Origin of the sequence: Kitasatospora xanthocidica (assembly GCF_014656195.1) — a bacterium.
Lineage (GTDB): Bacteria > Actinomycetota > Actinomycetes > Streptomycetales > Streptomycetaceae > Kitasatospora > Kitasatospora xanthocidica.
Genome location: NZ_BNBY01000002.1, coordinates 490,464 through 545,148 on the forward strand (window position 1 = coordinate 490,464; position 54,685 = coordinate 545,148).

Below are 54,685 nucleotides of genomic sequence, written 5' to 3' on the forward strand. Positions count from 1 at the left end.
CGAGCGCGGCGGCTGCCGCGCCGCCGACGTGGCCGCGTACTTCATGCTCGACAAGTCGACCGTCAGCCGCCAGGTCACCGCCCTGGAGAAACTCGGCCTGCTGGCCCGCGAGGCCGACCCGGACGACCAGCGCGGCCAGATCCTGCGCGCCACCGAGGCCGGGCTGACCCTGCTCCGGGACGCCAACGAGCAGCGCCGGCTGTCCTTCACCGCGCGCTTCACCGACTGGTCCGACGAGGACGTCGCCCGCTTCGCCGACTACCTGGCCCGCTACGGCGAAGAGGGCTGACCCGGGCTGACCGGGCCGCCACCCGGGGCAACGGCGGGGCAGCCGGTCAACGGACGAACCCGCCGCCGTCTCGGGGTGCGCCCCGCCGCCCCCACGGTGTACAGAGGAGAGGTGCCCCTCCGGCAGCGTCCCGATGCGCCGCACCCGCCGTCCGCCCCGCATCCCCCCGACCGCCGCCGCACCTGGCGACCCGACCCCCGGGTGCTGACGGTGCTGACGCTCGCGCTGATCGCCCTGATCACCGTCGTCGACGTGCTCTCCCCGCCGGACGTCCACCTCGGCCCGCTGCTGATCGTCGCCCCCGCGCTGACCGCCTCCTTCGCCGGCCCGCGCGCCACCACCGGGGTCGCCCTGCTCGCTCTCGCCGCGCTGACCGTCATCGGCCTCGCCCGGGACGGCCTCACCACGGCCAACCACGAGACCCAGCTGGGCGCCCAGATCGTCGTCTCGGTGCTGATCGTCGGCCTGCGGGTGCTGCGCGAGCGGCACGAGCGCGAACTGGCCCGGGTCCGCTCGGTGTCCGAGGCCGCCCAGCGGGTGCTGCTGCGCCCGCTGCCGGAGCGGATCGGGCCACTGCACCTGGCCTCCGTCTACCTGGCAGCCGAGGCCGAGGCACAGGTCGGCGGCGACCTGTACGCGGCCGCCCGCACCGCCACCGGCACCCGGCTGCTGGTCGGGGACGTCCGCGGCAAGGGGCTGTCCTCGCTCGGCGACGCGGCCCTGCTGCTCGGCGCCTTCCGCGCCGCCGCCCACCTGCACGCCGAGCTTCCCGACCTCGCCGCCTACCTGGACGGCAGCGTCAGCTGGGACCTCGCCCAGCTCGCCGAGCAGGCCCGGCAGGACGGCTACGAGTCCGGCGAGTCCTTCATCACCGCCGTCCTGCTCGACATCCCCGACGACGGCTCACCGGTCCGCCTGATCGACTGCGGCCACCCGCCCCCGCTGCTGCTGCGCCCCGAGGGCATCACCACCCTCGCCGCCCGCCGCCCCGCCCCGCCGCTGGGCCTGGGCGAGCTCGCCCCGGCGCCGTACGAGGTGGAGACCTTCCCGTTCCGCCCCGGCGACCGGCTGCTGATCTACACCGACGGCGTGATCGAGGCCCGGGACTCCCAGCGGCGCTTCTACCCGCTGGCCGAGCGCGTCGCCGCCTGGAGCGCCGACCGCCCCGCCGCCCTGCTGAACCGCCTCCACCACGACCTGCTCGCCCACGTCGGCGGGCACCTGGACGACGACGCCGCCATGGTCCTGGTGGAGCGGCTCCCGGACGACGGACCGCACGGGAGCCGCTCGCAGGCCGGCCTCGGGGCCACGGCCGGGCTCGGGTCCGCCATCGGCCTCGGGCCCGCCGCCGGCATCGGGTCCGCCGCGGTTACGGCCGGTACGGCAGCTGCGGCACATCGAAGCAGTTCGTCGTCATCGACGGCACCTGGGTGACCCAGCCGCCCCGCCCGCCCTGCGCCGAGTCCTGCCAGCGGGCGGCGTTCAGGCAGGCGCGGGCCGGCCCGGTGGGCGGCGGCTGCGGGACGAAGGAGGCGGGCAGGATCAGGCCGTGGGCGTCGTACGGCTCGGCGCGGTTCATGAACGCCTCCACGCAGGAGCGGGTCGGCGCGGCGCCGCAGGAGTCCACGGCGTCGGCCAGCCACTGCGCGCCTGCCCAGCCCTCCAGCTCCCAGGCGGACAGCCGCCCGGCCCGGTCCGGGAAGTAGCGGGCCATCGCGGCCCGGAAGTCGCGGACCGCCGGGTACTGCTCGTCCTCGTAGTTCAGGCTCGACGAGGTCGCCCAGAGCGCGTTGCGGCAGTTCGGCGAGGACCGGTAGTCGTCGCGCACCGACTCCGACCAGTTCTGCACGGTGGTCACCTTCGCCGCGACCGCCACCCCGGACTCGTCCAGCGCCCGGCACAGCGCCGCGTTGCCCCGGCCGTCCATGGCGTCGAACAGCAGCTGCGAACCGTCGGCGCGCACGGCCGCGGCCACCGCCTGGAAGTTCGGCAGCGCGAAGTCCACCGTCTGGAGCAGCACCCGGTAGCCCTCGGCCTCCAGCCCGGCCTTCAGCTGCCCGGCGTAGCGGGCCGAGTCGGCCTGGTTGTAGGCGACCACGGCGGCACTGCCCGCGCCCAGGCGCTGCTTGAAGAAACGGAACACCTCGGTGCTCGCGTAGAGCGTCCCGTTCCAGCCGACCGACCGCCCGTCGCGCGGGGCGCCGCTACCGTAGATCCCGTACAGGTGCGGCCAGCGGTCGTACGCCGTGCCGATCGGCTGGCCGCCGACGTCCGGCACCGCCTTGCCGCTCACGTACGGCGCGCCCGCGTAGTCGAGGACGCTGCCGCTGACGAGGGCGAAGACGTGCGCCTGGTCGATCAGCCGGTGCACGCAGTCCTGGTTGCCGACGCCGCTGCCGCCGTCGTCGCAGGTCACCAGCCGGACGGTGCGCCCGTGCAGGCCGCCGCGGTCGTTGAGGGCCTGGAAGAACGCCTGGGCGCCGTACCGGGGGCCGCTGAACGCCTCGCTGCCGACCGGGCTGGTGAGCGAGGTGACGACGCCGATCCGGATCTCGGTGGCGGAGACCCCGGTGTCGGAGGCCGGGTTGGCGGCCGCGGTGGCTCCGGTGGCCCCGGTGGTTTCGGTGCCGCCGGTGGCTCCGGCGGTGCGGGTGGCGCGGGCGGCGAAGGCGCCCTCGGGCAGCCTGGTGCCGCAGCCCGCCAGCGGCACGGCGCACAGTAGAAGGGCGCAGAGCACCGCCGGGACGCGTCCGGGCCGCCGGCGCGCGAACGCGTCGACGGCCCGGCACCGCGCGCGGGCGGTCAGCTGCATCCGGGGATCGGGGTACCGCTGGCACCGCCGGCCTGGGTCAGCAGACCGCACAGGGTCGACCGCGACACCTTCCAGGTACCGCTCTCCAGGACGGCCTGACCGGACGCGCTCGGCTCCACCACCGTGCCCTGGAGCGACAGCGCATAGGTGACGTTCGCGTCGGCGGCGTCGGTGAACGCGATGTCCGAGACCTTCGCCTGCACCTGGCCCACCCGGGGATCCTGCGAGAAGCCCTGCAGCACCGGGAGCAGCACGTCACCGCCCTGCAGCAGCCTGGCCTTGTCGGGGATCGGGGTGTCGGGGGAGAAGAACTTCTCCCAGTTGGCGGTGATCTCCGTCTTGGCGGCGACCGGGTCGGCGGGGGCGGTACCGCTGGGACTCGCGGCGGCGCTCGCGCCGGTACTGGCGCTCGCACTCGCACTGGCGCTGGCGCCGGCACTCGCGCTCGCGCTCGCGCTCGCCGGGGACGAGGCCGAGGAACCGGACTTACCGCTGCTGCACCCGGCCGCCGCGCCCGCCAGCAGCAGGGCGAGCAGCACACTCGCCGTCCGCAGGGGCCGGCCGCCGCCCGTGGGAGTGCCGCTTCGCGTCACGTGCATGGTGTTCCCTCTCGACTGCGCCGCCCGGGCCGGTCTCACGGTCTCCCGGATGCTGTTCCAGGCCGATCCTGGAAACGTCTCAAGTGACACCATGAAGGCGGATCCATGGACGAATCGCAATCCGAGGGAGAAATCACTCGTAACGCCCCGAAGGGTTCCCCCGTCCGGGGCGGTACGCGCGGAGACGGTGCGTACGGAGGCGGTGCGCTCCGGGGCGGTGCGCTCCGGGGCAGTGCGCTCCGGGGTGCGCGCGAGTGGGCCGGCTGGCTGCTCGTCGCGGTCGGCGCCGTGCTGTGCGTGCTCGGCTGGTACGGGGTCTCCGGCGAGCGCTTCGTCGAACAGCAGGTCCCCTACCTGGCCTCGTCCACCATCCCCGGCGCGGCGCTGATCGTGGCCGGGACCCTCCTGGTCGCCCTGCGGCCCCCGTCCCCGCCGGAACGCCGGGAGCTGACGGACCGGCGGGTGGAACGGCTGTACGAGCTGCTCGTCGAACCGTCCGACGACGGGCCGCCCCATGACGGACCACCCGACGCCCCTCCGGCCGATGCCCCTCCGCCCGATGCCGCTCCGCCCGGCACCCGGCCGCCCGAGGGGTGGCTGGCCGTCCCCGAGGGCACCCGCTACCACCGCCCGGACTGTCCGCTGGTCACCGGCAAGGCGCGGGCCGCACCCGTGGACGCGGCCGCCGTCCAGGCCCGGGGCCTGACGCCCTGCCCGCTCTGCTCACCGCCCGCCACGGGCCCCGGCCCTGACCCCGGCCCTGACCCCGGCTCCCGTTCCGGTTCCGACCCCGGCCCCGACCCCGCCACCCGTCCGGGCGAATCCGCCCCGCCGGCCGGCTGACCGCCCGTGACCGCCGCCGCCCAGCTCGCCACCACCACCGACTCGCTCGGCCTCACCGTCGACCTCGCGCTCGCCGGGCTCACCGTCGGCAGCGCCGCCGCTCTCAGCGGCATCGGCCTGGTCGTCTGCCACCGCGCCACCGGGGTGCTCAACATCGCCCAGGGTGCCCAGGCCATGGCCGTCGCCTACCTGCTGCGCGACCTCGTCGTGGTGCGGCACTGGCCGGTCTGGCCCGCCGTCGCCTGCTGCCTGCTGCTCGTCGCCCCCGCGCTCGGCGTACTGCTCGACGTGCTGGTCTACCGCCCGCTCCAGCGGCGCGGCGCCGGACCGGCCGAGACCATGGTCGCCGGGCTCGGCGTGTTCGTCCTGCTCATCGGCGTGGCCGTGCTGCTGTGGGGCGCGGCACCCCTGGCCGGCGCGCCCTCCCCGCTCGGCGGCGCCGCGATCCGGCTGCCCGGCGGACACGGCCTGCGGCCCGACACCGTCGCCCAGCTCGCCGCCATCCTCCTCCTCGGTCTCACCGTCTTCGCCGCCACCCGGTGGACCCGCTTCGGCCTGCGACTGCGCGCCGTCGTCGACGACCGCCGCCTCGCCGCCCTCACCGGCGTGGACGCCGACCGGGTCTCCGCCGCCGGCTGGGCCTTCGGCACCTTCACCGCCGGACTCGTCGGCATCGCCCTCGCCCCGTACCTGCTGCTCGACCCGTACGGGCTGCCGCTGCTGGTGATGGAGACCATGGCGGTCGCGGTCGCCGCCCGGCTGCGCAGCATCCCGGTCGCCGTCGCCACCGGGCTCGGTCTCGGCATCGCCCAGGCCGAACTCACCCGGCTGCGCCCGTCCGGACAGCTGCTGCCGCTGGTCGAGGCGGTGCAGTCCAACCTGTTCGTGGTCGCGCTGCTCGCCACCGCCCTGCTCGCCGGGCCACGCATCGGCGGGGAAGGGGCCGGGGAAGGGGCCGGGGCCGCGCCACTCGCGGTCCGCCGTACGGGTGACGAGCGCGCCGGGGGCGGCGGGGCCGGCGGAAGCGGACGGTTGGCAGGGGCCGTCTGCCTGGTGCTGCTCCTGCTGCCGCTCGGCTTCCGGGGCAACGACCTGCGCAGCGCCCTGCTGGTGCCCGCGCTCGCGCTCGTCCTGCTGTCGATCGTCGTGGTCACCGGCTACGGCGGGCAGATCTCGCTCGGCCAGGCCGGGTACGCGGGCCTCGGCGCGCTCGGCACCGCGCTGCTGATGTCCGGCCGGGTACCCGGCGTGCCGTCGCTGCCCGCCGCGCCCGCGCTGCTGATCGCCGTCCTCGCCACCGCCCCGCTCGGCCTGCTCACCGGTTGGCCCGCGATCCGCCGACGCGGGCTCGCCCTCGCCCTGGTCACCTTCGCGGTGGGCACGGCGATGAGCCGCTTCGTCTTCCAGCAGCCGTACGCCACCACCGGGCTGGTGCTCGACCGCCCGTCCTTCCTGGCCGGCGACCGCGCGTTCTACCTCGCCGAACTCCTCCTCCTCGGTCTCGGCCTGCTCACCGTCCGGGCCCTGCACCGGGGCCGCCTCGGCCGCGCCCTGACCGCCATGCGGGACCACGAGCCGGGCGCGGTCGCGGCGGGCGTGGACGTCCCCGGCCTCAAGCTCCTCGCCTTCGTCGCGGGCGCGGCCCTGGCCGCTCTCGGCGGCGGACTGATCGGCCTCGCCGGACGCGCCTTCGACCCCGCCGCCTTCGATCCGGTGCGCGGCCTGCTCTGGTTCGCGGCCGTCGTCGTGGCCGGCGCCGACAGCGCCCTCGCCGCCGTCCTGGCCGCCGCCCTCCTCATCGGCCTCGACGCCGGCACCGTCGCCGGGGTCTCCGCCGTGGCCGTCGGCGCCCTGGCCGCCGCCATCGGCCGCCTCCCCGGCGGTCTCGCGGCCCTGCCCGTCCCCCGCCGCCGGCCTCCCCCGGCGCTCCCGGCGCTCCCGCCGTCCCGCCTCAGCCCGACGGGGCGGCGGGTCCGGGCGGCGATCGCGACGAGGCAGGCGGGGCGGGTACGGAAGACCGGGGAGGACGGGGCCTCATGAGCAACTCTCATGGGGGATGCCATGAGCAACTCTCATGGGGCGCGGCCATGAGCAAGTCTCATGGGGCATGCCATGAGCGACTCTCATCGGGCGCGCCATGAACAACTCTCATGACCGTCCCGCCGCCCGGCTGACCGCACGGGGCGTCGTGCGGCGCTACGGCGGGATCGAGGCGGTGGGCGGGGTCGACCTGGTGGCGCGGCCGGGGCGGATCACCGCGCTGGTCGGACCGAACGGGGCGGGCAAGAGCACCCTGTTCGACTGCCTCGCCGGAACGGTCCGCCCGGACGCCGGACGGGTGCTGCTGGGCGGGCGGGACGTCACCGGGCTGCCTGCGCACCGGCGGGTGCGGCTCGGGTTGGCGCGCACGTTCCAGCAGATCGCCGTCTTCCCCACCCTCTCGGTGGCCGACAACGTCCGGGTCGGCGCCGAGCAGCGGACCGGGCGGGCTGGGCGGACCGGCCCGGCCGGCCGGGCCGAGGCCCGGGACGTGGCGGAGCGGACCGTCGAGGCGCTGCGGCTGTTCGGGCTGCAGGGCCTTGCCGCCGAGCCGGCCGGGGCGCAGCCGACCGGCGTGCTGCGGCTGGTGGAGCTGGCCCGGGCGTTGGCGGGCGGGCCCCGGGTACTGCTGCTGGACGAGCCGGCCGCCGGTCTCGACGCCGCCCAGACGGCCCGGCTGGTGTCGGTGCTGCGGGGCCTCGCCGAGCGCGGGATGGCGCTGCTGCTGGTGGAGCACGACGCCGAGCTGGTCGCGGAACTCGCCGACACCGTCTACGCCATGGCCGCCGGCCGGATGGTCGCGGCCGGCCCGACCGCGACCGTCCTCGCCGACCCCCGCGTCACCCGGGCCTGGGGGGCGGTGGGCTGATGCCGGTCGAGGCCGCTCTCCGCTCCGCCCGGGTCCGGTACGGCCCGCTGGAGGCCCTGCACGGTGTCGACCTCGCCTTCCCGTCCGCCGCCGTCACCGTCCTGCTCGGCCGCAACGGCGCCGGGCGGACGAGCGCCCTGCACGCCCTGGCCGGGGTCGTCCCGCTGTCGGGCGGGCAGGCGCTCTGGCGGGGCCGGGACCTCGGCGGGCTGTCGGTGCACCAGCGGGTCCGCCGGGGGCTGGCCCTCGTCCCGGCCGAGCGCGGGGTGTTCGGGTCACTGACCGTCGCCGAGAACCTGGGCCTCGGTGGTCCGGGCCACGACGAAGTGATCGAGCTCTTCCCGGAGTTGGCCCCCCTGCTGCCCCGCCGGGCCGGAACCCTCTCCGGCGGCCAGCAGCAACTGGTCGCCGTCGGACGGGCCTTGGCGGCGTGCCCGGCCCTCCTCCTGCTCGACGAACCCGAGCGGGGCCTGGCCCCCGCCGTCGCCGCCAGGCTCCACGCCCACCTGCTGGCCGCAGCCACCGACGGCCGTACGGTCGTCCTGGCCGCGCAGTCGCTGCCGCGCACCCTCGCCGGGGCGGCGGTCGTCCACGTGCTGCACCGCGGCGAGGTGGCCTTCTCCGGCGAACCCGGGGAGCCCCTGCCGAAACGTTTCGCCACCCCCCGGTGACCGGCCCCTCCCACCCCCGGCGCGAGGCCGCGCCGAGCCGGGGGCCCGGCCGACGCCCCGGAGAGCGCGCGGGCCGAAGGGCCCACGCCCCGGAGAGCGGGCGGGCCCGCTACGGGCGGTAGACGTACGGCGTCGTGGTGCTCAGTCGGGCGAAGCCGAGGCGCTGGAGGATGGGGCGGCTGTCGTCGCTGGCGTCGACCTGGAGGTACTGGTAGCCGAGGTCGGCGGCGAGGCGGGCGCGGTGGGCGACGAGGGCGCGGTAGATGCCGCGGCCGCGCCAGTCGGGGGCGGTGCCGCCGCCCCAGAGGCCGGCGAAGCCGGTGCCGGGGTTGAGTTCCATCCGGGCCGCGGAGACCGGGCGGTCGCCGGCGAGGGCGACGACCATGGAGAGGGTGTCGCTGCCGTGCCGGAGGTGGTCGAGCATCTGTTCGCGCAGGCCGGGGAGGTCACGGCCGAAGGCCTGGGTGTGTGCCTCCATCATCAGGTCGACCTCGGCCGGGTCGGTCACCGGGTGCAGCCGGACGCCTTCGGGCAGGACGACCTCGGTGGGCAGGTCGGCGATCCGGGCGATCATCAGCGCCTCGTCCGGTTCGGGGGTGAACCCGGCCGCGCGCAGCCGGTCCCCGAGGTCGGCGGGGCGGTCGTGGGAGTAGGTCTTCCACTCGAACTCCAGGCCCAGGCCGGTGAAGTGGCGCACCTGCGCGGCGATCGCCGCGTCCGCCCCGGCCTCGTCCAGGCCGGACCACACCACGCCGTTCCAGCCGGTCGCCCCGCCCACCTGCCGCACCACCGCGCCGTCGCGCTCGACGTCGGCCGCGGGGCCGTCGGGCCGTGCGCCGCGCCGGACCCGGTCGTCGAACAGGGCGAGTACCTCGTCATGATCCATCCGCTCACTCCAGCACGGCCCGGGAACGGGCGCCACCGAGTTTCCGCCCGGCCGGCTCCGCACGGACGGCCGGCCCGGCGGAGGAGCGTGCGGACGGCCCGGCGGAGGAGCGTGCGGACGGCCCGGCCGGCTCCCGGCCCGCCAGGATCACCGAGCTCGGCGCCTCCGCCCCCATGATGGCGTCCAACAGCGCCCGGGCGGCCGCGAGTTCGTCCATCTGCCGGGTGATCCGGGCGCGTTCCGCCGCCAGGCCCGCGAGCAGTTCCGGGCAGGTCGGGCCGGGCCCGCGGCTTCCGGGCGGCGGCAGACCCGGGAGGATCTCGGCGATCACGGCACTGTTGAGGCCGGCCGCGAGGAGGGTGCGGATGCCGTGGACGGCGGCCACGTCCGGCTCGCCGTACTCGCGGTAGCCGCTGGGGCGGCGCTCGGGGGTGAGCAGGCCCTGCTCCTCGTAGTAGCGCAGGGCGCGCGGCGTGGCCCCGGTTCGCCGGGCGAGTTCTCCGATCCGCATCGCGGGCACCTCGTTCGGTCGGCCGTCCGCCTTGACTCTGCCGTCGGCGTGAAGGTCTAGCGTAACCGCCGTGCCGAACGAACGGTCTTCCTCAACCCCCTCCCCCCGCACCGCCGTTGCCGTACTCGGCCTGGGCCCGATGGGCCGGGCCCTGGTCCGGGCGCTGCGCGCGGCGGACCATCCGACCACCGTCTGGAACCGCACGCCGGGCCGGGACGCCGAACCGCTCGCCCTCGGCGCGCGACCGGCCGCCACCGCCGCCGGAGCGGTGGCGGACGCCCCGCTGGTCCTGCTCTGCGTCCGCGACCGGACGGCCGCCCGGGCCGTCCTGGACGCCGCCGGGGAGGCGCTGCGCGGCCGGACGGTCGTCAACGCCACCTCGATCACGCCCGAGGACGCCCGGGCCGACGCCGTCGAGGCCGGGGCCCGCGGCTACCGCATCCTCGACGCGGCGATCCTCACCCCCACCCCGACCATCGGCGGCCCCGGCGGCACCGTCCTGGTCAGCGGCGACGCCGCGGCCTTCGCCGAGCACGAGCACACCCTCCGGGCCCTGGGCACCGTCCGCCACGTGGGCACCGACCCGGGACGGGCGGCGGCCTTCGACGCGGCCCTGCTCGACCTGTTCTGGACCACCGTGCACGGCTGGGTCCACGCCCTGGCCCTGGCCCGCGCCGAGGGCATCTCCGGGGCCGAACTCGCCCCGTACGCCCAGGGCCTGCCCCGCATCCTGCCGCCGCTGATCGACGACTTCGCCCGGCGTGCGGACGAGCACCGGCACCCGGGCGACCACAGCACCCTGGCCTCCGCCGCGGCCGGACTGGCCCATGTCGCGCACACCGCCCGGTCCCGCGGCCTGGACACCTCCGTCCTGGACGCCGCACTCGCCCTCACCCGCCGGGCGGTCGACGCGGGGCACGGACCGGACGGGGTGTCCGCCCTGGTGGAACGGCTCTCCGTCCGGTGACCGGCCTACCGGGCCGGCCCGCCGAGCCGGCCCGTCTCACCGGTACGTCCCACCGGCCCGTTACGGCCAGTCCCCGCGCGCGGCGAGGTCCAGGACCAGGGCGGCGATGTTCCACGCGTCGTCGTCGCCCCGGTGGTGCCGGCCCTCCAGGGGCAGGCCGGCGACGGTCAGGGCCTGGGCCATGCCGGGACGTCGGCGCAGGCCGTAGGAGGCGGTGAAGACCACCTTCGCGTTGGTGTGGCGGTGGCCGAAGGGGTACTCCGCGCTGGTCTGCCGGCACTGGCGGGTGAACTGGTTGCGGTCGTAGTCGCCCCAGCTGGCCCACGGGAGCGAGCCGGCCCGGTGCGCGCCCGCCAGAGTCCGGCACGCCTCGGCGAAGGAGAGGCCGCCGTCCACCTCGGCCTGGGTCAGACCGGTCAGTTCGGTGCAGAACGGGCTCACCTCCGACCGGGCCGGGCGCACCAGCAGCCGGTGCTTGGCGAGGCGTTCACCCGCGCGCAGGTCGACGACGGTGAGCCCGATCTCGATGATCTCGCTCACCTGGCCGGGCGGCGGCTGCCCCTCCCAGCAGGTCGCTTCGACATCGACCACGTTCAGCAGGTGCGCGTTGACGTCCATGGCGAGCGAGCGTAGGAGCGGCACCCGCCGCCGGTCACCCGGTTTTCGCCGGGCGACCGGTCGGCGCGCCCCTACTGCGCCAAGTACCCGCCGTCGACCGGCAGTACGGTGCCGGTGATGAAGGAGGCCTCGTCGGAGGCCAGGAACAGGACCGCGGCGGCGACCTCGGCCGGCGCGCCGAGGCGGCCCATCGGGTGGAGCTTCTCGATGGCCGCGAGGTATTCGGGGCCACCGGGTTCGTCGCGCAGCCGGGCGACGCGTTCGGTGGTGATGGTGCCGGGCGCGACCGCGTTGACCCGGATGCCCCGGTCGGCCCACTCGACGGCGAGGTGCTTGGTGAGGCCGGAGGCGACGAACTTGGCCGGCCCGTACACCGCCTGGCCGCGCTGGCCGGCCTCGCCGGAGATCGAGGAGAGGCAGACGATGGCGCCGCCGGGCCGCTCCTGGGCGGTCATCGCCCGGATCGCGTACTTGCAGGTGAGGAACATGCCGCGGCCGTCCACGGCCATCACGCGGTCCCAGTCCTCGGCGGTGGCCTCGGTGATCTCCATCAGCGGGATCACCCCGGCGTTGGCGACCAGGACGTCCAGCCGGCCGTGCCGCTCCACGGCCGCCTCGATCATCCGACGGGCGTCCTCGTCGCGGGCCACGTCACCGACCACCGTGCTGACAGCGCCCGGGAGTTCACCGGCCAGCCGGTCCAGCCCGGCCGCGTCCACATCGGCGGCCACCACCGACGCGCCCTCCCGGACGAACCGCTCGGCGACGGCCCGCCCGATGCCGCTCGCCGCACCCGTCACCACGCAGGAGCGACCGGCCAGCCGGCCGCCCGCGCGACTCCCCGCCGCGTCCACCGTCACCATGGACGCGACTCTACCCACCGGACGGCCCGGACACCGGGGTTCCACCGGCCACCCGCGCTCGGCGTGTCGAAGGACGGCTGGCACCCCGGATACGCCGGAGGGAGATCACAACAGCCTTGCCGCGGAGAGGTGTTGAGGGCTGCTACCGAAAGAACCTCCGCCGCCCGGCCCGGGACGGACCCAGGCGGCGGAGCGCCGGCCGTCAGACCGTCAGACCGTCAGGACGATCTTGCCCCGGAGGTGCCCGAGCTCGCTGATCCGCTGCGCCTCGGCCGCCTCCGCCAGCGGGAACACCCGGTGCAGCGGCAGCCGCAGGGTGCCGGCCTCGTGCAGGGCGATCGCGGCGGCGTAGGCGTTCTGGTGGTGGAACTCGACGCCGTCGGAGCCGCCGGTGACGCGGATGCCGTACTTCTGCGCGCCCTCGAAGTCGGCGATGGTCAGGACCCGGCCCGTACTGCCCGTCAGCTCGACGGACAGCGGCAGCACATCGCCCTTCCCGGCCGCGTCCAAGGCCCGGTCCACCCCGCCCGGGGCGACGGCCCGCACCCGCTCGGCCAGGCCGTCGCCGTACGTCACGGGGATCGCGCCGAGCTCGCGCAGGTGGTCGTGGTTGGCCTCGCTCGCGGTGCCGATGACGGTGATCCCGCGGGCCCGGGCGAACTGCAGCAGCACCGTGCCGACCCCGCCCGCGGCGCCGTGGACCAGGAGGGTCTCGCCGGCCTGCGCGCCCAGCAGCGCCAGCGACCGTTCGGCGGTCTCGGCCGCGACCGGGATCGCCGCGGCCTCCGCCCAGCCCAGCGAGGCCGGCTTGTGGGCGAGCATCGCGGCGGGCACCAGGGCGTGCTCGGCGTAGCCGCCGCCCATCACGGCGCCGAACACCTCGTCGCCGGGGGCGAAGCCGCTCACGCCCTCGCCGACCGCCTCCACCACACCGGCCAGCTCGTAGCCGGGCACGGCGGGGAAGGTGACCGGGAAGATCCCGGCCATCGCACCGCTGCGCACCTTGTGGTCCAGCGGGTTGACGCCCACGGCGCGGACCGCGACCCGCACCTGGCCGGGCCCGGGGGCGGGCAGCTCGATGTCGATCGGACGCAGCACGTCCGCGCTTCCGTACTCGTGGAAGGCGATCGCCTTGGTCATGGAAGCTCCTTGGGGTTTCTGCGAGTTGGTCTGTCCGTCGGTTCCCATCCTGGACCCGGTGCCAGGGTCGGGGACCAAGCCTTTCGGACGGTTCGACCTGTCCGAACGGCCAGGTGGGTCCGGTCGTGACCGGACTAGACTCGGCGCCATGGATGGTGCGGACGGCGTGAACGGGACGAGCGGCGCGGACGAGCGGTGGCAGGAGGCCTGGGGCCGCCCCGAGGACGCGCTGGCGCGGGCCGTCGAGGTGCTGCGCGCGCCACGGCCGGACATCCTGCCCCGCCTCTCCCGGACGCTCGGCACCCTCGTGCCGCACGTGGCGATCGCCCAGCTCAGCGGCGTCTGCACCTTCTCCCCCACGCACGCCCACGGCCTGCCCGAACTGACCGAGGGCATCAGCAGCCTGGAGCTGTCCCGGCTGGCCGAGCGGACCACCGCGACCACCTCGGCGGGCCGCCCCTGGCAGGGCGAGGCCGAACTCGCGGGCCGCACCCGGCCGGTGGTCGTCGTCACCGCCACCCCGAGCGGCACACCGGACGGCGGCACATCAGCCGGCGCCACCCCGGACGGCGGCACCGGACCGTCCACCGAAGGACCCGCCACCGGCGGACCGACCACCGGCAACGGCGCCGTCCTCGTCCTCGTCCGGGCGGACGCCGCACCCGTGCCGCCGGGGGCGCTCGCCGTGCTGCAGCAGCTGTGGGAGCTGGTCATCGCCCACTCCGACCACCGCTCCACCGACGCCGGGCCCAGGAACGCGGCGGCCTCCCGCGTCTCGGCCAACGCCCGCGCCCGGGCCATCGCCGAGTTCACCGGCACGCACAGCGCGGCGCTCAGCGCGATCCTGGCGCCGCTGCGCTCGGCGGACCTGGACGACGCGACGGCCCGCCGCAGCGCCACCGAGCTGGCCGTCACCGCCCTGCTCGACCTGCGCCGGGGCGCCGACCTGGACCGCGCGCTCAGCGAGGAGCCCGCCGACGCCGCCTTCGCCCGGCTCGCCCGGGAGCTGCGTCCGCTGCTGCGGCACACCCGGGTGCGGCTGGACGCGGCGCCTCCGGCCGAGGCCGCCCGCTCGGTGCCCGCCGACGCCGCGCACACCGCCCGGGACGCCGTCCGGGCGGCCGTCCTGCTGATGCTGGAACAGGAGAAGCCGGGCCGCCTGCACGTGAGTTGGCAGTTCACCGCGGACGACGCGCTACGGGCGGTGGTCCGCGGCGACGGCCTGGGCGTGCTGGCCGTCGACGCCCTCGCCGTCCACCGCACCGCCGACCGCATCGCCGCGCTCGGCGGGCGCTGCACCGTCGAGGCGGTCCCCGGCTGGGGCACCACGGTGACGGTCGACCTGCCGCTCACCCTCCCCGAGCCCGCCCTCGTCTCCGATCCCCTGGCCGGCCTCCAGCCGCGCGAGTCGGAGGTCCTCGACCAGCTCGCCCAGGGCCGGCGCAACCGCGACATCGCCGCGGCGCTGCACATCAGCGAGTCGACGGTGAAGTTCCACGTCGCCAACATCCTGGCGAAGCTGGGCGTGGCCTCGCGCGGCGAGGCGGCGGCCCTGGCCCACCGCGCCGGGCTGCCGAACGGGACGGTGGGGCTCCACGTGGCGTCCTGAGCCCCGAACGCCCCCGCCCTGCCGCCCCGCCGGGCGGCCCGGTCGGACAGCGTGGCCGGACGGCGCGGTCGGGCAGCGTGGCCGGACGGCGCGGTCGGGCAGCGTGGCCGGACGGCGGGGGCGGACCGCGCGGTCGGACCGCGGGGAGCCCCGCGCATCCCGCCGACATCGCGGACGGAGCTCAGCCCAGGGTGACCAGCCGGGCCCCGCCGTCCGCCTCGATGACGGTGCCGGTGAGGTTGCGGTTGGTCGCCGCCAGCACCACCACGTCCGCGATGTCCTCGGCGGTGGCGACCCGCCGGGCGGGCAGCTGTTCGGCGGCCTGGGCGAAGTAGGCCTTCCGCGCCTCCTCGGGCAGCCCGTTCCACCAGGGCGTGTCGACCAGCCCCGGGGAGACGCCGTTGACCCGGATCGGCGCCAGCTCCGCCGCGAGCGGCTTGACCAGGGCTTCGACGGCGCCGTTGATCGCCGCGATGCCGGCTGTGCCGGGGATGCCGGAGCGGGCGGTGGTCGCGCCGAGCAGGGTGATCGACCCGGTGGGCGCGAGGTGCGGCAGGGCGGCCTGGACGGTGGTGAGGTGTCCCCAGAACTTGGCGTCGAAGGCGCGGCGCAGCATGGCGAGGTCCAGGTCGGCGATCGGGCCGGGGCCCTCGCTGCCGGCGAGCGTGACGACCAGCCAGTCGATCCGCCCGATCGACTCGATCACCCCGGCGATCTGCGCCCGGTCGCCGCCGTCGGCCCGGTGGCCGGCGAGCTCCGGGTCGGTGCCGGCGACGGCTGCCAGCTTCTCCTGGTCGCGGCCGACGACGTGGACGGCGGCGCCGAGGCCGTGCAGCCGGCGCGCGGTGGCCAGCCCGATTCCGGAGGTCCCGCCGACGACCAGTGCGGTGTGCTTGTTCACGAACGCTCATCTCCCCGATGGAAAACTTCCAGGTCCGATGCCGACGGCAATTTCGAACCGTGACGTCTCGTCTCGAATTACGGTAGCGTGCCGACCGTGACCGAGCAACGAGCAGATCTCCCCCGCCCCGGCCGGAAGCGCAGCGAGGAGAGCCGACTGGCGATCCTGACCGCCGCCTTCCAGCTCCTCGCCGAGGTCGGCTACGCCGCCCTCACCATCGAGGGCATCGCGACCCGCTCGGGCACCGGGAAGCAGACCATCTACCGCTGGTGGCCCGCCAAGGCCGACGTCCTGATGGACGCACTGGCCACCAAGGCCGACCTGTACGTGCCGGTGCCCGACACCGGCAGCCACCCGGCCGACCTGCGGGAGTTCCTGCGCGCCAGCATGGTGCTGGGCCGCCGCCCCGAGGTCGCCGCCGGACTGCGCGCGCTCATGGCGGAGGCGCAGATCGACCCCGCGTTCGGCGAGCGGTTCCGCGCGTCCTTCCTGCGGCCGCGACGCGACGCGCTCGGCGCCCTGCTCGACCGGGCCAGGCTGCGCGGCGAACTCCCGCCCGGCCTGTCCGTCGGCACCGCCGTCGACCTGGTCTTCGGCGTCGTCTGGTACCGGCTGCTGGCCACCGGACAGGAGCTCGACGACCTGCTCGTCGAGGAGCTGGTCGGCGTGCTGACCTACGGTGGCAACTGACGACGTCCAATCGGAGAGGGGCGACATGACCGACCGGCCGACCACCTGGGATCCCGAGACCCCCGGCCTCCTGCGGCTGCCCTCCGGCCGCCTCCTGCGCGGCCGCGGCCTGAGCCGTCCGCTGCCGCCCGGGCCCCGGCCCGCCTTCGGCCTCTACCTGCTGGGCCGGCCGCCGCAGGACATCGAGTGGGAGCACCGCTGGGTGCGCTGGCCCGATTTCCGGCTGCCGGGCGACCGCGCGGACGCGGCCGACGCCTTCCGCGACGCCTGGCAGCGCGCCACGACCGAACGCGTCGAGCTCGCCTGCGCGGGCGGGCGCGGACGCACGGGCACGGCGCTCGCCTGCATCGCCGTCCTGGACGGCGTCCCGGCCGCGGAGGCGGTCGCCTACGTACGGGAGCACTACAGCCGGCACGCCGTCGAGACGCCGTGGCAGCGGAAGTTCGTCGAGCGGCTGGCGTAGGCGGCCGAACGAGACCCCCGGCCTCCGAACGGCCCCGACGGTCGGACCCAACGGACGGATTCGACGGACGGATTCGACGGACGGCCCCGACGGACGACCCCCCACGGACGACCCCGACGGACGGCCCGGCGAACGGCCCCTCAGGTGAAGTGCGAGGGAGTCGGACGGAGGTTCAGACCCGGCGCAGCCGGGGAACGGCCGGTACGGCCGCCAGGAACAGCATCGCGGTCAGCACGAACGGCCAGGTGAAGGCGTGCCCGCCGAAGGGCGCGCAGATCGCGTCGAGCGCCGGGGTCAGTACGGTGGCGGTGGCCGCGCCGAGCAGGGCGTAGCCCGCGCTCCAGGCGCTCGGGGCGACGAACACTCCGCAGAGCGCGAGGGCCACCAGCACGCCGCTGTAGCCGAGCAGTCCCTGCCCGACGGCTTCGGCGGGCGCTCCGAACGCCCAGGCGGTGAGCAGTGCGGTGGCGCTGCCGGCGCAGGCCATGACGCCCGCGAGCCGGCTCGCCGCGAACAGGCCGGCCAGGAACAGCAGGCCGACGTACCACTGGGGCAGCAGGAAGACCTGGCCGATGTTGGCGAAGAACCCGCGCCAGAGCCGGTCCCAGCCCAGCCCGGTCTCCCCGACGGCGGCCACCGGCAGGGCGGCGGGTTCGGCCGCGCCGCGCCACAGCCGTCGCAGGCCCGGGGCGGCGGCCGCGAGGGCCGTCGAGACCAGGCAGAACGGCGCGGTGAGCGCCGGGAGCCGCCAGGTCGACAGGACGGTCCCGAGCCCGGCCGTGACCACCACGACGACGGCGGACCCGAGGACCGCCACCGCGACCGTGGCCGGCCGCCCGCCGCCGAGGAGGACGGCGCAACCGAGCGCGACCAGGCAGCCGTTGTACCCGTGCAGCCCGATGCCGACCGCGCGCCGGTCGAGCCCCAGCCCGTACGCGACGGCGGTGGAGACGGCGCTGCCGAGCAGGCCGTAGAGCCCGTACGCCGGGCCGGCCGCGAACAGTGCGGCCACGAAGAGGGCCCCGCACACCACGGAGGGCATGAAGTCGACCTGCGCGACGCCGCGCAGGACTTCGGCGACCACCCTGAGAGGTCCGGATCCGATCACGGATGCGGATGTCGGACGAACGGCCTCGACCGCTCTCTCCCCTCCCTTGTACTGCCCCATACCTCGCACCAATTCCCGGTACGGCCGGTGCGGTTGCAGGCCACCCCCGGCGATTCCCCCGGAACCGTACAGCCGCGGAATGCGGGCACGGGCGCACACGGCGCGCTACGCCGGATCGGCGGAGCGTCACCACAGGGCAGCTGATCTGCAACATTTTGTTGAAGCTGGCCGGGCGCGAAGGGCCCCTCCACCAGGAATTTCTTTGCGAAATTTTACTCGCGGCCCAAATGCCGGACCAGGAACCGCTCCGAGGCCGCCACCTGGTGGTCCGGCACCTCCAGGTGACCCCCGGGGTTGGCGTGCAGCGTCTTCTCCCGCGAGCCGAACGCGCCGAACAGCGCCAGCGCCCCCTCGCGCGGGACGAGCTCGTCGCCCCACTGCACGACGAACTCCAGCGGCACGCCCACCCGCTGCGCCGCCTCCGCCTGCGCCGGGTGGCCCGCCAGCCCGAACACCCCGGCGGAGATCCGCGGTTCGGCCGCCGCGAGCGGGATCCCGACCACGCTGCCCAGCGACAGCCCCCAGAACCCGACCGGCCCGAGGCCCTCCCCCACCGCGCCCAGCGCGTCCAGGACGGCCACCCACTCGGGCACCGCCCGCTCCGCGAGGGCCGCGGTGTGCCTCGCCACCCAGGCGCTGATCGGGCGGCGGGCCGCCAGCAACTCCCCGATCTCCGTGACGAACCGCTCGTCCTGCGCGGTGCGCGGCCGCTCCCCGTGCCCCGGCGCGTCCAGCGCCACCGCCGCGAAGCCGTACCGCAGGACACACCGCCGGGCGCGCTCCGCGACCGTCAGCCGGTTCCCGCCGCCGCCGTGCGCCAGCAGCACCAACGGCCGCCCGTCGAGGGGCGGTCCGTCCGGTTGCCAGAGCACTCCGGGCACTCCGCCGAGGGTGAAGCCGCGCTGCGCGACGCCGTCCGAGCCGATCTCCGAGGTGAAGTCCACCCGGCCATCATGGCCCCCGACACACGTTCGAGTCCGGCCGATCGCGCACTCGGCCGGTGAACGCCGCCGGGTTCCGGGCGGCGCAGGACAGTCACCGCGGCGGCAACACGGCCGCACAAGCGGCGAGGAGTGGGAAGTCGGCGGATCCGACGTCCCACTCCTCGGCCTTGGTACGTCCCGGCCGCTACTGCGCGGCCGCGTTCTCCTTCAGGAAGTCCAGCAGCAGCGCGGTCGTCTCCTCCGGCCGCTCCAGGCTCGGCAGGTGGCCGGCCCACGGCAGCTCCAGGTGCCGGGCGTTCGGGAGGACGGTCGGGAGGGTCGCGGCGATCTCCCGGAAGTCCGGCAGGTCGTGCGCGCCGCCGACGGCCAGCGTCGGGGCGGTGACCAGCGAGAGGTCGACCTCCTCCTTGTCCGGGCCGACGGTCGCCTCCATCTGCACGTCGAACGCGTGCCGCTGCATCCGCCGGACGTTCTCGCGCACCTCGGCGCCGGCCTCCGGGCCGAGCCAGGTGTCGACGTTCAGCGCGACGGCCCCGTCGATGTCCCCGGCCTCGATCAGCTCGTCCTCGCGCCCGCCGAACGCCCGCAGCGTCTCGCTGGGCTCGTGCCCGGGCATGCCCGCCGCCAGCAGCGCCAGCGCGGTGACGGCCCGCGGCCGCAGCGCGGCCACCGTCAGGGCGATCCGCCCGCCGTGCGAGGCGCCGACCAGCGCCGCGGACTCGATGCCCAGGTGGTCCAGGAGGGCGAGGACGTCCCGGGAGTCGCTGTACGGGACCTCCGAGAGCGGCGTCTCGCCGAACCCGTGGAAGTCCGCCCGCACCACCCGGTACCCGGCGTCGAGCAGCGGCTGCCACTGCGCGTCCCACATCCGTCGGTCGCACACCGAGGAGTGCAGCAGCACCACGGCGGGCCCACTGCCTGCTACGTCATGAGAAATGATCATCAGGTCGGATGCTAGCGGCCCGCCCGCCGATCCCCAAGGGATTTTTTCCCGGCCGCGGCGAACCCCCTCCACCGAACCCCACCGAGCCCCGTCGATCCCCACCGCCCCCGCCGTCCGTGCTCATCGGAGACGGACGAGACGGACGAGACGGACGAGACGGGCCCGGGCGGGAGTAAGCGCTTCCGGCCGCCCCCGGGCTCTGGGTGGGTGAGGAGGTGCTCATGGGAGAACCGAAGAACGGGCGGGACGAGGAGATCCAGGCGTTCATCGTCGCGGTCTGGCCTCGCCTGGTGCGGACGGCGTACCTGCTGGCCGGTGAGCAGTACGCGGCGGAGGACCTGGTGCAGTCCGCCGCGGAGAAGGCCTGCGCGGCCTGGTCGAAGGTGCGCCGGGCGGACGACCCGTACGCCTACGTGCGGCGGATCCTGGTCAACCAGCACGCCCGCCGCTGGCGGCGCCGGCCGCCGGAGCTGCTGGTGGACGCGGTGCCGGACGCGGTCGGCGTGGAGGGCGGGTTCGCCCGGGCCGACCAGCGCGGCGCGCTGATGACGGCGCTGGCCACCCTGCCGCCGCGCCAGCGGGAGGCCGTGGTGCTGCGGCACTGGGAGGACCTGAGCGACAGCCAGACGGCGGCCGCCATGGGGTGCTCGGTGGGCGCGGTGCGCAGCCACGCGGCGAAGGGCATCGCGCGGTTGCGGCAGGTCACGGAGCTGGTGGGGCTCAAGGACACGACACACATCGGAGGAGTGGTATGAGCGCGGACGTGGAGCACGGCAAGGACCCGTGGATCGGCCTGGGCCTGGCCGAGGCGGCGGACGGTGCGCGGATCGGCCCGGCGCCGGTGGCGGACATCCTGGCGGGCGGCCGCCGGCTGCGGCACCGCCGCCGTACGGTGGTCGGCGCGGTGGCGCTGGCCTCGGTGGTGGCCCTGACGGGCGGGGCGCTGGCGCAGCTGCGGCCGGACCCGGCGGCCGCCCGGGCCGCCTCGGTCGCCCCCGCCCCCGCCGCAGCCGGAGCCGGTGCCGGAGCCGCGGCCGCCCAGCCGGAGCCGGCGGTGACGGTGGGCGCGATCGTCCCGGGCGTGCGCGATCCGTTCAGCCCGATCCGGGTCCGGCTCGGGAAGGGCGTCGTCAACGGCAAGACCTGGGAGCTCTGGCAGGCGCTCTGGCCGGTGGCGCCGAAGGAGCGGGCGTACGAGCAGGCGCTGGCGGTGTGGCAGGAGCGCGCCCCCTACGACCCGGTCGTCACCAAGCCCACGGAGGACTTCGTCCTGCACTACTACGACCCCGACTCCGATGTCATCAACACCTACGTCATGGTGGACGGGGTGCGCCTCGGCCACGACAGCGAGGGCGTCACGCCGTCCCCGGGCAAGCTCGACCCGCGGATGGCGAACACCTTCGGCGGCGGTCTGGTCGGCCACCGGGGCAAGGACGACGTCCCCGTGATCCCGCTCGACCTGGTGCACCTGTCCATCGGCCCCGACGTCGGCCGCGTGCTGGTGACCTGGGAGGACGGCACGACCACCGAGCCCACGCCCGTCACCGTCGGCGACTCCCCGACCCGCCACATGGTGATCCCCCGCCCGGGGACGATGCGGGCGAAGTCCTGGCAGTTCTTCGACAAGAACGGCACGAAGCTTCCCGACGCCGGAGCCAAGTACCTGACGGAGCCCTCCTCCTGACGCCTGCCTCCTGACGCCGGTGTCAGGACACCGGCGTCCTGACCCGTGCGGGAGTGGGAAGTCGGCGGGACCGACCTCCCACTCCCGCACGCCCCGTCGCGGGCCGTCCTCAGCCCGCCGCGTCCATCAGCAGCTTCGCCGCCACGGCCGCCCCGTCGGTGCGCAGCTCGCCGGCGGTGGCCGCCGCCCGCTCGCGGACCGCGGGGGCGAGGGCCCGGGCGAGCGCGGCGGACAGGGTGTCGACGGTCGGGACGGGGCCGTCGTGGGCGACGCCGATGCCCAGCTCGGCCACCCGGGACGCCCAGTACGGCTGGTCGACGATCTGCGGGACGAGGACCTGGGGCACGCCGGCCCGGGCGGCGGTGGTGGTGGTACCCGCGCCGCCGTGGTGGACGACGGCGGCGACCCGGGGGAACAGGGCCTGCTGGTTGACCTCGCCGACGGCGAAGCAGTCGTCCGCGCCGTCGACCTCGGCCAGCTGGGCCCAGCCGCGGCCGAGCAGCACCCGGCGGCCCTGCGCGCGGACCGCGTCGACGGCCACCCGGGCGGCGTACGCCGCGTCACGCAGCGGCATGCTGCCGAAGCCGACGTACACCGGCGCCTCGCCGGCCGCCAGGAAGGCCTCCAGCTCGGCGGAGAGCGGGCGGTCGTCCGGCAGGATCCAGGCGCCGGTCTGCACCACCTCGCGGTCGGCCGGGAGCCGCCACGGGTCGAGCATGGGGTCGGTGGCCAGCCACGGGCGGTCGGTGAGGACGTGGTCGCGGACGTTCTCGGCCACCGGCAGCCCGACGGCCGTCCGGTGGGAGTTGACCGGCTCGCCGAAGAGCGCGTTCATCGCCCCGATGTTGAGGTCCCACAGCTCCTGGTTGTCCGTCACATCCGCCGGGTACGGCATCATCGGGTACTCGAACGGCCGGTGGTGCGGGGAGGGCAGCATGAGCGGCTGCAGCGCGACGCACACGAAGCGCGCGCCCAGCTTCTCGGCCGCCGCCTGGGCGCCGGCCACCGCCGGGAACAGCCCGGTCGCCACCACGGCGCCGTCCGGCTCGGCCGTCGCCAGCACGGCCTCGTAGAACTGCTCGACCAGCCGGGCCGCCCGCTTGGGGATATCCCCCGGCGCCGGCGGCGGCCCGCTCACCAGTGCGCGCACGCTCTCCCCGACCGGCACCAGGTCGATCCCGGCCTCGGCCAGCCGCGCCGCGAACTCCTCGTCCGGCGGCGCGCACACCTTCACCTCCGCGCCCAGCTCCCGCAGTCGCAGTGCCAGCCCCGCCAGCGGTTCGACGTCCCCGCGCGATCCATACGTCGACAACACCACACGCACTTCGTGACTCTCCCGTTTTCGCTGGTCCCGGCCTTGAGTTGGTGATTCTGCGGTATGACCGGGGCCTTGCCGCAAGCCCCTTCGTGCGCTATACATTGAGCATGACGGGGAGTGAGTCCACCTCCCCCGACCCCTTCACCCCTCTCCCCTCTGCGTCTTTCGCTCCGTCAGTCTCCGTCAGTCTCTGTCAGACTCTGTCCATGCGAACGATCATCGAGAAGATGGCCGGGCAACTGGCCGCGGTGCCGGGCGTGGTGGGCGTGATGCTCGGAGGGAGCCGGGCTCGCGGCGAGCACCGGCCGGGGTCGGACTGGGACCTCGGGGTGTACTACCGGGGTGAGCTCGACCTGGACGGGCTACGGGAGTTGGCCGGCCCCGGGGTGGAGTTGGCCGGGCCGGGCGGCTGGGGTCCGTGGGTGAACGGCGGCGCGTGGCTGCGGGTCGACGGGGTCGCCGTGGACTGGATCCTGCGGGACCTGGACCGGGTCGAGCAGGTGTGGACGGACTGCCGGGAGGGCCGCTACGAGGTCGGGGTGCAACCGGGCCATCCGCTCGGCTTCTGGTCGCCCTGCTACGCCGGCGAAGTCGCGTACGGGCAGGTACTGGCCGACCCCACGGGCGAGTTGACCCGGCTCAAGGAGCAGACCTCGGCCTACCCCGAGCCGCTCCGCGGGGCCCTGACCGCGGCCGCCTGGGAGGCCGGGTTCCTGCTCGACGTCGCCGCGAAGAGCGCCGGCGGCGCGGGCGCGGACGCCCTGTACGTCTCGCTCTGCCTGTCCCGGGCGTTCGGCGTCCTGGTCCAGGCCCTGTACGCGCACGACCGCCGGTGGTGCCTCAACGAGAAGGGCGCCCTGGCCGTCGCCGAGCGACTCGCCGCCGCCCCACCGGACTTCGGCCCGCGCGTACGCGCCCTGCTGGCCGCGCCCGGCGGCACACCGGCGGAGCTGGCGGCGACGGTCGCCCGGGCGCGGGAGCTGGCCGGGGAGACCGTCGCGGCACTCGCCGGCTGAGCCGTCCTCGGCCGGTCGCCCGCCCCTGCGGTTCTCCGCGGGGTGCCGGGGTGCGGAAAACCGCAGCCGGCTCGCCGGAAACCCCCATACCGGCGCTGAGCTGCGGTTCCTAGCGTGGGAGTCATCCACTTCGACCTCCCCGGGAGACCCGCATGCCGCACATCGTCCTCGCCGTCGCCCAGCAGCCCGCCGACGGCTTCGCAGGCTGGGCGGCCGACCTGGTGGACACCCTGGGCGGCCCCGGCGCCGGCCTGGCGATCGCCCTGGAGAACCTGTTCCCGCCGCTGCCCAGCGAGGTGATCCTGCCGCTGACGGGCTTCGCCGCCGGGCAGGGCGTGATCAGCCTCGCCTCCGCGCTCACCTGGACCACCCTCGGCTCCGTCCTCGGCGCCGTCGTCCTCTACTGGTTCGGCGCGCTGTTCGGCCGGGAGCGGATGCACGCGATCTGGGCCCGGCTGCCGCTGGTCAAGGTCTCCGACCTGGAGCGCACCGAGGCGTGGTTCGCCCGGCACGGCACCAAGGCGGTGCTGCTCGGCCGGATGGTGCCGATCTTCCGCAGCCTGATCTCCGTCCCGGCCGGGGTGCAGCGGATGCCGCTGCCCGCGTTCGTCATGCTCACCACGCTGGGCAGCCTGGTGTGGAACGGCGTGCTGGTGATGGCCGGGTTCCTGCTCGGGGACCGCTGGGACGTGGTGGAGACGTACGTCGGCCTGCTGTCCAAGGTGGTCCTCGCGCTGGTCGTGCTGGCCGCCACCGGGTACGTCGCGGTGCGCTGGCGCGGCCGCGGGCGCAACGGTGGCCGCAGCGGCGGACGCGGCGGCGCCGGTACCGCCCAGCAGCGCCGCACCCGGTGACCACCCGGTGACCACCTGGGCGACCACCCCGGCCACCGCCGCGCCCCACCCCGTAAGCTCGGACCCCGTGCGGGGGAGAACAGCGGACACGGCGTCATGGCCGCGTCGTGCCACCGGAGTCCTGCTCGGCGTCCCGACCGCCGCGCTCGCCGCGCTGCACCTCCTGCTCACCGGCGCCGCCCTCGGCCCGTTCCTGCTCTGGCCGCGCACCCGCCCGTACGCGTACGGGAGCCTGCTGGCCGGGGTGCGCCGCCTCGCCGCGCTCGAACGGGCCCGGCGACGCGCGTTCTTCGGCGACCGCTTCCCCCGCCACTACCGCGCGGACGACCACAGGCTGCTGCGCTACCTCGCGGTGCGGGCCGGCGGCGGACTGGTCACCGGGGCGGTGCTGGCGCTGCTCGGCTTCGGGGCCGTCCTGGTCGGGCTGCTGGTCCGGGGCGTGCTGCGCGGCTCGCTCGGCGGGGAGGAACTGCTGACCCAGGTGCTGCTGGGCGGGGTGCTGCTGTTCCTCGCCGTGCAGGGCCTGTACTCGCTGGCGGCGCTGGACGCCCGCACCGCCCGCGCCTGCTTCGGCCCGTCCGAGGCCGAGCTGCTGCGCCGCCGCGTCGCCGAACTCGCCGACAGCCGCGCCGCGGTGGTCCGGGCCGTGGACGCGGAGCGGCGGCGGATCGAACGCGATCTGCACGACGGCGTCCAGCAGCGCCTGGTGGCACTGGCGATGCTGCTGGGCCGGGCGCGCCGCGGCCGGGAACGCGACCAGGACCCGGAGCGGACCGACGCGCTGCTACGCCAGGCCCACCGGGAAGCGCGGGAGGTGCTGACCGAACTGCGCGAGGTGGCCTGGCGGGCGTACCCGTCGGCGCTGGACACCCTCGGGCTGGAGGAGGCGCTGGGCGGGGTGGCCGGGCGCTGCGCGATCCCGCTCCGCCTCCGGTACGAGGTGGACGGCCCACTGCCCGAACCCGTGCGGACGGCCGCCTACTTCGTGGTCTCCGAGTGCGTCACCAACGCCGCCAAGCACGCCCGCGCCTCGGCCGTCGAGGTGCGGCTCGGACGGACCGGCTCCCTGCTCACCGTCCGCATCGAGGACGACGGCGCCGGCGGCGCGGACCCGGCGGGCAGCGGCCTGACCGGCCTGCGCGGCCGGCTCGCCGCACTCGACGGAACCCTCCACGTCGACAGCCCCGCCGGGGGCCCGACCGTCATCACCGCGGAGCTGCCATGCGCGTGACCCTCGCCGAGGACTCGACCCTGCTGCGGGAGGGCCTGGTCCGGCTGCTCGCCGAGGAGGGCCACGAGGTCCTGGCGGCGGTCGGCGACGCGACCGCCCTGACCGCGGCGGTCGCGGCGCGGCGGCCCGACATCGTGGTGGTGGACATCCGGATGCCGCCGACGCACACCGACGAGGGACTGCGGGCGGCGGTGGAGATCCGCGCCCGGTGGCCGGAGGTCGGCGTGCTGGTGCTCTCCCAGCACATCGAACGCGGTTACGCGGCCCAGCTGTTGGCCGCCAGCGCGGAGCGGGTCGGCTACCTGCTCAAGGACCGGGTGGCCGAGGTCGACGACTTCCTGGACGCCCTGGTACGGGTCGCGGCGGGCGGCGCGGTGATCGACCCGGAGGTGGTGCGGCAGCTGGTGGTGCGCTCCACCAGCACCGACCCGCTGGCGGCGCTCACCCCGCGCGAGCGCAGCGTGCTGGAGGCGCTCGCCCAGGGCTGGACCAACGCGGCGATCGCCCAGCGGCTGCACATCTCGCAGAGCGCGGTGGAGAAGAACCTCAACGCCGTCTTCGACAAGCTGGAGCTGCCCCGCACCACCGACCACAACCGCCGCATCCTGGCCGTCCTCCGCCACCTCGGCGCGTAGGGCGGAGGGCGGAGGGCGGAGGGCAGAGGGCGGAGGGCGGAGGGCGGAGCGGGGCACGGGCGAGCTGGGCACGGGCCCTCAGTGGTGCCAGGCCCGCCCTCCCGTGTTGTGGACGAACCGCTGGAGGACCTTGAGGGTGGTCAGGTACTCCTCGTCCGTGATGCCCGCGTGGCGCTCGGCCCACAGTTCGTCCTGGAGGGCGGCCGCCCTGTCGAAGAACTCCCGCCCCTCGGCGGTGAGGTCGAGCCGCCCCCCGGCGGACTCGACGACCCAGCCACGCTCGACGGTGGCGTCGATCTCGGCGCCCAGGGCCTCCTGCCCGGTGTCGAGGTAGTCGCGCAGGACACCGGAGACGTCGTCGCGGGTCCGCGGCTGCTCGGCGCGGGCGAGCTGGGCGAGGACCCACCACTGCGGCTGCGTGGTGCCGAGCTCCTCCAGGGCGCCGCGGGTGCGGCTGACGACGGCCTTGTAGGCCGCCCAAGTCCAGTAGCCGATGGGCTGCTTGATCAGTTCGGCGTCGCTGTGCGAGTACTCCATGGCCCGGACCTTCCGTTTCCCGTCGACCGTGCTCGATCGCGCTCGATCGCGCTCGATCGCTTCGATGGGACCGACCCTAGAAGTTCAAGTTGACTTCAGGTCAAGTGCGGGGCGGGCCCTCGACAGCCGGCCGTCAGACCAGCCGGCGGTCCTCGAAGCACCAGCGCCAGCTCTCCCCCGGCTCGAAGCTGCGGATGACCGCGTGGCCGGTGCTCCGGTGGTGCTCGGCGGACCAGTAGCCGGGCGTGGACTCGCAGCAGCCGACGAAGCCGCAGTGCAGGCACAGCCGCAGCGCGACGGAGCGCTGGCCGAGCCGGTCGCAGTGCGGGCAGGTGGCGGTGAGCGGCGCCGGCTCCGGGCTGGGCAGGTCCGCGAGGTGGGCGCAGGGGCGGGAGGGGGACATGGCCTCCAGGATACGGGGCGGCGGCCCCACTCGTGTGGTTCTGTGACGCTATATCCATGAGTGGCCCCAACGTCCTGTTCTTCCTGGTGGCGGGCAGCGCCGCGGTCGCCGGCGTCGCCCGCCGGTACGGGCTGTCCGCGCCGCTGCTCCTGGTGGTGGCGGGCCTGCTGGCCTCGGAGCTGCCCGGCGTCCCCGACTACTCGCTCGACCCCGAGATCGTGCTGCCGCTGGTCCTGCCGCCGCTGCTGTACACGGCCGCCCAGGACGCCTCGTACTCCAGCCTGCGGGCCAACCTGCGGGCGGTGACCCTGTACTCCGTCGGCTATGTGCTGTTCTGCACGGTGACCATGGGCCTGGTGGCGCACGCGCTGGTCCCGGGGCTGCCGGTGGCGGTGGCCTTCGTGCTCGGCGCGGTGATCGCCCCGCCGGACGCCGTGGCGGCGACGGCGATCGCCCGCCGGGTCGGGCTGCCCCCGCAGCTGGTCTCGATCCTCCAGGGCGAGAGCCTGGTGAACGACGCGACGGCGATCACCGCCTACCGGGTCGCGGTCGCGGCGGCCGTGGGCGAGGGCTTCTCCTTCGGCAGCGCGGTGGGCGAGTTCCTGCTGGCCGCGCTGGGCGGCACGGCGGTGGGACTGGTGCTGATGTGGCCGCTCCAGCGGCTGCGGGTGCGGCTCGGCGACCCGCTGCTGGCCAACACCTTCTCGTTGCTGGTCCCGTTCGCGGCCTACGCGGCGGCGGAGGCCTTCCACGCCTCGGGGGTGATCGCGGTCGTCGTGGTGGGGCTCTACCTCGGCCACTACGCCAACTGCGTCGACTTCGCGCTGCGGCTGCAGGAGGAGGCGGTCTGGCGGATGGTCTCGTTCATCCTGGAGTCGGTGACCTTCGCCCTGATCGGCCTGCAACTGCCGGTGGTCGTCCGCAAGTTGCACGGCTTCTCGGCCGGGCAGCTGACGCTGTGGACGGCGGTGCTGCTGGCCGCTCTGATCGGGCTGCGCCTCGTCTGGGCCTGGCCCGCGGCGTACCTGCCGGGCCTGCTGAGCCGGCGGGTGCGGGAGCGGGAGGGCCGTCCGGCGTGGACCCGGCCGGTGGTGCTCTCCTGGGCGGGCATGCGCGGGGTGGTCTCGCTGGCGGTCGCCTTCTCCATCCCGGAGACGACGCACGACGGCACCCCCTTCCCCCAGCGCGACCTGGTGCTGTTCCTGGTCTTCGCCCTGGTCCTCGGCACCCTGCTGGTCCTGGGACTGACCCTGCCCGCCCTGGTGCGACGGCTGCCGATGCCGCCCCCGGACCCGGCCACCGAGACGCTGCGCGAGGCCCAGGCCCAGTACGAGGCCTCCGAGGCGGCCGAGGCCAGGCTGGACGAGCTGCTGGAGGACCCGCGCAACCGCGTCCCGGAGGCGATGGAGGCCCGGCTGCGCCGGATGATGGAGCGCCGCCGCAACGGCGTCTGGGAGCGGATGGGCGCCCCCGTCCACGAGGAGACCGGCGAATCCGTCGACTCCGCCTACCGCCGCCTCGCCCGCGAGACCCTCGACGCGGAACGGGTGGCCCTGGTCGCCCAGCGCGACGCGGGCCGGATGGACGACGAACTGCTGCGCCGGCTGGTACGGCGGCTGGACTTCGAGGAGGCGCTGCTGGAGCACACGGAGGACTGAGCGGGGACCGGAGTGGGGGCCGGGGAATCTTGGACGCCTACCGCCCGACGCCCCACAGGAGTTAGCGTCGTGCCCGTACTCTCCCTCACTCTCCCGTTCTCCACCGAGCTCCGAGGACATCCATGGTCGACACCGTCAGCTCGCTCACCTCCCGTGCCCACGACCTGATGGTGGCGAGCCTGAGCAGTCCGGCGGCGGCGGGCGCCGCCGGGCAGGACGCGCACCTCGTCGCGGGCTTCCAGGACCTCATCGGGCGGGCCCTGGTCCTCGGCTCCGACGCCGGCTGGCTGGTCGCCTTCGGGAACTCCGGCCTCGCCGGTCTGGCGTTCAAGCACCGGCAGGTCGACCAGGCGCTGTACCACCTGGACGTCGCGGTGACGGCCGGCTACAACGACTGCCTGGAACTGCACGCGCCGGCCCTGGTGGCGTACCACGGCGATCCCCGCTTCCGCGCGCTGTACCAGCGGATGCGGATCACCCTGGCGGACCTGGACGAACTCCAGTGGCTGCACCGGGAAGTGGTGATCATGTCCCAGGAGGCCTCCCAGGCGAGCGTCGACAACATCGGCCGCCGCGACACCGGCATATCCCTCCTCCCCCAGGCCCCGCTGCCGACCCGGGTGCCCAACACCCTAGGGATCCTGGCCTCCCGCCTCGAGGTCGCCGCGGTGCAGACCGCACTCCGCCAGGCCGCCTGGAACGCGGAGGTCAGCCGCAGCTCCGGCAACACCAGCCTCAGCCTCATCGACGACACCTGGGACTACCCCGGCGCCCGGCGCGACGCCTGGGACGCCGACGTCCTGGACACCCGGCGCGAACAGGCCGCCGCGGCACGGGCGTTCGTCGAGCGTCCGGGCCTCTCCACCCTGGTCGTCCCCTGCCCGCCGCTGGGCTCGCTCGTCTACCCGGCCTGAGCCGGCGGCCTGCCCGGGGCGGGGCCGTCACGCGGGGGCCGTCACGCGGGGCCGTCACGTGTGGTCGGCGGTCCCCACCGCTCGGACCCAGACCGGGAAGGGCTGGAGCACCGGCTCGTCGCCGGCCCCCTCCTCCGTCTCGTCGTCCGATTCGTCGTCCGTCAGCCTGACCACGCCGGGCTCCTCGTCCGCCAGGAAGGCGGCGACGATCGGCGCGAGGTCGTCGACCGGGACGTACGCGCCGCCGAACGGCAGCTTCTGCGGGCCCACCGAGCCGGTGGAGCAGCGCAGTTGACCGGCCTGCTCGTCGTGCCAGACGTAGAAGGTCGCCGGGCCGTCGTGCGCCAGGCCGTCGACCCGGGCCCGCAGCAGCGAAGCCGTCCGTTCGAAGGCGGCGACCACCTCGTCGACCGTCAGCGACCGCCGGTCCTCGGCCTCGGCGCTCAGCCACCAGGTGTTGGTCTCCCACTCCACCGGGTGGTCGTCCGGCTCCAGGGCCAGGGGTTCGTCGGCGAGCTCGGCGATGTACGTCAACAGCATCGCTGCAGTATGCCGTGGCCCGGCCCCTGGACCGCCTGCGGGGACCGGTCTGGGCTCAGCTCACCTTGTGCAGCACCAGCGGCGTGGCGTTGCCGCCGGCCACCGAGTAGCGGAGGTTGCCGTCCGGCTGGAGGTCGAGGATCCGCTCGCCGTTGCTGCCGCACTGCATGTTGTTGCTGTCGGTCAGCCGTGAGGTGTAGCGCAGTTGGGTCTTGGCGACGGTGGTGAGGGTCCAGGCCCCGGAGCAGTACCCGCCGCCGGATCCGGTCAGCCGGACCTGGGCGGCGAAGGTGTAGCCGATCCAGCTCTCGCCCACCAGCACGGAGAGCTTCCCCTTGCCGTCGGCGCCCGCGTGCTCGGCCTCCCAGGTGCCGAGGAAGGCGGGCGGGACGACGCTGGGCGGCATCGAGCGGTCGGACGGCTCCGGGGACGGGGTGGTCGGATCGCCGGTCTCGGGCGGGGCCGCCGGGGGTGTCGTGCCGGCCGCGGGCGCCCCCGCGACGGGCGGGTTGGTCGTGGCGCTCGCCGACGAACCGCCGCCCGCCGAGGAGGAGCCGTCGCTGTCGCCGTTCCCCAGTCTGACGATCCCGTAGCCCACGAGCGCCACCGCGACGACCCCGGCGGCCACCAGCGCCGCCAGTCGGAGGCCACGCCCGCGCCGCTCGGTCGGGGCGGTGGGCACGGCCGTGGGCCTGGCGGGGGCTACGGGGCCGGACCGCACGGGGTAGCCGTACGGGACGGGCTGCGAGTGCGCGGGCCCGGGCGGGACGGGGGCGCTGACGGACGGCTGGTAGCGGCCGGTCGGGGCGGAGGTGGCCGGGGCGGCGGGTATCGGGGCGGCGGTCGGTATCGGCGGCACGACCGGTGCGGGAGGGGCAGCGGCAGGGGCCGGCGCGTCCGACTCCAGGTCGAGCAGCTGGACCGCCGCCCGGCCGACCGCCGCCGACAGTTCCGCGGACAGCCAGCTGCTGCGGCCGAGCCGGGCGCCCGCCGTGCCGTCCGGGTCGAGCTGTGAGCGCAGCTGCTCCGGGGTGGGCCGGGCGGCCGGGTCCTTGGCCAGGCAGCCGAGGATGACGGCGCGCAGGGACTGGTCGAGCGCCGCGAGGTCGGGCTGCTCGTGCAGGACCCGGTAGATCAGGACCGCGCTGCCGACGCCTTCGCCGAACGGCTGGCGCCCGGTGGCGGAGAGCGCGAGGACGGCACCGAGCGAGAACACGTCGCCGGCGGGTCCGGCCGGCCGGCCCTGGGCCTGTTCGGGGGACATGTAGCCGGGCGAGCCGATGACGTGGCCGGTCTGGGTGAGCTTGGTGGTGGCGTCGAGGGCGCGGGCGATGCCGAAGTCGATCAGCCGGGGGCCGTCGAGGGTGAGCAGCACGTTGGACGGTTTGACGTCGCGGTGCACCAGGCCCAGCCCGTGGACGTGGGCGAGCGCCTCGGCGAGCCCGACGCCGAGCAGGCGGACGGTCGCCCCGGGGAGCGGCCCGTGCTGGTGGACGGCGGAGGAGAGCGAGGGCCCGGCGACGTAGCCGGTGGCGACCCAGGGCTGCGGGCCCTCGGTGTCGGCGTCCAGGACGGGCGCCGTCCAGGCCCCGCCGACCCGGCGGGCGGCGGCGACCTCATGGCGGAACCTGGCCCGGAACGTTTCGTCCCGGGCCAGTTCGGGGCGGACGGTCTTCACGGCCACGGTCCGCCCGCCCGGGGTCCGGCCCAGGTAGACCTGGCCCATTCCGCCCGCCCCGAGCTGCCGCAGCAGCCGGTAGTCGCCCAGGTGTCTCGGGTCGTCAGGACCCAGTGGCTGCATGGCCGCGCTCCCTCGGGGGTCGGTAGGTCGGAGCTGACGCTACCGGTCCGGGGAGCGCGGCGGGGGTCGAAGACGATCACGGGCCGGAAAGACTGCCGACCGCGGCCAACTCCCCTGCTGGGAAGAGGTGTCAGGGACCCGTCGAGTCGGCGCCGTCCACCCCGTCCGACCCCGGCTCACCCGTCCCGTCCGGCTCGACGGGACTCGGCGTGCCCGCCGTGACCCGCAGCAGTTCGTCGTACGTCATCGGCACGACGGTGTGCGGGTGCCCGGCGGCCGCCCACAGCACCTCGTACTGCCGCAGCGCGGTGTCGACGACCGTACGCAGCGGGGCCGGGTGCCCGGTCGGGGCGACGCCGCCGATGGCCTGGCCGGTGGCCTCGCGGACCCGGTCGGCGGCGGCCCGGGTGATCGGGCCGGTGCCCAGCCGCTCGGCCAGGTAGCCGGTGTCGACCCGGTGGGCGCCGCTGGTCATCACCAGCAGCGGCTCCCCGTCGCAGAGGAAGACCAGGCTGTTGGCGATGGCCCCGACCGCACAGCCGAGGGCCGTCGCCGCCTCGGCCGCGGTACGGGCGGAGTCGGGCAGGACGACGATCTCACCGGGCACGCCGGCCGCCGCCAGCGCCTCGGCGACCGCCAGGCTGCGGGCGGGGAGGGAGGACGACGAGGAAGGAGAGGAGGAAAAGGAAGAAGGGGAGGAGGTCATCGGCTCATCATGCCTACGCCCATGAGGCTCGCTCATGCCATTTCCGCATGAGACTTGCTCATGACGCCCGGTATGAGACCTGCTCCATGACCTACCGCCATGAGACCTGCTCATGACCCGCCCCCATGAGACCTGTTCATGAGCCGCCCCCATGAGACTTGCTCATGACCGCGGCTCATGAGTCCCCCTCATACCCTCCCGCTCCCCGGCGCCGCCCCGGCCGGCCGCGCTGAGCACCGCCCGGACGCCCGCAGTGAGGACGGAGGCGTCCCGTCCGGCGCCCCACACCACCCGGCCGTCGACCCGGGCCTCGACGTAGGCGACCGCGTCCGGCCCGGAGCCGACCGCGTGCTCGCTGAAGGAGAGGATCTCCACCCCGACGGCGTCGGCGACCGCGTCGAGCGGTCCGGCGCCGGTGCCCCGCTTGCCCTCGACCTCGGCCCAGTCGTCACCCACCCGCCAGGCCCATGAGGAACTCTCATCGAGGTACTCCGCCCGGAACAGTCCGTACAGTTCCTCGCCCGTCACCTCCCGCCCGCTGTCGTCGGTCGCCTCCTGCACGACCCGGGCGAAGTCGATCTGCAGCCGCCTCGGCAGTTCCAGTCCCGCCCCGGCCTGCAGCAGGTAGGCGATCCCGCCCTTGCCGGACTGGCTGTTGACGCGGATCACCGCCTCGTAGTCCCGTCCGAGGTCGGCCGGGTCGATCGGCAGGTACGGCACCGACCAGGGGGCTTCCCGCTCCGGGACGCCGAGTTCGGCGGCGGTCCTGGCGTGCTGCGCGAAGCCCTTCTTGATGGCGTCCTGGTGGGTGCCGGAGAAGGCGGTGTGCACCAGGTCCCCGGCGTAGGGGTGCCGTTCGTGGACGGGCAGCCGGTTGCAGTGTTCGACGGTGCGTCGGATGGCGTCGATGTCGGACAGGTCGAGCATCGGGTCGACGCCCTGGGTGTGCAGGTTGAGCGCCAGGGTGACCAGGTCGACGTTGCCGGTGCGTTCGCCGTTGCCGAACAGGCAGCCTTCGACCCGTTGGGCCCCGGCCAGTACCGCGAGTTCGGCGCAGGCGACGCCGGTGCCCCGGTCGTTGTGGGGGTGGACGGAGAGGATGACCGCGTCGCGCCGTTCCAGGTGCCGGTCGACGTACTCGATCTGGTCGGCGTAGACGTTGGGCGTGGCGATCTCGACGGTGGCCGGCAGGTTGTGGATGACGGGCCGGTCGGGGCTGGCGTCCCACAGCCGGGTGAGCCCGTTGCAGACCTCCAGGACGTAGTCGGGTTCGGTCAGGTTGAACACCTCGGGCGAGAACTGGAACCGCAGGCCGTCCCGGCCCTCCCCGAGCCGGGCCATGTGGGTGGCGGCTTCGGTGATCAGGGCCCGGACCTGGGCCCGGTCCCGGCCGAGGACGACGTCGCGCCAGAGCGGCGCGGTGGCGGTGTAGAGGTGGACGACGACGCGCGGCAGCCCGGCGACGGCTTCGAAGGTCCGCTCGATCAGGTCGGCGCGGGCGGCGGTGAAGACGACGACGGTGACGTCCTCGGGGACGGCTCCGGGGGTGGTGGCGAGCCGGCGGACGAAGTCGAAGTCGGTACGGCTGGCGGAGGGGTAGCCGACTTCGATCTCCTTGAAGCCCATGGCCAGGAAGAGGTCGAACATCCGCTGCTTGCGTGCCGGGTCCATGGGTTCGGCGAGCGCCTGGTTGCCGTCCCGCAGGTCGACGGGCACCCACAGCGGGGCCCGTTCGGTGCGCCGCCCGGGCCAGCGCCGGATCAGCGCGGGGACGTGGACCCGTTCGTGGGCGGGTCGGTAGCGGTGGGAGGGCATGGTGCCGCCGCGTTGCGGGTTCCAGGCGGGGGCGTCGGCCGGGACGGGCCCGGCGGGGGCGTGCAGGGTCCGCGTGGCCTGCGGAGCGGGCAGGGTCTGCGCGGCCTGCGTGGCGTGCGGAGCGTGCGGGGTCGGGATGTTCATGCGACTTCCTCATGACGCGTACCGGTGACCGGCAGGACGGCGCCCCGCAGCGGGGTGCCGGTCCGGTCACGCCCCGCTGCGGCCACCAAGAAGAAGGCCTCCCACGGGGAGGATCCACGGCTGCATGCCGGGTAGAGTAACCACGACAGAAGTCCTCAGACAACCTGACAGGTGAGCTCGATGACCCCGCTCCGTCCCTCCCCCCTCGCCGAACAGGCCGCCGCGCGGATCGAGGAGCAGATCGGGGCCGGGCAGTGGCCGGTGGGCGGGAAACTGCCGGGCGAGGTGGCGCTGGCCAAGGAGCTGGGCGTCGGCCGCTCCACCGTCCGGGAGGCGCTGCGCACGCTCGCCGCGGCCGGGATGGTGCAGAGCCGCCAGGGCTCCGGGGTGTTCGTCACCGCCGACCGCCCCACCGGGGACTGGCCCGCCCGGCTGCGCCGCGCCGAGCTGGCGCACGTCTACGAGGTGCGGACGATGGTCGAGGTGCAGGCCGCCCGACTCGCCGCCACCCGCCGCACGGCGGCGGACCTGACTGCCCTCGACGCCGCCCTCGCGGCCCGCCACGCGGCGGGCGGGGCCGATGACGCCGCCTTCGTGGACGCCGACATCGCCCTGCACACCGCCCTGGTGGCCGCCGCCCACAACCCCGTCCTGGACGACCTCTTCGCCCAGTTCGCCCCGGTCCTGCGGGAGCAGCTGGTGGCCCTGGTCGGCCTGTTCGGCATCCGCGCCGAGGACCCGAACCAGGGCTACGACTCGCACGCCGCCCTGGTCCGCGCCGTCCAGGACGGCGACCCGGAGGCGGCCGGCCGGGTGCTGGCCGCGGAGCTGGAGGCCACCCGCTCCCGCCTCCTCGCGGACTGACGGACCGCCGCACCGCGTGAACGCGGACCGGCGCCCGGCCCGTTGAGCCTGGTGGAGCGGGTCTCGACCGGCCCCCGGCACGGCGTCACACAGTTTTCACACGGAGGCCACCTACGCGCCGTGAGGACCGTTGACACTGTGTCAAGCAAGTCTGAAGCAGCCTGCTCCGCATACGCACGGTCGGCGATCCCAAGACCTTGTGATCAATGCGTGCACAAGCACCGCTCAGGCAGCGAACGGGCTTTCACTCCAATCACACGGTATGACTAGTATCGCTTCGTCAAAAAAGCCCGTGCCCGGACGGCCCGCCCCTTGTAGGCCGGCCGCCAGTCCCTAGGAGTCTGCTCTGCGCGCGCGTGCGAATCGGCGGCCCCCGACGCCGAAGGGCCCCCGCAGGCGTCCACGCCTGTCCCTGCGGACGGCGCTGCTCGTCCTGGCCGTCGTCCCCAGCCTCGCCCTCGTCCTCCTCTGGGCGGTCACCAGCGGCGAGACCGTCTTCGACTTCCAGCGGCAGGCCGCCCAGGGCCTCCTGGCCCAGAAGGCCGGCCAGCCGTCGAACATCGTCTACTACAACCTCCAGGAGGAGCGCCGGCTCAGCGCCGAGGCGCTCGCCCGGCCCGGCGCCAACGCCGACCAGCTGCGCCGCCAGCGGCAGTCGACCGACGACGCGGTGCGCCAGTTCCAGACCCTGTCCGGCGAGACCGCCGACAGCGCGCCCGCGGAGGTGCGCACCGCCGTCGCCGAGGCCCGCCAGGCCATGGGCAAGCTGGCCGAGCAGCGCGCCGCCGTCGACCGCGGCGCCGTCGACCAGCAGACCGTCTACACCTACTACACCGACCTGATCGCGGTGGACCTGCGGCTGTTCACCGCGCTCAGCCACGTGGACACCGGCGAGGTCACCTGGATCTCCAAGACCCTGGTCAACGCCTTCTGGGCGAAGGAGATGCTCGCCCGCGAGGACGCCCTCCTGGCCCGCGGCTGGCCCACCGGCCGGCTGAGCACCGCCGACTACCAGGCCGTCCAGCAGGCCGTCGGCGCGCAGGACCACCTGCTCACCGTCCAGGTCGTCCCGTACGTCCCGGACGGCGAGGCGGCCGCCTGGCACGACCTGATGAACAGCCCGGCCTGGCAGGCCAAGGCCGCCGTCGAGCAGCAGCTGACCAGACCCACGGCCGCCGAGGCCAACGGCACCGTCAGGCTGCCGGCCGCCCAGGACCAGTGGCGGCAGGCCCTCGACCAGGTCAACCCGGCCCTGGTCAAGGCGATCGAGACCCGCACCAGCGGCATCGTCGAGGTCGGCAAGGGCACGATCCTGGACCTGCTGACCCGGGTGGTGCTGACCACCGTCATCGGCCTGATCACGGTCGTCGCGGTGGTCATCGCCTCCTGGCGGCTCAGCCGCTCGCTGCGCCGCCGCATCAAGGAACTGCACACCCAGGCCGAGGAGATGCAGCGCACCCTGCCCGAGGTGGTCGAGCGCCTCGGCCGCGGCGAGCAGGTGGACGTGGAGGCCGAGACCCGCAGCATCACCGCGGGCGCGGACGGCACCGGCCCGGACGGCACCGGAACGGGCGGCAGCGGCACCGGCACCGGCACCGACGGCAAGAGCACCGGCACCGACGAGCTGGCCCGGCTCGGCCAGGCGCTCAACCTGGCCCGCGCCTCCGCCCTGAAGGCCGCCGTCGGCCAGGCCGAGCAGCACCGCGGCTTCGAGCGGCTGCTGCAGCGCATCGCCCGCCGCACCCAGCTGCTGATCGGCCGCCAACTGCGCAAGCTGGACGAGCTGGAGCGCAAGCACGAGGACCCGGAGGTCCTGGAGGGCCTGTTCGACCTCGACCACCTGACCGCCCGGCTGCGCCGCTACGAGGAGAACCTCGTGATCATGGCCGGCGGGCAGCCGCAGCGGCGCTGGCGCAAGCCCGTCCCGCTGCTGGACGTGCTGCGCGCCGCGCAGGGCGAGGTGCAGGACTACCGCCGGATCATGCTCGACGTCGAGGGCCACCCGTGGCTGTCCGAGCGGGCGGTCGGCCCGGTCGCGCACGTGCTCGCCGAGCTGATGGAGAACGCCACCACCTTCTCCAAGCCGCCCACCCCGGTCGAGGTCCGCGCGGCCATGGTCGGCCGCGGCCTCGCGATCGAGATCGAGGACCGCGGTCTGGGCATGGACCCGGAGCAGTACGACGCGGCCAACGAGCTGATGAGCCGTCCGCCGCGCACCGACGTGCTGGCCCGGGCCGACGACATCCGCCTCGGCTTCCACGTGGTGGCCCGCCTCGCCTCGCTGCACGGGCTGAGGATCGAGTTCCGCCCGTCGGCCTTCGGCGGCACCCGGGTGGTCGTGCTCGTCCCGGACGAGCTGGTCATCGACGGCGACGCCGGACTGCCGGACGGCGCCCCCGCCACGGCCGCCGAGCCCATCCCGCTGGTGCGGCGCTCGCGCCGGACGGTGCGCTCCGCCTCCGACGAGGTGCCCGCCCAGGTGCAGCCCGGTCCGCCGGTCGCGCCGGTGGAGGCCTTCGGGCCGGGCGGACTCGGCCAGGACGGCTTCGGGCCGCTGGCGGCGCCGGTGCCCCTGCCGGTGGCGCAGCTGCCGGAAGCCCCCTCCCCCGTGGCGCCCTTCCCCGTGGCCCCGGCACACCAGGCCCCCGCACCCCAGGCCCCGGCCCACCAGCCCCCGTACCTGCCGGAGCCCGTCCAGGAGGCCTACCCGCCGGTGCCGGCGCCCCCCGCGCAGCAGGCCGTCCGGCCCGCACAGCCCCTCGCGCAGGCCTACCGGCCCGAGCAGCCCCTCGCCTCCGAGCACCCCGTGGCCCCCGAGCAGCCGATCGAGCACAGCTCGCCCGCCGAGCCCGGGCCCGCTCTCACGCCGGCGCCCACGCAGGCGCCCGCGCAGGCCCACGAGACCCAGGCGTACCCGGACATCGCCTACGCCCGGGTCACCGAGGCCGAGGCCCCGTACGCGGACGAGCAGTACCGCCCGGCCGACCACTACCGGCTGGCCGAGCGGCGCGGCAGCCGGGAGTACCCGACCTCGGTGCCGTACAGCCCGGCCGAGGGCGGTCAGCCGCCGCTGCCGCAGCGGGTGCGGCAGGCCAGCCTGGCCGCCGAGCTGCGGGTGCCGCCGCCGGCCCGCCCGCAGTGGGTCGAGCCGACGGCCGGGGCCACCCCGTCGGCCGAGGGTGCCGCGCCGCCTGCGGGCCCGTTCCAGCGCCCCGAGCGCCCGGTGCGGCGTTCGGGTGCGGCGATCGGCGCCTTCCAGCGCCAGTCCCGCGCCGCCCGGGCCCAGGACAGCGGTGAGCACCGGCTGCCCGACGCCCTCATCAGGCCGGTTCCCCCCACGCCCGCCGGTCCCCCGGCTCCCGCACCCGCTCCCGGCCCCTCCCCCTGGGCCGAGCTGCCTGCCGCGGATTCCCGAATCACACGAACGGATGAAGAGTCATGAACCGTACGATCGCCACCCACCAGGACCTGGACTGGCTGCTGGACGGACTCGTCGACTCGGTGCCCGGGACCATGAACGCCGTCCTGCTCTCCGACGACGGCCTGGTGGTCAGTCACTCCCGCACCATCGAGCGGGCCGACGCCGAGCGCCTGGCCGCCGTCGCCACCGGCCAGCAGAGCCTGGCCCGCGGGGTCGGCCAGCTCTTCGACGGCGGGCCGGTGCACCAGGTGATCGTGGAGCTCGCCGAGTGCTGGCTGTTCATCATCGCCGCCGCGCAGGGCACCCACCTGGCCGTGGTCGCCTCCCAGGAGGTGGACGCCGAGGTGATGTCGGTGGCGATGCACACCCTGGTGCAGCAGGTCGGCCAGAAGCTGACCACCCCGGCCCGCAACGAGAGCGCCCCCGCCTCCTTCGACGTCTTCGCCGCCCGGAACCGGGGCTGACCAGGGTGGGCCCGTACGGGAACGACGCCCGGGGGGACGGCCGGGACAGCACCTGGGACGGCCGGGACGACGTCCGAGACACCCGCGGCACCCGAGACGACCGCGACACCCGCGACGACCGCTGGCGCCGCGGCGAGGTGCCGCACTGGAGCGAGCTGGAGGAGGAGGACGCGGAGGACGAGTCGGGCAGCATGGTCCGCCCGTACACGATCACCCGCGGCCGGACCGCCCCCGAGCGGGACGACCTCACCCTCATCACCGTGCTCACCACGGTCGAGGAGGAGGCCGCCGCGGCCTTGGCGCGGGGCAGCCGCGCCGGTGTCCGCGGCCTCCAGCCCGAGCACCGCATGATCCTCGAACGCTGCCGCCGCCCGGCGGCCGTCGCCGAGGTGTCGGCCGGCCTGGACCTCCCGGTCTCGGTCACCAAGATCCTGCTGGGCGACCTGGTCGCCCAGGGCCTGCTGAGGGCCCGGGCACCGCTGTCGGTGGCCCGCGCCGCCGGGGGCGTGGACCTCGGCCTGCTCACGGCCGTACGCGAAGGACTCCGGAGACTCTGAAGATGGCAACACCCCACGCCGCCACCGGCGCCCCTGGCGCCGCCACCTCCCCCACCTCTCCCACCGCCCCCGCAGCCCCGGCCGCCGTGAAGATCCTGATCGCGGGCGGTTTCGGCGTCGGCAAGACCACCCTGGTCGGCTCGGTCAGCGAGGTCACCCCGCTGCGCACCGAGGAGTACCTGACCCGGGCCAGTGTCGGCGTCGACGACCTGTCCGGTGTCGACCAGAAGGACACCACCACCGTCGCCCTGGACTTCGGCCGGATCACCGTCAGCCCGGAGCTGGTCGTCTACCTGTTCGGCACGCCCGGGCAGGAACGTTTCTGGTTCATGTGGAACGACCTGGTCAACGGCGCGCTCGGCGGGATCGTCATCGCCGACACCCGCCGGCTGGAGAGCAGCTTCGCCTCGATCGACTTCTTCGAGAGCCGGGGCATCCCGTTCGTGGTCGCGATCAACTGCTTCCACAACACCAACACCCGCACCCCCGACGAGATCCGGGCCGCGCTCGACCTCGACCCGCAGGTGCCGATGCTGCTCGGCGACGTGCGCGAGCGCGTCTTCGGGCGGGACCTGCTGCTCGCCCTGGTCGACCACCTGATGGAGCTCGCCTCCGTCGCCCCGGTCGGCTGAACCCGGCTGCCCGCTGGCCCTCCCGTCCGCTGACCCGCTGAACCGCATCTCCCTGGGAGCACCACCATGACCACACCCCTGCGCGTCCTCGTCCACGGCGGCGGCATCGGCGGCCTCACCCTCGCCACCGCCCTCGCCCGGCGCGGCCACCACGTCGACGTCGCCGAGCTGCGCGAGCGGCTGGAGGCCCTCGGCGTCGGCATCATCCAGCCCTCCAACGCCCTGCACGTGATGCGGGAGATCGGCGTCCTGGACGACTGCCTGGCCGACGGCTTCGAGTGGGAGGTGCTGACCGTCTGCGACCCGGCCGGCGCCACCCTCGCCGCGATCCCGCAGCCGCGGATGGGCGACGCCCCGGCCGCCAACGGCATACCGCGCCCCGCCCTCGCCCGCGTCCTCGCCGACGCGGCCGCCAAGGCTGGCGCCACCGTCCGCTTCGGCACCACCATCGCCTCCGTCACGGACGACGGCGAGGGCGTCGACGTCACCCTCACCGACGGGCACACCGGCCGCTACGACCTGGTCGTCGGCTTCGACGGCATCGGCTCCCCGCTGCGCAGGCACCTGTACGGCGAGGCGTACGCCCCCGAGTACACCGGCTTCGCCAACTGGCGGGTGACGCTGCCCCGTTCGCCCGAGGTGCGGGGCGTGGTGATGTCCACCGGCAACCTCAAGGCGAAGGCACTGCTCACCCCGATCAGCACGGACCTGATGTACCTGGGCTCGGTGTTCGCCGAGGCCGAGGACTTCCGTCCGGACCCGGAGCACGCCCACGAGCAGCTGCGCGAGCGGCTGACCGGCTTCGGCGGCCCGATCGCCGAAGCGCTCGCCCAGGTCACCGACCCGGCCTCCGTGGTCTACTCGCGGATCTCCCAGGTCACCGTCGAGCAGCCCTGGCACGTCGGCCGGATCGTGCTGGCCGGCGACGCCGCCCACGCCTCCACCCCGCACCTGGCCCAGGGCGCCGCGATGGCCGTCGAGGACGCGCTGGTCCTCGCGCAGAGCCTGGACGCGGCGGACGGCGTCCCGGCCGCCCTCACCGCCTGGGAGGAGCGCCGCCGCCCTCGCGCCATGTGGGTCCAGGCCCTGTCCCACGCGATCCTCAAGCAGGAGACCGGTACCCCGACCACGGCGGAGGAGGACGAGCTCCTGAAGGTCGGCATCCCCGGCGCCGCCCACGTCCTCGTCCAGCCGTACTGAGCGTGACGGGCTGAGCGTGACGGCTTGAGCCCCCGGGCCCGTACGGACGTCGTCCGTACGGGCCCGGGGTTCATGACCACCCCGCCCGCACTGGCGATCTTGATGGTGGTTTAGTTCTCCCCTGTGATTCGAACTGCCCTCAGACGAGGCGCGGGAGCGGTGGTCTGCGCCCTCCTGCCCGCACTGCTGCTGACCTCGTGTTCCTCCGGCGCCTCCACGGCGAGCTCCACGGCGAGCTCCACGGCGAGCTCCTCGCCGTCGCCTTCCCCGGCCGCCGCCACCGCAACGGCAACGGCCCCTGCGACACCCGCGGCGGCTGCCTCCACCTTCACGAGCAAGCCGGGGCCCGGCAGTGCGCTGGCCGCCGCGGTGGCCCTCACTCCGGCCGATTGGGGCGACGGCTACAAGAGCAATGAGTACGCAGAGGACTCCAGGCCTGTGTATTACCAGCTCGACGCGTCGTGCAAGTACCAGTTGGTGGACCCGCCGCCGAGCCTGACCGGGCAGATGACCCGGAACGTGAACCTCCCGGTCGCCGGCGATGCCACGAAGTACCTCGCCTCCGGTACCACGACCGTGAGCGTCTTCACCACGCCTGCCGGCGCCCTCAACTACCTCACGTCCGCCAGGGCGGACACCAAGCGCTGCCCGACCAGCTACGTCCAGGACCAAGACGTCCCCAACAAGGGCCTCCACGAGATTCCCTTCACCGACTTCACCGGCGCCGTCGACCAGGTCTACGCCGAGGAGGGGCAGCGGGAGGGGAACGACGACATCCTGAACCCGTACATCTATCTGGTCGCCACCAAGGGCTCGGTGGTCCTCACTGCCTTCGCCTACGGCGAGACAGGGCAGACGGAGGCCCAGACCGAAGCGCGCGCACGACACGCGCTCACCGTGATGGCCGCGAAGCTCAGCCGCCAGTAAGCGGGAAACGGGCCCGGTGGTCACCAGAGTTCGATCAACTGCAGGGCCCGCAGGCCGAGCCAGCTCGCCAGGGCCACCGTGACCGCCAGCCCGAGGCCCGCGAGGAGGGCGGAGTGCGCCGCGAGCCGGGACCGCCAGGTCATCGTCCGGCGGCGCAGCCCCGAGGAGGTCAGCGCGGTCCGCACCGCGCGGGCCACCTCGGTGGTGTTCGGGTCCACCGCCGCCCCCGGGCCGGCGTTCGCAAACCAGCCCGACCAGCCCGAGCGCCGCGGGCCCACCGGGAACACCCGGGGCGTCCAGGCGTCGTCGAAGACGATGACGGTGGAGACCCACTCGCCTCCCGCGCCCAACTCGCCCGGCGGCAGGGGCTCCGGCAGGTACGTGTTCAGCCGGGCCGCCAGCGCCGATTCTCCGCCCGGCAGCAGCAGGACCAGCTTCCGCGCGGGCTGGGTGGTCCGCACCTGCTCGACCTCCCACCACAGCCCGTCCCCCTGCCCCAGGCGCAGCACGATCAGCTGGGACAGGTCCATCAGCCGCAGCACGGTGGGCTTCCAGTCGTCCAGCGGCAGGTAGAACCGCGCCGCGCCGAGCTGCGGCAGCCGCTCCCCCGGCCGGCCGACCGCGATCACCGGGCCGATCGCCCCCAGGGCGCTCGCGAGCTGTTCCTCCCGGGTGTGGAGGGTGAGATCCGCCCCGTCGTCCAGCTGGACCGGGCCCTCGTCGTCCCCGAAGCTGCGCAGGTAGAGGACGGGCCGGCAGCCGCTCAGCAGCAGTGCCCGGGCCGCCGGTCGCACCGCGTACGGGCGGGTGCGGCGCAGGATCAGCAGAGCGGCGATCACGGCCGCCACGCCGCCGAGGAGCAGCGGGATCCGTAGCGCCGGGGGCATCGTGTGACCGTGCCGCCCCGAGGCGTGGACGGCACCGGCCCCGCAGCCGAACAGCAGCAGGCCGAGGCCGTTGGCCACCCGCCGTGCCCGCTGCCACGGCGGCCGGGGCGGGACGTACTGGCTGACCACGCGCACCAGTTCGGCAGCGCCCGAGCGGCGGAGGTGACGCAGCCACAGGGCCGGGCCGAGGAGGAGCAGGGCGAACAGCCCGCACCAGAGCGCGGCCCCCGCTTCGAGGGCCGCCGTCCCGGGACTTGCCGTGCGGTCACCGGCCGCGCTGACGGCCAGGTGCAAGGCGACGTAGGCAGCGGTGACCGCGAGCACGGTGACCAGTCGGGCGAGACTCCGCAGGCGCGACGACACTTCGGCTCACCCCCAAGCGATCCCCGGCAGTGTGAGCGGACGCCTATGGTTCGTACCGCACTTGACCGGTCGTCATGCTCACGGGAACGGGTGAATGTCGTGGCGTCTCCTCCACACCGCCGCCGACACCCGGGCCAGCAGGCGTGCGGCAGGGTCGGTACGGTCGGCGCCGGAGGCCAGCGGACCGGTGTAGCAGACGGCGAGCAGGTACGGCGGGCAGTCCCGGGGGTGGACGAGGCCGACGCAGTGACGGGCGCCGGTGATCCAGCCGTTCTTGAAGGCGATCCGGGTGCCCGGAGGCAGGCCGGCGGCGAGGTCCACCCGGAAGTCGTTCTCCTCCAGCAGACCGAGGAGTTCCGGCTCCTCCGCGAGGGAGTGGAGCAGCCGGACGAGGTCGCGGGCGCTGACCACGTTGTTGACGCCGGCCGCCCGCGCCGCGTAGTCCTCGATCCCGCGCGGAGTGCAGCTGCGGGTGGCCCCGGCGCGGCGCCAGACGTCGGCGACGGCCTGCGGGGTGGTGCGGGAGAGGCAGAGATTGGTGGCGAGGTTCGAGGAGTGGGTGATCATCCGCTCCGCGAGCAGACTCAGCGGGACGTGGGTGCCCAGCAGCTCCCAGGGCAGCGGGTCGCTGTCGTAGTCCTGGTTGTTGCCGAACTCCCCGCCGACGGCCGACTCGAACCGGTTCACCACCGGAACGTCGGCGGCGAGGTTCACGCCGTTACGCCAGAGCGCCGCGAGCACGGCGACCTTCATCGTGCTCGCAGCGTCGTGCAGGACGTCCGGGTTGCGCACGAACACCGGCTCTGCATTGTCTGCCCAGGGGGCCACCACCACGGAGAGCATGGAGGAAGGGTAGGGCAGAACGGGTCAGACGTCGGCCCGGGCGGCGAAGGCGACGAACGCCTGCCAAGCGGTGGGGTCGAAGGTGAGGTGGGGACCGCTCTTGTCCTTGGAGTCCCGGACGAGGACGGCTTCGGTGGTCTCGGCGACCTCGACGCACTGGCCGCCTTCGTTGCTGCTGTAGCTGCTCTTGCGCCAGGCGATCTCGAGGCAGTTTCCGCCCTCATTACCACTGTGGCTGCTCTTGAACCAGACCAGTTCCATGGTGCCTGACGGTACGCCAACGGCCCGCCGCCGGGTAGACGGTGGGCCGTTGAGGGGAAGCCTGGATCAGACCTCGGCAGTGGCGGCGAACGACACGAACGCCTCCCACGCGGCCGGCTCGAACGCCAGCTGGGGACCGCTCTTGTCCTTGGAGTCACGCACGTGGACGACACCCGGGGTCTCGGCGACCTCGACACAGGCGCCACCCTCGTTGCCGCTATAGCTGCTCTTGAACCATGCCAGCTCGGTGCTCATCGTTCTCCCAGGAGCTTCTCGATAAAGGCCAGGGACTCTTCCGGCCCGAGGGCCTGCGCCCTGAGGATGTTGTAGCGCGCGTTCATGATCCGGACCTCATCCGGGTCAGAGATCAGCCTACTGCTCGTCTGCACCTCGATGTACGCGTGCTGGGGTCGCCCCTTCGGAGTGATCAAAATGAAGGGTCCGCCCATCCCTGCATGTTCGGTTCTATCCAACGGAAGCACTTGGATGACCATTCCCCGGGTTCGTCCGACCTCCAGGAGGCGACGCAGCTGATCTGCATGCACGTCCCAGCCACCTAGCGGGCGACGCAACACACTCTCGTCGATCACCCAGCTGAAGATCCCCCGAGGCCATCGGGTCAGTACCTCCTGACGTGCCATTCGAGCCGCGACACGCATCTCAATCACCTCCTCCGACAGGGGCGGCTGCCTCATCGCGTAGACCGCTCGCGCATGCTGTTCGGTCTGAAGCAGGCCAGGGATGTCGAGCGTGGCGAGGTCGTGCATCTCGATCGAATCGACCTCCAGGGCTGCATAGCCTCGAAACCAAGCTGGGTGCCGCACGCGCGCTTTGGCGCGTGCACTCACCACGTCGTCCTGCGCGACCGCCAACAGCCCGCCTGCGCTGAGGGCGTTGTCCGCCCCGACCAGCAACTCCGGCTGCGGAGTCCGCACTCCACGCTCCACCGCGCTGATCAGGTGCTCTCCGTAGCCGATGCGTTCGCCGAGCTCCCTGCGCGACAGCCCGGCCTGCTCCCGCAAGAGCTTGATCTGCTTGCCGAGCGTCCGGAAGAAGTCCGAGGCCTCCGTCAGGTCCTCCGGCCGCTCCATCCGGGCCTCGCCCGACTCGCTGTTCCGCGCCGTACCCACCGCGACCACCCCGCCTGTGATTGAGCCACGAGACAATAAGCTGTCCGCACCGGTACAAGCACTCTCCGTACTCACCGGATGCATGGTCAGGGTACGTCCGTGCCGTCACGCTTTTCTCCCATGACGACCGAAATCCCGCTCGACAACCCCCACTCCCACACCGTCCTCCTCGCCGCCACCCCCAAGGGCGCCGCCATCTGCCGACGCATCGCCAGACGTCAACTCACCGCCTGGGGGCTGAACTCGACGCACACCGAGCCGTTCTACTCGGCTCTCCTCATCGTCGCGGAGCTGGCCGCTAACGCGACTACGCACGGTCGCGTTGCGGGGCGCGGGTTCGAGCTGCACCTCTCCCTCACCACCAGTACGCGCCGGGGCACCACCCTGCGCATCGAGATCAGCGACCCCAGGGGCGACAGGCTCCCCATCCTCCCCACCGTCCACCTGCCCAACGCGCAGTCCGGACGCGGTCTCACCCTCATCGACGCCCTCTGCGACCGCTGGGGCACCATCCCCCGGCACCCCAACGCCAAGACCGTCTGGGCCGAACTCGACCTCACCACCCTCCCCGATGCCGCCTGAACCCCGCCATAGCGAGGGGTACGTCACCCTCTGCACGCTTCTCCCGTTCGCGCTCCTCCTCGCGCTCCTCGCCTGGATCTATCCCCTCACCGCCCACCACCACGAGCACCCACACCCCACCCCAGCCCCAACCGCCGGCCCATAAAAGCGGAGTGGGAAGTCGGCCCAGCCGACTTCCCACTCCTCCTCGTTCTTCGCCCTACGCGGGCTCGCGGCGCTCCCGCAGGGAGATCCGGTTGCCGTCCGGGTCGGTCAGGCTCCTGTCACGTCGACGAACACGGGGTTGGCGTAGAACCACGTGTCGGCCCACGGGTCACCGTTCCCGGGCTCGTGGGGGATCGGCCCGTGCGGGTCGACGGCGGCACCGAGGTAGCCGGTGCCCTGCCGCTTGCCGTCGCCGCCGCGCAGCCGGAGGTAGAAGGACTCGTCGCCGGCGGTGAGCGGGATCCGCAGGGTGTAGGTGCCGGTGCGGCCGGTGACGTCGGCGGTGTGGACGACCCGGGTGTCCGGCGCCCGCCAGGTGTCCCGGTCGGCGGCCGGGCCGCGCACGGCGCCCCGGATGACGTCCACGTGCGCCAACCGGGGCAGGATGCCCTGGGGGTTGGGGCGGGAGGCGGTCGTGACCGTCACCGACAGGGTGAGCCGCTCTCCCCGGCGGACACGCAGCCGTCCGCCGAGGGTGACCCCGCGGCCGTGGTCGCATTCCCGCTGGACACGCACGTCGAGCCCGTCGAGCAGGTGTCCGTGGTCCACCCAGACCCGGCCGGCGCGCAGGCCCTCCATCACGGCGCGGTAGCCGTAGCGGGTCACACCGACGTGGGTGCGGCTGAACTGGCCGGGCCAGAAGTCGCTTCCGGGCTGCGCGGTGCCGGTGTCCACCGGGTCGGGCACCTTGCCGGTGTTGTCGAAGTTCTGGCCGGGCTGCCAGTCGCCGTTCTTCCAAGTGTCGAAGACGGTCCGGTGGTTGTCGGAGTTGCTGGTGATCGAGAACAGCCGGCCCTCGGCCAGCATCGAGTCCCACAGGCCGCCCACGGTCGCGGTCGCCCAGTCGAAGCCGCCGTAGGTCAGGTAGGCGTCCGCCGGGTAGCCGGACCACGACTGCGCGGACGGCTTGTTCTCGTACTCGCCGCGGATCGAGTTCGCGCCGCGCCAGCCCGGGATGGCCGCGCCCTGGGCGCCCGGCGCGCCCTCCATGCCGATCACGATCCCGGTGGCGGCGTCCCGCCAGTTGCGCAGTTCGTGCGGGGAGTCGATGCCGAGGCGCAGCGGGTGGTTGGCGAGGACGAGGACGTCGTCCACGTAGCCGGTGCGGCGCTGCTCGGCCAGCCACTGGACGGCCTTGACGGCGTGGGCCTCGTTGCGGGCGGTGTCGGCCGCGCCGGCCGCACCCTCGGTGTAGCCCAGCAGCTTGCCGTCGTAGGCCAGCTCGAACCGGGTGAGCAGGTCGACCTCGTGCGGGCCGGGGGCCGCGAACACGGTGGCGTGCTCGGCGGCCGGGATGTACCACTCCAGCCCCTGGAAGATCAGCTGGCGCGGGTTCTCGGCGCGGGCCTTGAGGATCTCCTGGTGCTCCAGCGCGGCACCGTGGTGGGCGTGACCGAAGTTGGAGTGCTCGTTGAACACCAGCCAGTCCAGGCCGTACCGGGCGGCGGCCCGGACCTGCTGGGAGAACGTGTACTTCGCGTCGTGGCTGTAGACGGAGTGGACGTGGTGGTCGCCGACCAGGTAGGCGAGGCGCGGATCGGAACCGCCCAGGTCCCGTCCGGTGGCGGCGGCCGGCGTGGCCGCCCCGCCGAGGGCGAACGCGGCACCGAACAGGCCCGCCCGGCGCAGGAGCCCGCGTCGCGACATGCCCTGGGCGTCGAGATCGGTGGGGGAGACGGAGGGATCGGCCCAGTCGGGCAGCTGCTGGTCGGTCACGGTGATCCTCGGAACGGGGGTGAGTGGGGCGGTGGGGCAGTGGGGCAGTGGGTGACGTCGTGTGCCGCGCGTCGTCGACCACGGCTACGTGCGCCCCTTCGCGCGGGCGGCCTCTCCCCCCCCGGTCGGTGGCCGGCTGCCGACGGTCGAGCGCAGGGACCGTCCCCCACGGGCCCGGCCGGTCTTCCGTCGTTCACGCACTGCAGGATTGCGGGGCAAGAGGACTCCCGAATGAAGCCGATCTGAAGATCCGGGGTGGAATCGATGAGCTGCGGAGCCACCACCAGCATCGATACCCTCGCCGCCACGAACCCTTGACCGCACGACCCAGCCGCGAACCTCACGGCCGTGCCGTAAAAGCGGAGTGGGAAGTCGGCCCAGCCGACTTCCCACTCATCCTCGTCTTTCGCCCTACGCGGGCTGGCGGCGCTCCCGCAGGGAGATCCGGTTGCCGTCCGGGTCCGACGCCTCGATGGCGATGCCGAACGCGTACGCCTCCGGCTCGTCCTTGTCGAAGGTCACCCCACGGTCGCGGAACACCTTGAAGTCCGCCCGCAGGTCGTCCGACTCCAGGATGACCGGACCGGGCGCGGCCGCCGCCCCGATCTCGACCGGCTGGCCGACGGCCGGGCCGTGCGACCAGAGAATGATGTCCACCGGGCTGCCGGGGGCACCCACGGTGAGGAACCGCCCGTCGGGGCCGGGGTAGTCGATCCGCTTCTCCAGGCCGAGCTGCTCCGTGTAGAAGCGCAGCGCCCGGTCCTGGTCGGTGACGTACACGGTGACGTACATGAGGTTGGTGAGCATCGCGGGTTTCCTTCCGTCGTTCGGTCTACTGCACCGACGGATCCCGGGCGGGACATGTGACGGACAGCCGAGGAAAAGATCCTCGCGACCGACTGACGGTCACATGACGGATGCTGCGTGTGCGGCGGGTCGAGCAGAGTGGGGACAGGGCCCGTACGCCCCGCAGCTACTGACGCCCTGTCGGACACCCCGTCGATTGTTTGGGAGTGGGAAGTCGGCCCGGCCGACTTCCCACTCCCGGGCGCTCCGCCCCGCACCACTGCCGAGCCCCAGGGAGAAGACCATGCCAGCCACCGCCCGCCCGTCCGACCCCTCCGAGACGAGCCGCCACGCCATCAAGGACCTGATCATCCGCTACGCCGCACTCGTCGACGCCGGCGACTTCGCCGGGCTCGGCCACCTCCTCGCCGACGCCACCTTCACCGGCAGCGGAAAGCCGCTGCACGGGCGCGAGGAGATCGAGCGGATGTTCCGCGACACCGTGATCCTGTACCCGGACGGCACCCCGCGCACCCAGCACGTCGTCACCAACACCGCCGTCGAGACCGACGAGCAGGCCGGCACCGCCACGGCCCTCTCGTACGTCGCCGTCCTCCAGTCCCTCCCCGGGCTCGACCTCCAGTTCATCGCCGTCGGCCGCTACGACGACCGCTTCGAACGGCACGACGGGCAGTGGCGCTTCACCGAACGACAGGTCCGCATCACCCTGATCGGCGACGTCAGCGGGCACCTGCGCACCCCATGAGCCGCACTCATGGCCACCCGGTCCCCATGAGCGACGCACACCGACCGACCCCCGGTGCCCCGCGAGGAGACCCCTCGAAAACCACCGCGCCGCCCGTCGCCGATGCGCCTAGGGTGACCCGATGGCCATCCACACCGATCAGACCTCACCGCAGGATCCCGTGGACCGTCCCGCCCGTCCCGCCCGTCCGGCCCTCCCCGCCCGTCCGGTCCCGACCGATGTCGCGGGCCTGGCCCGGGAGTTCACCGACCCGCTGTGGCGGATACCCGTCCGCCTGAACCCCGTCGAAGTCGCACTCCTCCGGACCGAACCACTGCGGCGCCTGCACTTCGTCGCCCACGCGGGGGCCTCGACCCTCACCACCCTGCAGTCGTACTCCAGGCTCGAACACAGCCTCGGGGTCCTCGCGCTGGTCGCCCACTTCCGCCCGGAGGACGAACTCCTGCGGGTCGCGGCCCTGGTGCACGACATCGGCCACCTGCCCCTGAGCCACACCGCCGAAGGCCTCGGCGGCCTCGACCACCACGCGATCGGCGCACGACTGCTGCGGGCCGAGCCGATCCGTCCGGTGCTGGCCGGGCACGGCATCGACGCCGAGGCCGTCGCCGCCGTCCTCGACGGACAGGTCCCCTCGCCCCTCACCGGCCGCTCCGGCCCCGGCTCCGGCCCCGGCTCCGGCCCCGGCTCCGGCCCCGGCTCCGGGCTGCTGAACCTCGACCACCTCGACTCCTACGTGCGCAGCGGCCGTGCCGCCGGCCGTCTCGACCTCGATCCGGGCCTCCTGTCGGCCCGCCTCGACCTCCACGACTCGGCGGTGTCGACCGACCGGGAGACCGCGGCCGCACTCGTCGCCCTGGTCCGCGCCGAAGCGCTGCTCCACACCTCCTGGGACAACGTCGGCCCGGTCTCGGTGGTCAGGCGCCTGACCGGCCGGCTGCTCGGCACCGCGCCGCTCACCCCGGCCCGGCTCGCCCGGCTGACCGATCCCGAACTCTGGTCCGCCTTCGACTCCTGCGCCGCCACCCGGGCGGAGAGCCGCCGGATCCGCTACGAACCGCACCGGCTGGCGGTCACCGTCGGCCCCGCTCCGGCGGACGGCCCCGGCTGGGGCTTCTCCCTGCGCAAGATCTACAGCTCCGCACCTCTGGTCGAGGGCAAGCGCATCGAGCAGACCGCACCCGAACTGGCCACCGAACTGGCCGCCCTGCAGCAACTGCCCACCGACTTCCACCTCCGCTGGACCTGAGCCCCCCGCCCGCCCCCTCAGGCCGCGGGCCCCGCCGCCGCCAGCCGGGAGATCTCGGCGGCTACGGCCGCCGGGTCGGCCGCGACGGTGACGCGGGCGACCCCGTCCAGACCGGGATGGCCGCCCACCCGCACCGAGTGCCGGGCGTTGCGCAGCAGGTCGAGGTCGTTGATGTCGTTGCCGAAGGCGTCGTACCCGTCGATGCCCAGCGAGGCCAGGGCCTCCCACTTCGTGGTGGCACCCGGGGCGAAGTCGATGATCGCCTCGTCCTGGTGGTGGTTGACCGTCATCCCGAGCGCGCGCCCGGCCTCGGCGAGGGCCGCCATGTCGGTCGCCGAGACGACGAGGAACTTCACCACGGCGGGGAGGTCCGCGAGGTCCACCCGGCGGGCGAGCCCGCCCTGGTCGACCCTCCCGCGGATGGGGTGGTCGGCCGGCCCGGTGTACGCGTAGTCCCACGGGCCGTCGGCGAGGTACCCCGCCCGGTACCGCTCCACCTCCGCCAGCAGCCGCGCGAACACGTCCCGCTCGAACACCGCCCGCGCCCGGACCCGCCCGTCGACGGACACCAGGCTGCCGTTCCCCCCGATCAGCACGGCCCCCGGAAAGCCCCCGCCGAGCACGGGCAGCAGGTCCCGCACGGGCCGAGCCGACGCGAACACCAGCCTGCGACCGGCCCGCTCGCACTCCTCGAGGGCGGCGACGATCCGGTCGTCGATCGACCGTCCGTCGAAGCAGAGCGTGCCGTCGATGTCGAAGACCGTGGCGGGGGCGCTGGAAGTGATCATCATGTGATGGTATCCAGCCTGCGTCGTACACGACACATGAGACCTCCTCATGAGGGCCCGCCACGACCGCCAAGGACACTGCCGGGGCGCACGGTTGAACTCCATCGGTCGTGATGCCCGGCCTTGCCCGACTTCTCCGATTTTCCCCCGGCGCCCCGCCCCCGCCCCCTTGTGGACGATCACGTATTTCCCCAGGGCCGCGTTCATGCAATTCCCCACCCCGTCCGCACAGCACCCAGCGGGCTCTGGCGCTCCTGCAGGTGCAGTCGTTACCGCCTGGTACGGATCAGGTCGTGGAGGCGGGGCCGGGTGGCAGGTGGACCGTCATGATCAGGTGGCAGGTATCGGTGCCCGCGCCGCGGTAGGTGTGCGGGGCGTTGCCGTCGAAGGTGGCGGTCTGGCCGGCTTCGACGGGGTGCTCGGCGTCGTCGACGACCAGGATCATCCGACCGGAGGTGACGCTGACGGTCTCCACGACTCCGGGCTGGTGGGGGTGGCTGGGGTACTCCTCGCCCGGTTCGAGCCGCCAGCGCCAGACCTCCACCGGGGTCGGGCCGGAGGTGGTCAGCATGAGCCGCGCCTCGCTGCCCCGTTCCCCTGTCCACAGTGGCGCCACGGTGTCGGCGGTCACAACGCGGACGCGGCCTTCGGGCCGCCCCTGCATCAGGTCGGACACCGAGATGCCGAGGGTGTCGGCGAGGCGGACCAGGGTGGCGAGGTTTGGGTTGCCCTGCGCCTTCTCCAGTCCCACCAGGGCGCCCTTGCTGACCTGGGCGCGCCGACTGAGCTCCTCCAGGGACAGTCCCGCGCGGAGGCGGGCCGCCTTGACGTTGTGCGCGACCGTCCGCAGGGCGGCGGCTGTCTCGGTCACTTGATCACCATCCTCACAGCAGGCCATTCGAATGCACCGCACGGTCGGTTCGTTGGCATTTTTCGGTCGATCCGTTGTACCGTCGAGTCGTTCCACTGAAATGGTAAGGGATGTGCCTTGATCGCTCTGGTGCTGGCTCTCGGCAGTTCACTCGCCTACGGGTGCGCCGACTTCCTCGGCGGCCTCGGCGCCCGCAAGGCCCATGTGCTGCGGACCGTGCTGATCGCGGCCCCGGCCTCTCTGGCGGTCGAACTGCTGCTGTGGCCCTTCCTCGGCGCCTCGTTCAGCGCGGGAGCCATCGGCTGGGGCGCCGCCTCCGGTGTCGCTTCGGCCGCCGCGTTCGCCCTGCTCTACCGCACCCTGGCGATCGGCCCGATGAACGTGCTGTCGCCCGTTACCGCGCTGGTCTCCGCCGCCCTGCCCGTCGCGGTGGGCCTGCTGCAGGGCGAGCACCTGGGCATCGCCGGCTGGGCGGGGCTGCCGCTCGCGCTGCTGGCGGTGGTGCTGGTCAGCGCCGGAGGCGGAACCGGCTCTGCGCGCGCCTCCCGTACCGCCCTGCTGCTGGCCCTCGGCGCGGGAACCGCCATCGCCCTCCAACTGATCTTCCTGCACCAGGCGCCCTCCAACAGCGGGGTCGCCCCGCTGATCGTGGGCCGGGCCGTCTCTTCGGCCGTCACCCTGGCCGCAGCGGGGCTGATGCGCCACCGGCTGGGCCCGGAGCGGCCCGCGTACGCGATGTCGGCAGCCGCCGGGGCGCTGGACTCCGCGGCGAACCTGCTGTTCCTGCTCGCCGCCCGCAGCGGTGACCTCGCCGTCGTCGCCGTGATCACCGCGCTCTACCCGGCCGGCACGGTCCTGCTCGCCCGCGGCGTCCTCGCCGAGCGCGTCCACCGCGGCCAGCTCCTCGGCCTGGGCACCGCCGCCCTCGCCGTCAGCCTCCTCGCCCTGACCTGAGCGAGCCGACCGCCACCCCCAGGACCTCGACGCGCCAGCCGCACGCCAGCAGCTCCGCCGACTGGACCGCATCGGCGCCTGGAAGCCCTGACCCGCACCCGCCCAGACTCACCGAACGGAGCCCGGCCATGCCCGCCTTCCG

57 protein-coding genes (2 of these 57 only partly in view) are annotated in these 54,685 nt (G+C 74.3%); 30 read left to right on the forward strand and 27 right to left on the reverse strand.

All coding sequences use genetic code 11. The annotated features are described in order from the left end of the window. Both IE332_RS05470 and IE332_RS05475 read left to right on the forward strand, forming a co-directional pair. On the forward strand, positions 1 to 289 hold the 3' portion of the coding sequence (locus IE332_RS05470; RefSeq protein WP_189913923.1) for a MarR family winged helix-turn-helix transcriptional regulator. The gene continues 134 nt to the left of window position 1, outside the view; 289 of the gene's 423 nt are visible here — the last part of the coding sequence; its start codon lies off the left edge, out of view; its stop codon occupies positions 287 to 289. 201 nt (positions 290 to 490) lie between these two features. Beyond that, positions 491 to 1,723, forward strand: coding sequence for a PP2C family protein-serine/threonine phosphatase (locus tag IE332_RS05475; protein ID WP_189914117.1), 1,233 nt, complete (start codon positions 491 to 493; stop codon positions 1,721 to 1,723). Here the strand turns inward: IE332_RS05475 and IE332_RS05480 are convergent. Together IE332_RS05480 and IE332_RS05485 are read right to left on the reverse strand one after the other, a co-directional pair. Continuing rightward, on the reverse strand, positions 1,659 to 3,101 hold the full coding sequence (locus IE332_RS05480; RefSeq protein WP_189913924.1) for an ABC transporter substrate-binding protein: 1,443 nt from the start codon (positions 3,099 to 3,101) through the stop codon (positions 1,659 to 1,661). The two genes, IE332_RS05475 and IE332_RS05480, sit on opposite strands and share 65 nt — an antisense overlap. Beyond that, positions 3,092 to 3,700 (reverse strand): MTB12 C-terminal domain-containing protein, encoded by a 609-nt coding sequence (locus IE332_RS05485; protein WP_189913925.1) that lies wholly within the window; start codon positions 3,698 to 3,700, stop codon positions 3,092 to 3,094. Before IE332_RS05485 ends, IE332_RS05480 begins: the two co-directional genes overlap by 10 nt. Before the next feature lie 288 nt (positions 3,701 to 3,988). Here IE332_RS05485 and IE332_RS05490 point away from each other — a divergent pair, with 288 nt between their 5' ends. The 4 genes from IE332_RS05490 (at position 3,989) to IE332_RS05505 (ending at position 8,122) form a co-directional block, all read left to right on the forward strand. Continuing rightward, positions 3,989 to 4,543: a hypothetical protein gene (locus IE332_RS05490; protein ID WP_308437527.1), complete on the forward strand. Its 555-nt coding sequence runs from the start codon at positions 3,989 to 3,991 to the stop codon at positions 4,541 to 4,543. 6 nt (positions 4,544 to 4,549) lie between these two features. Further along, complete coding sequence (locus IE332_RS05495) at positions 4,550 to 6,583, forward strand: branched-chain amino acid ABC transporter permease (protein ID WP_189913926.1); 2,034 nt, start codon at positions 4,550 to 4,552, stop codon at positions 6,581 to 6,583. Positions 6,584 to 6,680: 97 nt separating this feature from the next. Continuing rightward, on the forward strand, positions 6,681 to 7,451 hold the full coding sequence (locus tag IE332_RS42325) for an ABC transporter ATP-binding protein (protein WP_189913927.1): 771 nt from the start codon (positions 6,681 to 6,683) through the stop codon (positions 7,449 to 7,451). Then, on the forward strand, positions 7,451 to 8,122 hold the full coding sequence (locus tag IE332_RS05505; RefSeq protein WP_189913928.1) for an ATP-binding cassette domain-containing protein: 672 nt from the start codon (positions 7,451 to 7,453) through the stop codon (positions 8,120 to 8,122). Before IE332_RS42325 ends, IE332_RS05505 begins: the two co-directional genes overlap by 1 nt. A 109-nt stretch (positions 8,123 to 8,231) precedes the next feature. Here IE332_RS05505 and IE332_RS05510 read toward each other — a convergent pair whose 3' ends face one another. After that, on the reverse strand, positions 8,232 to 9,008 hold the full coding sequence (locus tag IE332_RS05510; RefSeq protein ID WP_189913929.1) for a GNAT family N-acetyltransferase: 777 nt from the start codon (positions 9,006 to 9,008) through the stop codon (positions 8,232 to 8,234). Positions 9,009 to 9,012: 4 nt separating this feature from the next. Continuing rightward, positions 9,013 to 9,519, reverse strand: coding sequence for a MerR family transcriptional regulator (locus tag IE332_RS05515; protein ID WP_189913930.1), 507 nt, complete (start codon positions 9,517 to 9,519; stop codon positions 9,013 to 9,015). Between the two features lie 70 nt (positions 9,520 to 9,589). On the opposite strand from IE332_RS05515, the gene IE332_RS05520 reads away from it, so the two are divergent. Next, the gene (locus IE332_RS05520; protein ID WP_229928316.1) at positions 9,590 to 10,486 is read left to right on the forward strand and encodes an NAD(P)-dependent oxidoreductase; all 897 of its coding nucleotides are present in this window, start codon (positions 9,590 to 9,592) and stop codon (positions 10,484 to 10,486) included. Positions 10,487 to 10,546: 60 nt separating this feature from the next. Here IE332_RS05520 and IE332_RS05525 read toward each other — a convergent pair whose 3' ends face one another. The 3 genes from IE332_RS05525 to IE332_RS05535 all read right to left on the reverse strand — a co-directional run bounded on the left by IE332_RS05525 (position 10,547) and on the right by IE332_RS05535 (position 13,107). Continuing rightward, complete coding sequence (locus IE332_RS05525; protein WP_189913931.1) at positions 10,547 to 11,104, reverse strand: 3'-5' exonuclease; 558 nt, start codon at positions 11,102 to 11,104, stop codon at positions 10,547 to 10,549. Between the two features lie 71 nt (positions 11,105 to 11,175). Next, positions 11,176 to 11,967 (reverse strand): SDR family NAD(P)-dependent oxidoreductase, encoded by a 792-nt coding sequence (locus tag IE332_RS05530; protein WP_189913932.1) that lies wholly within the window; start codon positions 11,965 to 11,967, stop codon positions 11,176 to 11,178. 210 nt (positions 11,968 to 12,177) lie between these two features. Further along, positions 12,178 to 13,107, reverse strand: a complete 930-nt coding sequence (locus tag IE332_RS05535) for an NADP-dependent oxidoreductase (protein WP_189913933.1) — start codon at positions 13,105 to 13,107, stop codon at positions 12,178 to 12,180. 148 nt (positions 13,108 to 13,255) lie between these two features. Here IE332_RS05535 and IE332_RS42175 point away from each other — a divergent pair, with 148 nt between their 5' ends. After that, on the forward strand, positions 13,256 to 14,716 hold the full coding sequence (locus IE332_RS42175) for a helix-turn-helix transcriptional regulator (RefSeq protein ID WP_308437528.1): 1,461 nt from the start codon (positions 13,256 to 13,258) through the stop codon (positions 14,714 to 14,716). A gap of 181 nt (positions 14,717 to 14,897) precedes the next feature. On the opposite strand, the gene IE332_RS05545 is transcribed toward IE332_RS42175, so the two are convergent. Continuing rightward, on the reverse strand, positions 14,898 to 15,617 hold the full coding sequence (locus IE332_RS05545) for an SDR family oxidoreductase (RefSeq protein WP_189913934.1): 720 nt from the start codon (positions 15,615 to 15,617) through the stop codon (positions 14,898 to 14,900). A gap of 96 nt (positions 15,618 to 15,713) precedes the next feature. Between IE332_RS05545 and IE332_RS05550 the strand changes: the two genes are divergently transcribed. Further along, on the forward strand, positions 15,714 to 16,307 hold the full coding sequence (locus tag IE332_RS05550) for a TetR/AcrR family transcriptional regulator (RefSeq protein WP_189913935.1): 594 nt from the start codon (positions 15,714 to 15,716) through the stop codon (positions 16,305 to 16,307). Positions 16,308 to 16,332: 25 nt separating this feature from the next. Further along, the gene (locus IE332_RS05555; RefSeq protein ID WP_189913936.1) at positions 16,333 to 16,770 is read left to right on the forward strand and encodes a protein-tyrosine phosphatase family protein; all 438 of its coding nucleotides are present in this window, start codon (positions 16,333 to 16,335) and stop codon (positions 16,768 to 16,770) included. Between the two features lie 172 nt (positions 16,771 to 16,942). Here IE332_RS05555 and IE332_RS05560 read toward each other — a convergent pair whose 3' ends face one another. The 3 genes from IE332_RS05560 to IE332_RS05570 form a co-directional block, all read right to left on the reverse strand. Then, positions 16,943 to 17,854, reverse strand: coding sequence for an urea transporter (locus IE332_RS05560; RefSeq protein ID WP_229928317.1), 912 nt, complete (start codon positions 17,852 to 17,854; stop codon positions 16,943 to 16,945). 296 nt (positions 17,855 to 18,150) lie between these two features. Continuing rightward, positions 18,151 to 18,882, reverse strand: coding sequence for a dienelactone hydrolase family protein (locus tag IE332_RS05565; protein ID WP_189913938.1), 732 nt, complete (start codon positions 18,880 to 18,882; stop codon positions 18,151 to 18,153). A 184-nt stretch (positions 18,883 to 19,066) separates the two neighbouring features. After that, on the reverse strand, positions 19,067 to 19,825 hold the full coding sequence (locus IE332_RS05570) for an alpha/beta fold hydrolase (protein ID WP_189913939.1): 759 nt from the start codon (positions 19,823 to 19,825) through the stop codon (positions 19,067 to 19,069). 221 nt (positions 19,826 to 20,046) lie between these two features. Between IE332_RS05570 and IE332_RS05575 the strand changes: the two genes are divergently transcribed. Next, on the forward strand, positions 20,047 to 20,580 hold the full coding sequence (locus IE332_RS05575; protein WP_189913940.1) for a SigE family RNA polymerase sigma factor: 534 nt from the start codon (positions 20,047 to 20,049) through the stop codon (positions 20,578 to 20,580). Next, complete coding sequence (locus tag IE332_RS05580) at positions 20,577 to 21,509, forward strand: hypothetical protein (protein WP_189913941.1); 933 nt, start codon at positions 20,577 to 20,579, stop codon at positions 21,507 to 21,509. The genes IE332_RS05575 and IE332_RS05580 overlap by 4 nt, the downstream gene beginning before the upstream one ends. Positions 21,510 to 21,618: 109 nt before the next feature. On the opposite strand, the gene IE332_RS05585 is transcribed toward IE332_RS05580, so the two are convergent. Beyond that, entirely contained in the window at positions 21,619 to 22,833 is a 1,215-nt protein-coding gene (locus IE332_RS05585; protein WP_189913942.1) for a glycosyltransferase, read from the reverse strand. 200 nt (positions 22,834 to 23,033) lie between these two features. Here IE332_RS05585 and IE332_RS05590 point away from each other — a divergent pair, with 200 nt between their 5' ends. From IE332_RS05590 to IE332_RS05605, 4 genes are all read left to right on the forward strand, one after another. Beyond that, positions 23,034 to 23,843 carry a nucleotidyltransferase domain-containing protein gene (locus IE332_RS05590; protein WP_189913943.1) on the forward strand — a complete coding sequence of 270 codons (810 nt, stop codon included), beginning with the start codon at positions 23,034 to 23,036 and terminating at the stop codon, positions 23,841 to 23,843. Positions 23,844 to 23,995: 152 nt separating this feature from the next. Next, entirely contained in the window at positions 23,996 to 24,697 is a 702-nt protein-coding gene (locus tag IE332_RS05595) for a DedA family protein (RefSeq protein ID WP_189913944.1), read from the forward strand. A gap of 67 nt (positions 24,698 to 24,764) precedes the next feature. Continuing rightward, the gene (locus IE332_RS05600) at positions 24,765 to 25,928 is read left to right on the forward strand and encodes a sensor histidine kinase (RefSeq protein ID WP_189913945.1); all 1,164 of its coding nucleotides are present in this window, start codon (positions 24,765 to 24,767) and stop codon (positions 25,926 to 25,928) included. After that, positions 25,919 to 26,563, forward strand: coding sequence for a response regulator (locus IE332_RS05605; protein WP_189913946.1), 645 nt, complete (start codon positions 25,919 to 25,921; stop codon positions 26,561 to 26,563). Before IE332_RS05600 ends, IE332_RS05605 begins: the two co-directional genes overlap by 10 nt. A 78-nt stretch (positions 26,564 to 26,641) precedes the next feature. On the opposite strand, the gene IE332_RS05610 is transcribed toward IE332_RS05605, so the two are convergent. After that, entirely contained in the window at positions 26,642 to 27,100 is a 459-nt protein-coding gene (locus IE332_RS05610; RefSeq protein ID WP_189913947.1) for a MarR family winged helix-turn-helix transcriptional regulator, read from the reverse strand. Positions 27,101 to 27,233: 133 nt separating this feature from the next. Next, positions 27,234 to 27,503 (reverse strand): UBP-type zinc finger domain-containing protein, encoded by a 270-nt coding sequence (locus IE332_RS05615; RefSeq protein WP_189913948.1) that lies wholly within the window; start codon positions 27,501 to 27,503, stop codon positions 27,234 to 27,236. 56 nt (positions 27,504 to 27,559) lie between these two features. Between IE332_RS05615 and IE332_RS05620 the strand changes: the two genes are divergently transcribed. Together IE332_RS05620 and IE332_RS05625 are read left to right on the forward strand one after the other, a co-directional pair. Next, positions 27,560 to 29,161, forward strand: a complete 1,602-nt coding sequence (locus tag IE332_RS05620; RefSeq protein ID WP_189913949.1) for a Na+/H+ antiporter — start codon at positions 27,560 to 27,562, stop codon at positions 29,159 to 29,161. Between the two features lie 122 nt (positions 29,162 to 29,283). Continuing rightward, positions 29,284 to 30,075 (forward strand): hypothetical protein, encoded by a 792-nt coding sequence (locus IE332_RS05625; protein ID WP_189913950.1) that lies wholly within the window; start codon positions 29,284 to 29,286, stop codon positions 30,073 to 30,075. Between the two features lie 54 nt (positions 30,076 to 30,129). Here the strand turns inward: IE332_RS05625 and IE332_RS05630 are convergent, their stop codons facing one another. The 4 genes from IE332_RS05630 to IE332_RS05645 all read right to left on the reverse strand — a co-directional run bounded on the left by IE332_RS05630 (position 30,130) and on the right by IE332_RS05645 (position 35,081). Beyond that, positions 30,130 to 30,615: a hypothetical protein gene (locus IE332_RS05630; protein WP_189913951.1), complete on the reverse strand. Its 486-nt coding sequence runs from the start codon at positions 30,613 to 30,615 to the stop codon at positions 30,130 to 30,132. A gap of 55 nt (positions 30,616 to 30,670) precedes the next feature. Continuing rightward, on the reverse strand, positions 30,671 to 32,416 hold the full coding sequence (locus IE332_RS05635; RefSeq protein WP_189913952.1) for a serine/threonine-protein kinase: 1,746 nt from the start codon (positions 32,414 to 32,416) through the stop codon (positions 30,671 to 30,673). A gap of 130 nt (positions 32,417 to 32,546) precedes the next feature. Continuing rightward, positions 32,547 to 33,122 carry a YbaK/EbsC family protein gene (locus IE332_RS05640; protein ID WP_189913953.1) on the reverse strand — a complete coding sequence of 192 codons (576 nt, stop codon included), beginning with the start codon at positions 33,120 to 33,122 and terminating at the stop codon, positions 32,547 to 32,549. A 162-nt stretch (positions 33,123 to 33,284) separates the two neighbouring features. After that, entirely contained in the window at positions 33,285 to 35,081 is a 1,797-nt protein-coding gene (locus IE332_RS05645; protein ID WP_189913954.1) for a 2-isopropylmalate synthase, read from the reverse strand. A 180-nt stretch (positions 35,082 to 35,261) separates the two neighbouring features. Here IE332_RS05645 and IE332_RS05650 point away from each other — a divergent pair, with 180 nt between their 5' ends. From IE332_RS05650 to IE332_RS05680, 7 genes are all read left to right on the forward strand, one after another. Then, positions 35,262 to 35,945: a FadR/GntR family transcriptional regulator gene (locus tag IE332_RS05650; protein WP_189913955.1), complete on the forward strand. Its 684-nt coding sequence runs from the start codon at positions 35,262 to 35,264 to the stop codon at positions 35,943 to 35,945. Between the two features lie 433 nt (positions 35,946 to 36,378). Further along, positions 36,379 to 39,387, forward strand: coding sequence for a nitrate- and nitrite sensing domain-containing protein (locus IE332_RS41780; RefSeq protein WP_268256535.1), 3,009 nt, complete (start codon positions 36,379 to 36,381; stop codon positions 39,385 to 39,387). Beyond that, entirely contained in the window at positions 39,384 to 39,830 is a 447-nt protein-coding gene (locus IE332_RS05660; protein ID WP_189913956.1) for a roadblock/LC7 domain-containing protein, read from the forward strand. The genes IE332_RS41780 and IE332_RS05660 overlap by 4 nt, the downstream gene beginning before the upstream one ends. Positions 39,831 to 39,835: 5 nt before the next feature. After that, positions 39,836 to 40,387, forward strand: a complete 552-nt coding sequence (locus IE332_RS05665; protein WP_373313675.1) for a DUF742 domain-containing protein — start codon at positions 39,836 to 39,838, stop codon at positions 40,385 to 40,387. A 2-nt stretch (positions 40,388 to 40,389) separates the two neighbouring features. Continuing rightward, the gene (locus IE332_RS05670; RefSeq protein WP_189913957.1) at positions 40,390 to 41,019 is read left to right on the forward strand and encodes a GTP-binding protein; all 630 of its coding nucleotides are present in this window, start codon (positions 40,390 to 40,392) and stop codon (positions 41,017 to 41,019) included. A gap of 66 nt (positions 41,020 to 41,085) precedes the next feature. Beyond that, on the forward strand, positions 41,086 to 42,219 hold the full coding sequence (locus IE332_RS05675) for an FAD-dependent monooxygenase (RefSeq protein ID WP_189913958.1): 1,134 nt from the start codon (positions 41,086 to 41,088) through the stop codon (positions 42,217 to 42,219). Positions 42,220 to 42,657: 438 nt separating this feature from the next. Then, complete coding sequence (locus IE332_RS05680) at positions 42,658 to 43,146, forward strand: hypothetical protein (protein WP_189913959.1); 489 nt, start codon at positions 42,658 to 42,660, stop codon at positions 43,144 to 43,146. Between the two features lie 20 nt (positions 43,147 to 43,166). Here IE332_RS05680 and IE332_RS05685 read toward each other — a convergent pair whose 3' ends face one another. From IE332_RS05685 to IE332_RS05705, 5 genes are all read right to left on the reverse strand, one after another. After that, positions 43,167 to 44,396 (reverse strand): transferase, encoded by a 1,230-nt coding sequence (locus IE332_RS05685; protein ID WP_189913960.1) that lies wholly within the window; start codon positions 44,394 to 44,396, stop codon positions 43,167 to 43,169. A 78-nt stretch (positions 44,397 to 44,474) separates the two neighbouring features. Further along, entirely contained in the window at positions 44,475 to 45,239 is a 765-nt protein-coding gene (locus IE332_RS05690; RefSeq protein ID WP_189913961.1) for a serine hydrolase, read from the reverse strand. A 24-nt stretch (positions 45,240 to 45,263) separates the two neighbouring features. Next, positions 45,264 to 45,500 (reverse strand): DUF397 domain-containing protein, encoded by a 237-nt coding sequence (locus tag IE332_RS05695; protein ID WP_189913962.1) that lies wholly within the window; start codon positions 45,498 to 45,500, stop codon positions 45,264 to 45,266. Between the two features lie 66 nt (positions 45,501 to 45,566). Continuing rightward, positions 45,567 to 45,755, reverse strand: coding sequence for a DUF397 domain-containing protein (locus IE332_RS05700; protein ID WP_189913963.1), 189 nt, complete (start codon positions 45,753 to 45,755; stop codon positions 45,567 to 45,569). Next, positions 45,752 to 46,591 carry a helix-turn-helix domain-containing protein gene (locus IE332_RS05705; protein ID WP_189914122.1) on the reverse strand — a complete coding sequence of 280 codons (840 nt, stop codon included), beginning with the start codon at positions 46,589 to 46,591 and terminating at the stop codon, positions 45,752 to 45,754. Before IE332_RS05705 ends, IE332_RS05700 begins: the two co-directional genes overlap by 4 nt. 159 nt (positions 46,592 to 46,750) lie before the next feature. Here IE332_RS05705 and IE332_RS05710 point away from each other — a divergent pair, with 159 nt between their 5' ends. Further along, on the forward strand, positions 46,751 to 47,212 hold the full coding sequence (locus tag IE332_RS05710; protein WP_189913964.1) for an ATP-binding protein: 462 nt from the start codon (positions 46,751 to 46,753) through the stop codon (positions 47,210 to 47,212). Positions 47,213 to 47,464: 252 nt separating this feature from the next. Here the strand turns inward: IE332_RS05710 and IE332_RS05715 are convergent, their stop codons facing one another. Together IE332_RS05715 and IE332_RS05720 are read right to left on the reverse strand one after the other, a co-directional pair. Then, positions 47,465 to 49,132 carry a PHP domain-containing protein gene (locus IE332_RS05715; protein WP_189913965.1) on the reverse strand — a complete coding sequence of 556 codons (1,668 nt, stop codon included), beginning with the start codon at positions 49,130 to 49,132 and terminating at the stop codon, positions 47,465 to 47,467. A gap of 411 nt (positions 49,133 to 49,543) precedes the next feature. Continuing rightward, positions 49,544 to 49,939: a VOC family protein gene (locus tag IE332_RS05720; RefSeq protein ID WP_189913966.1), complete on the reverse strand. Its 396-nt coding sequence runs from the start codon at positions 49,937 to 49,939 to the stop codon at positions 49,544 to 49,546. A 283-nt stretch (positions 49,940 to 50,222) separates the two neighbouring features. Between IE332_RS05720 and IE332_RS05725 the strand changes: the two genes are divergently transcribed. Both IE332_RS05725 and IE332_RS05730 read left to right on the forward strand, forming a co-directional pair. Beyond that, complete coding sequence (locus tag IE332_RS05725) at positions 50,223 to 50,684, forward strand: nuclear transport factor 2 family protein (protein ID WP_189913967.1); 462 nt, start codon at positions 50,223 to 50,225, stop codon at positions 50,682 to 50,684. 121 nt (positions 50,685 to 50,805) lie between these two features. Further along, on the forward strand, positions 50,806 to 51,930 hold the full coding sequence (locus tag IE332_RS05730; protein ID WP_189913968.1) for an HD domain-containing protein: 1,125 nt from the start codon (positions 50,806 to 50,808) through the stop codon (positions 51,928 to 51,930). A gap of 17 nt (positions 51,931 to 51,947) precedes the next feature. Here the strand turns inward: IE332_RS05730 and IE332_RS05735 are convergent, their stop codons facing one another. Continuing rightward, positions 51,948 to 52,718, reverse strand: coding sequence for an HAD hydrolase family protein (locus tag IE332_RS05735; RefSeq protein WP_189913969.1), 771 nt, complete (start codon positions 52,716 to 52,718; stop codon positions 51,948 to 51,950). 286 nt (positions 52,719 to 53,004) lie between these two features. Next, positions 53,005 to 53,589: a helix-turn-helix domain-containing protein gene (locus IE332_RS05740; protein ID WP_189913970.1), complete on the reverse strand. Its 585-nt coding sequence runs from the start codon at positions 53,587 to 53,589 to the stop codon at positions 53,005 to 53,007. Between the two features lie 117 nt (positions 53,590 to 53,706). Here IE332_RS05740 and IE332_RS05745 point away from each other — a divergent pair, with 117 nt between their 5' ends. Together IE332_RS05745 and IE332_RS05750 are read left to right on the forward strand one after the other, a co-directional pair. Next, complete coding sequence (locus tag IE332_RS05745) at positions 53,707 to 54,543, forward strand: EamA family transporter (protein ID WP_189913971.1); 837 nt, start codon at positions 53,707 to 53,709, stop codon at positions 54,541 to 54,543. A 128-nt stretch (positions 54,544 to 54,671) separates the two neighbouring features. Then, positions 54,672 to 54,685: the beginning of a B3/B4 domain-containing protein gene (locus tag IE332_RS05750; protein ID WP_189913972.1), read on the forward strand. It continues 694 nt past the right edge of the window; 14 of the gene's 708 nt are visible here — the first part of the coding sequence; it begins with the start codon at positions 54,672 to 54,674; the stop codon falls past the right edge of the window.

What these genes read in the sequence shown, in the direction of transcription:
- IE332_RS05480 (WP_189913924.1), bottom strand. Translation starts at nt 3,101, where the DNA reads ATGCAGCTGACCGCCCGCGCGCGGTGCCGGGCCGTCGACGCGTTCGCG.
- IE332_RS05485 (WP_189913925.1), bottom strand. Translation starts at nt 3,700, where the DNA reads ATGCACGTGACGCGAAGCGGCACTCCCACGGGCGGCGGCCGGCCCCTG.
- IE332_RS42325 (WP_189913927.1), top strand. Translation starts at nt 6,681, where the DNA reads ATGAACAACTCTCATGACCGTCCCGCCGCCCGGCTGACCGCACGGGGC.
- IE332_RS05505 (WP_189913928.1), top strand. Translation starts at nt 7,451, where the DNA reads ATGCCGGTCGAGGCCGCTCTCCGCTCCGCCCGGGTCCGGTACGGCCCG.
- IE332_RS05510 (WP_189913929.1), bottom strand. Translation starts at nt 9,008, where the DNA reads ATGGATCATGACGAGGTACTCGCCCTGTTCGACGACCGGGTCCGGCGC.
- IE332_RS05515 (WP_189913930.1), bottom strand. Translation starts at nt 9,519, where the DNA reads ATGCGGATCGGAGAACTCGCCCGGCGAACCGGGGCCACGCCGCGCGCC.
- IE332_RS05525 (WP_189913931.1), bottom strand. Translation starts at nt 11,104, where the DNA reads ATGGACGTCAACGCGCACCTGCTGAACGTGGTCGATGTCGAAGCGACC.
- IE332_RS05530 (WP_189913932.1), bottom strand. Translation starts at nt 11,967, where the DNA reads ATGGTGACGGTGGACGCGGCGGGGAGTCGCGCGGGCGGCCGGCTGGCC.
- IE332_RS05535 (WP_189913933.1), bottom strand. Translation starts at nt 13,107, where the DNA reads ATGACCAAGGCGATCGCCTTCCACGAGTACGGAAGCGCGGACGTGCTG.
- IE332_RS42175 (WP_308437528.1), top strand. Translation starts at nt 13,256, where the DNA reads ATGGATGGTGCGGACGGCGTGAACGGGACGAGCGGCGCGGACGAGCGG.
- IE332_RS05555 (WP_189913936.1), top strand. Translation starts at nt 16,333, where the DNA reads ATGACCGACCGGCCGACCACCTGGGATCCCGAGACCCCCGGCCTCCTG.
- IE332_RS05570 (WP_189913939.1), bottom strand. Translation starts at nt 19,825, where the DNA reads ATGATCATTTCTCATGACGTAGCAGGCAGTGGGCCCGCCGTGGTGCTG.
- IE332_RS05575 (WP_189913940.1), top strand. Translation starts at nt 20,047, where the DNA reads ATGGGAGAACCGAAGAACGGGCGGGACGAGGAGATCCAGGCGTTCATC.
- IE332_RS05580 (WP_189913941.1), top strand. Translation starts at nt 20,577, where the DNA reads ATGAGCGCGGACGTGGAGCACGGCAAGGACCCGTGGATCGGCCTGGGC.
- IE332_RS05590 (WP_189913943.1), top strand. Translation starts at nt 23,034, where the DNA reads ATGCGAACGATCATCGAGAAGATGGCCGGGCAACTGGCCGCGGTGCCG.
- IE332_RS05595 (WP_189913944.1), top strand. Translation starts at nt 23,996, where the DNA reads ATGCCGCACATCGTCCTCGCCGTCGCCCAGCAGCCCGCCGACGGCTTC.
- IE332_RS05605 (WP_189913946.1), top strand. Translation starts at nt 25,919, where the DNA reads ATGCGCGTGACCCTCGCCGAGGACTCGACCCTGCTGCGGGAGGGCCTG.
- IE332_RS05610 (WP_189913947.1), bottom strand. Translation starts at nt 27,100, where the DNA reads ATGGAGTACTCGCACAGCGACGCCGAACTGATCAAGCAGCCCATCGGC.
- IE332_RS05615 (WP_189913948.1), bottom strand. Translation starts at nt 27,503, where the DNA reads ATGTCCCCCTCCCGCCCCTGCGCCCACCTCGCGGACCTGCCCAGCCCG.
- IE332_RS05620 (WP_189913949.1), top strand. Translation starts at nt 27,560, where the DNA reads ATGAGTGGCCCCAACGTCCTGTTCTTCCTGGTGGCGGGCAGCGCCGCG.
- IE332_RS05625 (WP_189913950.1), top strand. Translation starts at nt 29,284, where the DNA reads ATGGTCGACACCGTCAGCTCGCTCACCTCCCGTGCCCACGACCTGATG.
- IE332_RS05630 (WP_189913951.1), bottom strand. Translation starts at nt 30,615, where the DNA reads ATGCTGTTGACGTACATCGCCGAGCTCGCCGACGAACCCCTGGCCCTG.
- IE332_RS05635 (WP_189913952.1), bottom strand. Translation starts at nt 32,416, where the DNA reads ATGCAGCCACTGGGTCCTGACGACCCGAGACACCTGGGCGACTACCGG.
- IE332_RS05640 (WP_189913953.1), bottom strand. Translation starts at nt 33,122, where the DNA reads ATGACCTCCTCCCCTTCTTCCTTTTCCTCCTCTCCTTCCTCGTCGTCC.
- IE332_RS05645 (WP_189913954.1), bottom strand. Translation starts at nt 35,081, where the DNA reads ATGAACATCCCGACCCCGCACGCTCCGCACGCCACGCAGGCCGCGCAG.
- IE332_RS05650 (WP_189913955.1), top strand. Translation starts at nt 35,262, where the DNA reads ATGACCCCGCTCCGTCCCTCCCCCCTCGCCGAACAGGCCGCCGCGCGG.
- IE332_RS05660 (WP_189913956.1), top strand. Translation starts at nt 39,384, where the DNA reads ATGAACCGTACGATCGCCACCCACCAGGACCTGGACTGGCTGCTGGAC.
- IE332_RS05670 (WP_189913957.1), top strand. Translation starts at nt 40,390, where the DNA reads ATGGCAACACCCCACGCCGCCACCGGCGCCCCTGGCGCCGCCACCTCC.
- IE332_RS05675 (WP_189913958.1), top strand. Translation starts at nt 41,086, where the DNA reads ATGACCACACCCCTGCGCGTCCTCGTCCACGGCGGCGGCATCGGCGGC.
- IE332_RS05690 (WP_189913961.1), bottom strand. Translation starts at nt 45,239, where the DNA reads ATGCTCTCCGTGGTGGTGGCCCCCTGGGCAGACAATGCAGAGCCGGTG.
- IE332_RS05695 (WP_189913962.1), bottom strand. Translation starts at nt 45,500, where the DNA reads ATGGAACTGGTCTGGTTCAAGAGCAGCCACAGTGGTAATGAGGGCGGA.
- IE332_RS05700 (WP_189913963.1), bottom strand. Translation starts at nt 45,755, where the DNA reads ATGAGCACCGAGCTGGCATGGTTCAAGAGCAGCTATAGCGGCAACGAG.
- IE332_RS05705 (WP_189914122.1), bottom strand. Translation starts at nt 46,591, where the DNA reads ATGGAGCGGCCGGAGGACCTGACGGAGGCCTCGGACTTCTTCCGGACG.
- IE332_RS05710 (WP_189913964.1), top strand. Translation starts at nt 46,751, where the DNA reads ATGACGACCGAAATCCCGCTCGACAACCCCCACTCCCACACCGTCCTC.
- IE332_RS05720 (WP_189913966.1), bottom strand. Translation starts at nt 49,939, where the DNA reads ATGCTCACCAACCTCATGTACGTCACCGTGTACGTCACCGACCAGGAC.
- IE332_RS05725 (WP_189913967.1), top strand. Translation starts at nt 50,223, where the DNA reads ATGCCAGCCACCGCCCGCCCGTCCGACCCCTCCGAGACGAGCCGCCAC.
- IE332_RS05730 (WP_189913968.1), top strand. Translation starts at nt 50,806, where the DNA reads ATGGCCATCCACACCGATCAGACCTCACCGCAGGATCCCGTGGACCGT.
- IE332_RS05735 (WP_189913969.1), bottom strand. Translation starts at nt 52,718, where the DNA reads ATGATCACTTCCAGCGCCCCCGCCACGGTCTTCGACATCGACGGCACG.